Origin of the sequence: uncultured Sphingobacterium sp. (genome assembly GCF_964277905.1) — a bacterium.
GTDB lineage: Bacteria > Bacteroidota > Bacteroidia > Sphingobacteriales > Sphingobacteriaceae > Sphingobacterium > Sphingobacterium siyangense.
Genome location: NZ_CAXYKD010000024.1, coordinates 1 through 57,671 on the forward strand (window position 1 = coordinate 1; position 57,671 = coordinate 57,671).

A 57,671-nucleotide genomic window follows, 5' to 3' on the forward strand; every position below is an offset into this window, starting at 1 on the left:
CTTTATCGCTTTGTTTTTCCCTTCGTTTCCGTTGGGACTGCAAAGGTAGAAATCTTTTTTGAACTTCCAAAAACTTTTTGAAGTTTTTTTCTTTTCGCTTTTTTCGATTTCCGCGTTTAAAATAAACCGGGCGGGATTTTAAATCCTGTCAGGCTTCTCTTAAACCCTTCTTTTTTCATGATTACCGCTTTCGTGGTAACCGTCCCTCCCTTGCGGAGTGGTGCAAAGATAGGGAGTTTACTAACAAACTTCCAAGCCTTTTGTTCTTATTATTTTCATTTTTCGCCTAACTACCTGTAAAGGTGCGAGATTCTTTTTGTAAAACAGGTGATAGGAAGGCTGGGATCGCTGATCCGGCCACCAGATTTGGCCTTCGGAGAACCCCAGGTCATCATATAGCGTATGGAGGCAGGCTTCGTATTGGATCTATTACCAATTTCGTTCAACTTTTGTTAATAATTAATAGGGGTATTACAGGGGGATAACAGGGGGTTAACAGGGGGTTAGCAGGGGTACAACCCCTATTAACCCCCTGTTAAAACGGTGTTATAGTGGTGTTAATAGCAAATCAGGTCACGATCAAAATAGACGCATCCCGGTCGCAGGGCCTAGTTAAGCCCTAACGAAGTCCATTCAAGGCCAATTCAGGATGGAATCAAAACCTAACCACCACCAAACCGCTATTGAGCTACTGCCCTACAAATAACAAAGAATAGCCGAAAGACGCTGGGTAATTAGATTCTCAAAGAATATGATCTCTTTTTGTTTTTACACAATCGATTGATCTCCTTAACACTATTTTTTATAACCAATTAATTACTTATTTTAACCTGACCAATAAACTTAAAGAAATATGAGGGCCATCATTCTCTTATTAGCCATGTTGTCGATTTTGAGCAAAATAGACGTTAAAGGCCAAAATCTTATTTATGCAAAAGATATTCCAACTGAAAAGCTTAGGATAATCCCCGAAACAACGCAAGGTGGCACAGTTTCCGAGCTGTTAACTGACCTTGAATATATTCCACTAAAAGGAACCAAGAATCAGCTCCTAAGCGATGTTTATGAAATGGACTGCACCGCAGACCGCATCGGTATCTTAAATAGTGACGGACACTTCCACTTATATGATATAGAGGGTAACCTTATAAAAAAAATTAACAGCGTTATTGGTGCGAACGATAAAAAAGGAACCTTACTTTTCTATCGAATCAAATTTGACGAACAGGGATTTGAACTTTTACACGGTCCATTTAAGGCTCGCTATGACCTCAATGGGAATTTTATTGATACCATCAGTAACAGCAACAACAAGTGGGACTATGCGACACAAATCGCTACTAAAAAGTGGACATATTATTCCCCAGACTTACGTGATCCCAAAATTAAAACAACCGTCGCGCTAAAACTCGGAGATAGCGTCATTGTAAAATATGAAAAACTGGACTCCGTATTAATCTCTTATGGCATACATCAGCCTTTAAGTCCAAACATCAATAATAAAGCATATGCAACCTTTGAGTACAATACCAGGTTATTCGAATTGGATAGCAACGGGGTTTCGAAAATCTACCAATTTGTCTTTCCCCTAAAGAATACAGTCAATCTAGATGAACTCCGAAAGATAAAGGATTATACAAATTACATGCATTATTACAATGCGCATCGCGAGGAAATCCGGACATTGGACAAAGTTGTTAATTATAAAAACTATCTTATCATAGAGCTCAAAAAATCAACTAGTTTTTGGATCGCCCTAAATCCGACCAATAAAAACATAACCGGACTAACAAATATTCTCCCTGACAAAAGCAACGACTACCTCAAATTTATGAGCGGAGATTTCTTACGCGGCAATAGCGAATACCTCTTCTCGTTCCTTTCACCAAGTGACATCCGTATTGCCATCAGTAAATCAAAGGAAGAATTCCATCCCATCAGCGAACGGCTCAAAGCCCTGGAAAAATCCAACAACCCTGTATTTGTCCGATTCAAACTTAAATGAGATCCATGACCAAAGCATCTTTTCAAACTTTACTACTGCTCGCCCTTTTTATACTATTAAACATATCCGGCTTTGCTCAAACCAAAATCGAAGGTATTGCAATTGATACAGCACATAACAATGTCCTACGGTCCGCTACCGTATCCGTTTATGAGAAAGGCAATAAATCCGTCGACAAGATTACACTGACCGATACCTATGGAAAATTTACAATTAACGATCTAGGCTTCAATAAAACCTACTTATTGGAGTTACGCTATCAGGGTTTTAAGAAAGCTTTACTGGAATTTATCCTAAAGAAAGATGAATCCAAAAATTTTGGAAAAATCCACATGGATTTTGTGGAGAACGAACTGGAGGAAGTAGAAGTACTCCCTCCTGTTCGAATGAACGGAGATACCTTGGAATTTAACGCTGATGCTTTTAAACTGGACAGCAACGCCGTGGTAGAAGATCTATTGCGTAAACTCCCTGGCATTGTGGTATGGGGAGACGGCAGTTTGACCTACAATGGAAAAGAGATTCCAAATATACTGGTCAATGGCAAAGAATTTTTTGGATCCAGTAAAGCGATCGTATTACAGAATCTCGCCAAAGATGCCGTCCAAAAGCTGCAGATCTACGATAAGCGTGATGAAAAGGAAAAGAAAGAAAACCCGCATAATGTGGCACTTGAAATGAATGTGACATTGAAAAAGGGGAAGGAAAAAATGTACTTCGGAAGTCTATCTTACGGTAGGGGCACAAGTGAACGTTACCAACAACATGCGAACTTTAACTTGTCAACCGGTAAATCGCAATATACACTCGCCTATTCTGGGAATAACAGCAATAAATACCTGCAAAGCACGGATCATTTATTAAAAAATACCAGCTTTAAAGGCGTCGGTATCAACGCGGATTTTGATTCAGATTTTTTAAGTACAGGGATCAACAATCAACATGTACTTAGTGGCCGGTATCAGTATGATATTGTAGGAACCAACCAAGTCAATAGAAAACACCTATTGACAAGCAATGTGTTGAGCCGCTGGGACAATACAGTCAATAAAGATCATTCAACGACCTCTTTTCTTTCCGATGACAATGCTGTTAATAATCAGCGTACGAACGATAACGAAAGCCACAACAAAAGGAGAAGCCTCATAGCCGCCCTAAATTATACCAATACTGGCGGAAAAGTCAGCAATCGATTTACGAACCTAACAGCAGATGCCGATTTTGAGCACAGCTCCAACTTAGACAATTCGGTCATCCGCAATGAATACAATTACACCAACGAACATGCACAAAATACAGTTCAAAATAATGGTGAATACCGTAAAAATAGATTATCTTATAATACCAACATCGATCTATATGATGTCAATTCAAGTCCTACGATGAGTGTGCGTACCAAGAACCGCAATTCATTTGGTGAGCTCCTGAGCTATAAATTGAAATGGAGCGGATCAGCCTCCGAAACACAACAATTCAATGAAATGCGGAGTGCCTATATGAATGCCGATAAACCGGAACTAAATAGACAAGATCATCGGACCTACGACAAATCACTCAAAGAATTTAGCCAAAACATAAACCTCAGTGTCCGATATCTTGACTGGACCTTTGCAAATAATCTCAGTTTCTACCATACAACTACCAATGACAATGTGGTAAATTTAGTAGCAGACCAATCGCAGGTCAACCTGGATTTAACTCACTTGAGCAGGTTCAATCAGCTTCAATACGAGCCAAATCTTGAAAAATCCTTTCGTCTAAAAAGTCACTATCTACAAGGAAGAAGCAGCTCCTTTATGAGTCTGATATTAGGAGCCGGGCTACGTTTCTATAAAGCAGAGAATCGCTCGACACTCGGTTATCGCAACCTGGAACAAACTTTCACGACATTTTTGCCGCAGGTTCGCCTAAGTCGATATTATAGCAAAAGCAGCCAATACAACATAAACAGCTCCTTAACTTTAAATTATGATGAAGAATATCCAAACCTGGACCAGCTTAGGCCCATTTATGATAACAGCAATGTCGCTTACCGCTTTTTTGGCGCAACACAACTTAAAAAAACACAGCGTGCTAAAGCAACCTTTATGACAAGCTTTAATGAACAACGTCAAAATGGCTATTCGGGCAACATAAGCCTGAGTTATACGCAGTATAGACAGGGGCTGACAGACAGCATTTTATTTAAAGAAGGGCAGCAACAAAGATATCTTGTTCAGATTGCTACTCCAATGCCCTTATTAGCTGTTAATGGCTATTTAAATAAAAACTATCCCCTCAGAAAAACACAAGCATTGAATTTTCAATTCGATGTTAGCCTCAACTGGGGAAATAAAATTCAATTTATCGATGCCATAAAACAAGAAATGGGCACAAATAGCCAAAATATCAGCTTAAAAAGCTACTACACCATTCTGGATCGTTATCAAATTGGCTGGATAAACGGCTTGAACCGTTATGCGCGGCACAATAAACTATCTGAAAAAAACAATGACTATATATCCAATTATTGGACTTCGGGATTGAGTATGAGCTATTCATTGTCGAAACGCTGGCAGCTAAATAGTAACGGTACAAGTCGGTTATCGTCCGCTAACAATTACAAAGATCATGCGTTCATCTGGAACATGAATACAACATATCGTTTACTCCCGGGCAATAACCTAGAACTAAAATTATCCGCCTATGATTTACTCAAGGAGAATAAAGGATTGTATATCAATAATGGACTTACCGAATTTACACAGGGCTATCGCAATAATTTAACACAATATTTTATGTTATCTTTTACGTATTTCCCTCGAAAATTTGGCTTCAAATAAAATGCAATCAGCATATAAAAAGCGCTATAAAGAAAAACTAGTAATCTAAAATCTGAGCACAATGCGTCCTATTTGATAAAAGGAGGAGCTTCAATCTGTTTTTTTACAACCAGTCGAAGCGTTATGCAAGAGAATTTTTCTTTGAATCAGAATGTTCTGAAGCGCTCTCATGGGAACTCCACCACAAATGTCCGATTATCCCGCCAGGTATTGTATGTACTTTTCCCTACTTGATTGATGATATAACCGTAGCCACGATTGGGACCATTGGACAAGCTGTTGTTACAGATATGTTTGAGTCTTACACCAGGTTTTACCGGTACTTCCACCGAACTTTCAATGCGAATCGGATTGACCAGCACATCATATATCCCAAAAGCATAGGCCTCATGTTGCTGTACCGCATCGGCGACCTTGTAAGCCGCAAACCCATCGCGCGTCCCATTTTCGCTTCGGTATACTGCCTGATTCGGCGCATCGTAAGGGCTTTCACATTGAAAGAAATAGGTGCGGCCATAATTACCGGTCCAATAGGTTTGATACTCCTGAAAATGTTCATTGAACAAGGCATACATAGTCATATAATCTCCATTGACCACCAAGCCATTGCGTGTCGTATTAATATCCCAGCCAACACTACCCTTCACCCCATGATCAGCTCGCCATATCCAAAAGTGATCACCGATCACATCATTGCTATTGATAATAACCGATTGGTCCACATGAACTTTGTCGGCCCGAAATCCGCCAATACGCAGAAATAGATCTGCCAGCAGGGTTGGGTTACTGTCATGTCTTATTCCGCTCTTTTCCTGCCCGACCTGAATCAAACTATGCGAACTATAATGCGCATCAAACATCAATGAGGCAACAGTGACACCTGCAACATCATCAACATCAATTGCCGTATGCGGATTTGCTGAGCCGGGTATCAATGTGGCCAACCCAAGTCCAAGTATAATGGTATTGGCCTTGCTGACATGAAGGGGTTCAGATAACTCATACATCCCAGGTGTAATCAGCAAATGCTTACCATTCCCTAACTGTCGGTTCATCTCCGCCGCTGTATCGCCGGGTTTGACCACATAAAAATCCTTCTCCACATCAATAATATCTCCCACACCCATATTGTCCCGTGTATAGGATACGCCTGTATGATTATGTTTTAATGCTGGTCGAAACACCTTATACCGCCCATCTTTGTCAAAAAACACAAAGGGCTTTTCACGAATCACGGGTGTCGTTGGAATGACCGTCACGTTGCCCCCTGCTGCCCAATTATTTTGATAACTACTCTTATCAACAGAAGGTCCAAAATCGACCCCCTGAAAGCAATAATTGTATTTAATTTCTTCAAACTTTCCTCTTCCTTTGTTTAGAAAGGAGTTTCGTGTATACCACTGCTGCTGGTTTTTGGAACCTGCTGCTGCTTCAAAATAGCAGTCTGCGGTATAACCACCACTAACCCATCCATTTGCCCATTGATTGCGCACCACTCGTGTGGAATAAATACGACGTAAGGGGGCGGCTTGGGATACGGCCCATTTAAAAGTTTGTTCTTCCTCATAGCTCTCCGGGCCAATGACAGACAGATTCTCAGCAGCACGCCAGAATGTACAGGTCCCGTTCCCATCGGCAAGATGTGGCGGCGTGTGTATATTTGAAATCGCAACATCATAAGGCACTTTACCTAATCCAGCAATCTGCACATAAAAAGGAATCTTCAATAATCCAGCATCCTTGTAGTCGCCCGATTTGAAAAGCAATGCATAACGATTGGGACTAAATTCTTTTCCAAACATCTTTTCATGGAGCTGATTGACTTCATTGCCGACACGCACCTTATTATCTGCTGGACTATAAACAAATGTATTTTCACCAAACAGCTGGAGTTCTAAACTCAAACGTGCTACAAACTCTCCTTTTACGGTCTGGATCTCATAATAATAGTCGTATGGACTACCATCGAGCACTTGATCCACAAATTTGGGCTGCTTGACTTTGGCAATAGTTTGATAATCGCCCAACCTGCCCTGGCTCCGTCGGATAAGAAAGGGCCCTTTTATCTCTTTATCGGTCAGCCGTTTACTAAAGTTAAGGCATATTCGCCCCTTTTGGATGAAGACTTCGGGACTGCCTACTTTGGATTTATCTTTCACAACATCGTTTTGCCGCCTGGCTTTTGCCGCGGCCGTTTTCCTTAGGCCATTTGGACTTTTCGCGAGCTCGCTTGGATCAGGTTGATGTGCCTCCAAAGTGGTCAATATAGCGCCTTGCACCCCAGCATAGACTGGTTTACTTAGCTTATAGCTAGTTTTTGCAAGGGCGGGTTGTATCATCAACAATGCGATAATAGGCTTGATATAGTTTCTAAATGGCTGCATAAATTTCATTTTTTATGGGTTGACTGAATGGTTTATCTTTTTAAGTCGGATCGCACTCAGCATCGGTTCACCTTTCTTAGGAATAAAGGAAATCACCAAGTTACCATCGCTGTGCACTTTCATTGAAAATTTTCGACTAAGCACGCTAAAAGCCCCGACTTCACGCAACACATTTAAATCCGTAGCAAGCGCGTGGTCTCCAATGCGAATGTCAAAAACGCGATCCATCCCCTTTTGCTCCTGTTTCTTCTCTCGCTGCTCAAGATCATATAAGAGGTTTTCCTTGTCATTCGGGCCATCCAATTCGGCAAAAAATAACTCGACCTCGTAATTGCCATTAGGCAGATCAAATCGATAGGATTCCAGTCCCTGTAATTGTGTTTGGAAGAGCGGGTCATCCCCTGTACCTCTAATATTTACATCGGTCCCCAGATTTTCACGGCCCGTATTTTTCAGACGATATTTTTCGCCCTTTAAATAACCCCAGCTTCCCCTTTCATAAGGCTGATCTGGGAACCACCGATTTCCCAAGGAATCTATGTATTCTCGATTGTCGCCAACATTGATGCGGAGTTCTTGCCAGTCACTATCCTTCTTCAGATCATAGGGCAATACCTCACAATCCATTACAGTTTCATCGACTGAACTTAATTTTCCGTTATGGAAAGCCTGGGCTTTCACAGTGTGTGATCCACGGCTTAGGTTTACAGGCCATAATATCATCCGATCCACAGGCTTGCCTACACCCAACGACATACCATCCAGCAGGAGTTCCAGAGAATCAGCATTACTGAATATGGGCAGCTTTAGCCATCCGGATCCTATTAATGCTCGGCCCGGCTCAGTCCTTACAGCCCATTTTTTTCCAAAAGCACCTCCTATTTTTACAAAAGGGGCTTTCTTGAGATAAGCTTGGTATAGAAAATAGCTATCCTTCGCTTTCCGGTCCCAAGTCAGCAAACCTTTGGTATTGATATGTGGCATGCTTTCCTCCCTGGTCTCCGAATTAAAATCGGATAAATTCCATGCCACCCCACCAGCGACAAATGCTTTCTGTAGGATGTCATTGAGATAGCCCTGATGGTACCGAATAGCATATTCAATACTTTTGTCGAAACGAATCGGTTTATCCGCATGAATTCGATAGTCGGCATCTGCTCCATATTCGGTTACCAATAGGGGTTTCTCGGGTAGCTGTTGATGAATATGTTCTAATTGCTTACCAAAATCTGCAATTTTACCCCCATACCAGCCCGGATACAAATTCCAGCCCACAAGCATAGGAACCTTGGTCAGCCCGGTCCGATGATAGAGATCAAAGTTCCCATGATTGGCAATCATCGTATAGCGTGTAGAATCTTCGGACCGTGTGAGCGTTTCCAGTTTTTCCGCCAATGATACCACTGATTTAAAATATTTTTCCTGACGTTCTTTCTCTTTTGGAAAATGGGGCCGGAGAAAGATTTCGTTCATATAACCCCAGATAATGATACTCGGATGGTTAGAATATTGTCTAATCATCTCCTTCTGCATCTGAAAGCTATTAGCTGCAAAAGTTGAACTTTCAGTAATCTCGTTTACAAGCGGTATTTCCACCGATGCCAACAAGCCTAAGCTGTCGCAGGCTTTCAATACGGCTGGATCCTGCGGATAATGTGCCACGCGCAGGAAGTTACCACCCATCGCTTTTAATTTCACAAGATCCTGTACTTGTAGGCTATCGGGAACAGCATTGCCCATACCTTCAAAATCCTGGTGTCGGCTGGCTCCTACTAATTTTAGTGATTTTCCGTTTAAAAAAAAGCCTTTTTCGGGATGGAATGAAAACCAGCGGAAACCAACGGAATTATCCAGCTGGTCCAGCTGTCGACCCTTGGAATTATAAATCCGCGTTATCAAACGATACAAGTACGGCAAGTCTGGCGACCACAATTTTGGATGCTCAATTTCAGCTATGTTCAATTGGAAATTGTGCTGTGAATGAGGTGTTAGATTTTCTTTCTGCTGTACTTTTTTTACCGCCACTCCATCGGCATCCACAAGCGTAGTTTCAATCACAATAGCTTGTTGTGATGCTGAAGCATTCTGAATAGCTCCATCAAGATGAATTGTTGCATTTTCTCGGGAATCAACTTTTGCATTTACGCGCAAACCACTGCTTCCGTAAACAGGATCTGCAAAATGGATCTGATCCAACAGCAGCAAAGACACTTTTCTGTAAACACCTCCAAAAAAAGTAAAATCGCCACTTAATGGCGCGATATCCTGATTGAAGCGATTGGTGACTTGCATCACTATCGTATTTTTTCCATTTACTCTTCGATTGAGATAGTCTGTAATGTCGACATTGAAAGCCGTATAACCACCAATATGGGCTTTCACCTGTATACCATTCACAAATACGGTTGCCTCCTGATTGGCGGCCCCTACATGAAGTACTATTCGTTTATTTTGCCAGGCGGTTTTCCAATAGAAGGTATTTTGATATTGAGTAGCACCGCGATAATAGCCAGGCGTATCGTCCATGATATCGGCTATATTCCAGGTATGTGGTAGATCAACAATCTGTTCTCTTTGTTTTTGTTTAACTAGACGGCCTGTTGATGCCTCCTCCTTCCTGAATTTCCAGTTTGACGAGATATCAACTGAAACCCTCCCATCTAGTACGGTTTGCGCATATACGCTCGAAGAGAAAAATAGACAGGCTATATAGCCTAGGTTGATGAGTTGTTTAAATATAATATTCATGTGTCGCATTTATGTTGGTCGATCTAGCGCTTGCAGCACCAGTCTTGTCCAACCTGATTTTTCATTTTTTTTATGTTTTTTACCGCTTGTTGTCAGGATGTCTTTTACCTTGCTTGCATAATTCCAGCAGGTACTCTGCCGAATACCCAATTTCTGCGAAAGCTTATAGGAAGAGATGTCGCCCTGATGGAAATGGACGAGATAAACCAGATAAAAGGCTTTATTAATTGGAATCCGTACATTTTCAAAAATCGTATTGTTCAACACAGATTCTTCGTAGGTACACTTGGTGCATCTTCGGCTATAGGGTGTTTTACCGGCACAATAGTTATCGTACCCACATTTTATACAACGGTATTCTTTTTTCCATTTCAAATCGGACAAAACTTTATAACAGGTCTCCTTATCTGGATATTTTACCCCAAATTCTTCAAAATTCATTTCCTTGGAAAGCACCCGATCATCGGTAATCCGTTCAATATTGGTCTGTAGGTTTTTATTATCCTTTGTCAACAACTGGTTCATCCGGCCAATTTCTTCCGACTGAGCCCATAATAGGCTATTCATCTCTTTCAGTTCGCGATTCTGATCGTTAATAATTTCGGATTTTTCAAACAGTTCTCTTGATTTCTGCATCACTTCCAGTGTGCGCTCCTGCACTTTCCGTTCGAGATCCCTATTGTGCTTCTCCTGGAGTTTCTCGTTGATCTGCATCTGTTCAATGACTCTCTTTTGCGCCCGTTCTTTCTTGCTTTTCAAGAGCCGAACTTTATCATGAATCGCGAATGAGAGAAAAGTCATCTCCAGTACAAAGCCAAATGTGATGCTATAATGCCCGATCGAACTGGGCAGGAAACGCGCGTAGCCCAATACATAGATTACCTTCAACACAAAGCCGAGGAAAAGGAATGTATAAGCAAGCACGAAATATCGGGCTGGACGATAGTTTTTCTTCCAAAGCCATATCCCTGAAATAAAGGCAACTGACAATGGAACGATCTCAACAAATTTGTAGATAAACCAGTTCTGGTTAAAACCTAAACAATACAGAAAGAATGCTATCCTTAAAATAATGACCAGATCCAACAAACGATTCAATTTAGGCTCTTTTTGCTTTACATGCAGTAAGGATTTCGTAAATAACAAGGCAAACACACTGACGCAGCAGACAAAAACTGCTGTTGCATATTGATTGAACCAGGGATTTTCGGGCCATAGGTACTGAAAAGCGACACCATCCGAAGACATCTCGTATAATCCGACACACAATATATAGAGGACATAATACAGGTATTGGCGTCCTCTAACAGCAAAATACATGAGTAAATTATTGAAACTAAACAGAATAATCATCCCATAGAAGAGGCCGAACGTAAAATATTCCGTCAGCGTATATTGAACAAAACGATCTAGGGTACGATAGACCAAAATTACATTGACCATCTGTCTTGATCGTACCTTAAAATAAGCCTCATAAGTACCTTTCTGCAATGCAGGAATTAGAAATTCAAAATTCTTGTGCATAAATTGCCTATTCTCGAAATCGATCGAAGCACCAGCCCGATAATGGACAAAGCCGCCCTTTCCATTTGGAATAAATGCCTCCACCATGTCGGCAGTCTGATCGAACAGTTCGATAATCCGGTCACGGGATAGGTGTTGATCAAAAGACATTCGCACCCTAAACCAATACGTTGAGGACCGGTTGAAATTTTTTGGATAGTATCGCTCATTAGGTTTAAATTGTTCTGCGCGTTCCGGCGATCTTATTTCTGCAAATGACAGGGCATTGGTACTATCTTCGATATAGTATACTTCTGTGGTCTTAAAAATATGTTCGGCAGTACCAGGCAATAGCGCAATAGGCTTTTGACCAAATAGCAAACCCATTTGAAATAACAATAACAATAGCGCAAATCCGCGTATTTTCATCCTTTTTACAGTATCCATTGCTCGTCTCACCTCTTTCTTTTGGTTATTTATGACCGGATAGGCATTCGTATTTGGATACGGATCCTATCCGGTTTTAGAAGGTCAAAATAACAAAATTATCAGAAAGCTTATAGTCCTCATTTGCGACCTGACAACTGCCGCTATTCAACAATCTTATCGAGCGGCGGCACATTGTTTTCTGCGCCGGCATAACCCTGATTCTGATTGATCATCCCGTTGGTATTAAACCGTTGTGCAGATGCAGGTACAGGCCACAACACATGGTATGGAGCAATCTCATAATGTACTCCCTGCACTGTAGGAACCTTATCGCGATAGAAGGAATTTTTTTCAATAATGCGGTCATAAAAGAAATTGTTTTGAGAGAAGTTAGCCATGCTATATGTTTTGCCATTATAAGCTGGAATACCGGTCTGTGCAAAAATATAAGCAATACGTGTCAACTCTGACTTGCGTGCTTCTTCCCAAAAGAGTTCTCTTGCTCTTTCATCCAATACGGTACCGATAGTAACTTTTGCCGCATTTTGCAGTAGCGCAGCATTTGCTCTTCCCCGAACGGCATTGATATCTGCCATAGCCTGTGCCTGCTGGCCTTTCCATACGTAGGCTTCTGCACGCAACAAGTATGTTTCGGCCAAGCGAAAGACATACCAGTCCGTGTTGGTTCCGCGCGGTGGATTCCAATTTGGATCCTCGGCGAATTGATTGGTTGAATTGATGAAAACCTTATAATGAGGCCATCCAAACCAGTGACGAATGGTATCCAACGAACCATTGGTAAATACTTTATTGATATTTTCTTTTGTAAACTGCTGGATCGGCTGACCATAAAGTTTACTGATTTCGGGGTCCTTTGAAGCTTTTATTGCTGGATTATTGTAAACAAGATCCGTCATATCCATCCACATTCCCTTTGCATGGCGGTAATCTGTATGATCTGTCCATATCTCTTTGGTACTGTAGTAAGTACCGCGATAACGACCAATACCACGACCATACATACGTGTCAATGGGATCTCTGCACCCACAGCGTCCACAATGGCTTGCAGACCACCTTGCGGGATATTCAGATTGTTAAAATGCCATGCTGGAACTGTATTTCGCATCAGCTGAGAACCAAGATCCGTACGACCTTGCAAAGTTTGTCGGTCAATCACCAATAATAAAGCTTCTTTATTCGCCGGTATTGCCTTGTTATCCATCCGATGCAAATCCCAAATCACATTTTTGGACAAATCTCCAGCCGTACTACCAAAACGGTTTTTCATCAGCGCATACTTTCCGCCATCAATCACCTTATTCGCCGCTGCAATAGCTCCATCAAAATCCCCTAACGCCAAGTCCACTTTCGTCAACAAATGACAGACTGCTCCATTGGTAACCTGACCTTTGTCTACATCATCGATCACCCATTTTTGAGCAAACTCCAAATCTTCTTTCATTTTTTTCAGGATAACCTCTCTTTTGGTGGAGTAGAAATCGTACTTAGGCGCTGTAAGGTCTTTCAAATTGAGTGGCACATCGCCAAATTCGTGCACCAAACGATAGTAAAAATAAGCCCGATAAAAATAAGCGGATCCTAATATTGCATTTTTCTGCGCTTCAGAACTATATGTTGGACGGTCAATGGCGCTAATCAGTGTATTAGCAGATCGTATGGCTGAAAAAAAGTTAGTCCAATACCAGCCAATTTTATTAAAATCATCGCTATTTAAGTTCGCATCTGGAGTAATTAAGGAAACTAAATTTTGCGCAGGTGTTGCTTTATCCGTTGTACCGTCTACTGCAATATCAGAAAACAACGACTCGGTCAACAATGGAGCTGAATCCCCAAAAAATTCACCTCTTGTTGCCCTACCTAAGGCATTCAAAACACCTACCAATGCATCGACATTGTTTAGATCATTGGGAGAATATTGAGACAATTGATTTGAATCCAAAAAGCTTTTTTTACATCCATTTGCAGCGAGTAACGCCAGGGAAGCAAATACAGCAGCTACTTTTATATTTATTTTTTTCATGTCGTATTTAAATTAGAGTGACACATTCAATCCTAAGGTGTAGTAACGTGGTGTTGGCCCATCATTCTGTGGATCCCAATAGTTCCAAACAGGTGCATATACCGCAGCATTGTTGACGTTCATATATACTTTCAGGTTTCTTACCTTAAGTCGTTCTGATATCTGTTGAGGGAGAGAATAGGCTACCGATATATTGTTCAGACGTATAAAGCTGTTTTTCCAAAAAACATTGAAGCTTGTTCCGTTCGCTCCGCTTCCTAACCGAGCATAGTCGTTGCTTGGATTTTCGGGAGTCCAATAGGGTTGAATATAAGATGTTGAACGTCCAAAACCGACACTTCCGGGATTATTCTTCGCCTGATTGTATTGCTTTTTCTGTCCCCAGTTTGAGATCAGTTGGAATGAGAAATCAAAACTTTTAAATAAATTAAATTCATTGCGCATAGACCATATAAAACGAGGAGACTTATATCCAATAAACTGCTTATCTTCATCCGTGTACACAAAATCTCCATTGACATCCTCCAATTTGAAGTCCCCTGGCTTAATGCTTGCCTTGGTAAATTTCTTAGCCTCATCCATTTCATTTTCCTGCCATACACCTTTGATTTTATAATCCCAGATGACATCAATATCCTGCCCGATAAACCAACCATTACCTCGGTCATCATTTGGCGTCGCCAAACGTACAATCTTATTTCTATTTAACGAGAAAACAACATTCGTATTCCATTTGACATTTCCCTCAACTAGATTGCGGCTTGTCAGACTAAACTCTAACCCATTATTTTTAACCTCAGCCAAATTAGAATAGACAAATTCGTATCCCGAGACATTGGTTACAGACTGTTTCACTAGAAGGTCATTAGTCTTTTTGGTATAAACATCGATCGCTCCATTGATACGGTCCTTTAATACAGAAAAGTCTAGCCCGGCATTCAATGAAGTGGTTTGCTCCCATTTCAGATCCGGATTACCCAATCGGGAATTTACAACGACGGTATTCACCTCTTGCGGCGCACCAGAACCGTTCACATTTTGATACTTACTTACTGTAAGTTGTGATAAAGCGGCATAAGGATCGACGGTTCCATTGTCAGGGTTGCGAAGATCCCTGTTCCCATTGATGCCATACGACAGACGTAATTTACCATAATTTAGCCAGGTTAAATTCTTCATAAAAGGCTCTTCAGAGAAGGTCCATGCCGCTGCGGCAGCTGGGAATGTCGCTCTTTTACTATTGACTCCGAACACCGAGTATCCATCCCTACGCACCGAAAGTGTCAAATTATAGCGATCCATCAAACCATAGTTCACACGGGCCATTAATGCGTCGCCTGTATACACCTTATCTTCACTGTTCACTGTAGGCAAATTTCCACTCGATAGATTATGGTAACCTAAATTATCATTTGGGACGAACCCTTGATTATTGGCTTGTGTCCACCAGGTTTGATATTTTTCTGAATTGGCCAAAAGTGTCACGTCAATATTATGAATTTCCGCAAATTTGCGGTTCCATTTCAAGAGATTATCGATCTGCCAGTTGTAACGGGTTTCATTCGCACGACTGACAGTCCCGCCTTTAATCGTTACGTTTGGATTCGCAGATGAGCCATGGTTGAATGTTCGGTACATATCCACCCCGGGACTAAAGTTAAACTGATAGGTAATCCCAAATGGGAGATTAACTTTGGCAAATAAACTTGCAAATAGTGTATTCTGCTTGTCCATTCGGTCGTTGTAAGTCATATCTAAAAAAGGATTTCTAGCATTTAAACCATTATCGTCGGTAGGAATCCGTCGCAACGAACCATCTGCATTATATTTATCACCATAAGGCGATAGATTTGTTAATTGCCTCCAATCTGCTTCAATTGCACCTTCGTCACGATCGGCATATTGAACATTGGCTCCCAAGCGTAAGAAATTAGTCACTTTTCCTTCCAGATTCAACCGGGTACGGAACGTATTAAATTCACCGCCTTCGATAATGTTCTGGTTTTTGTTGTAACCGACAGACATGTAGTAGTTGACATCTTCTTTTCGTCCGCTCATACTAATGGTATGATCCTGTCTTATACCCGTTCTAAAAATATCGTCATACCAATCAACAGTTTTCCCCGCTTTATAATTAGCTATCTCATTTCCGACAAATCCCAGTCTAGCTAACCAGATATCTATAGGATCCGCGTCCTTATTTCCTCCAGAAAGCCACTGGTCATAGGTAACGCCTTCTGATAAACTTCTCGGGTCATCGTAAAAGTAGGCTGGCTTGGATCCTGTAGCTCGGCCCACATCCGCTCGCCATTTCAGAAAACCAGGACCATCGTAAACACGTTGATTACGCGCTAGAGTAGCTAGCCCCCAGTTGGTATTCGCCGTCAATACGGGTTTATCGCTTGTTCCTTTTTTGGTGGTAATGGCAACTACTCCTGTAGCAGCTTTAGCACCATAAACAGCCAAGGAGCTCGCATCCTTCAGAACATCTATGGTCTGTATGTCATTGGGGTTAATATCAGAAAGCTGCCCATTGTAGATGATCCCATCTAATACGATCAATGGAGAAGTCGAGGCACTGAGCGTGGTTTTACCACGTACCAATAGATCTCCGCCTCCTTTCGCAGAAGTATTTTGTGAAACGCTCAGACCTGCGATGTTCCCTTTTAGCAGATCCGCAACGCTCTGCGGGTTCTCATTTTCAAGCTGTTCAGCTTTTACACTTGCAATGGAGCCCGTAACATCCTTTCGGGAAGCAGTTCCATAACCGATAACAACAACTTCGGTCAATTCGGTATTTCCCGAATCCATTGTTATGTTCAACGTTGTCTGTCCATCGACTTCCTGCTCCTTATTCAGAAAGCCCACACTTGACAATACAAGCGTAGACTTAGGAAAGACAGCAATAGAAAACCTCCCCTGGTCGTCCGTTGTCGTTCCCCCGGAACGATTTTTCAGTTTGATAGATACTTGTGGAATTGGCTTCCCTTGGCTATCCACTACAGTACCGCTGACTGTCCGATTTTGTGCATTTGCCATATAAGTACATGCAAGTACACTTGTAATCAGGAGCGTTAATTGTTTGGCCATAATTTATGGAAATTTAGCGTTCAAATAATTGTTAATTGGGTTATTTATGGAAGCTAAATTAATTCGATCAAATCAAAAAAACAACTAAAATAAATCGTAAAATACTGCAAATTAGACAGTTATACAAAATAATAATACACTTAAATACCAAGTAATTATATCCTTAACTGATTGATCTACATAGGTTATATTGAAAAGAAATAGCCATTATTAATACGGTATATCAACAAGCAATATTTTTTGATTTTTCTTGTGCGCCATTTGGTCTTATTATTTTTAGCGCTCGCGAGCCGGCAGTACATTATGATCATGGCTTCAACGACAATGCCGATGGCATCAATGCTTTCAGCGCAAGGATAGGCTTTTCACTGCATTTCTAGAATGACTAAAAAATAAAAGGGGAAATAATTATAGTAATCATTTCCCCTTTTGTTGTTAGTAACCTTTCCGTATTAATGGATACCTTTAAAAATTCTATTCCACCGTATTTTGGAAAGCCCATTGCCATTTGCGTTCCAGCTCATCCAGGTAAATAATGCTTTTCCGACAATATGATCCTCAGGGACAAATCCCCAATCCCTCGCATCGAGCGAGTTGTGCCTATTATCTCCCATCATCCAATAATAATCCATTTTAAAGGTGTAGGAATCTGCTCGATTTCCATTGATATAAAGCCCATCCGTTTTCTTTTCCAACAGGTTATTTTCATACACCCGTATGGCTCGCTCATAGAGTGGCAAGGTCTGTGCATTCAGTGGAATAGTCATGCCCTTTCGAGGAATAATAAAGGGGCCGAAATTATCATAATTCCATTTATATTGTGGGTCGTTCGGAAAGGTATTTGCTTCGGCTTCCCCAGGTTTACGCAAGTTCATTTGCATAGATTTGACATTGGACCAGGATTTCACCATGGCTGCCTGATCTTTGGTTAAAAAGATTACATAAACTCCGGGCTGAATAGCAGAGACTTCTATTCCCATATCTCTTAGGCGCTGTTCGTCCAGACCTGCCTCATCTGTGATCACAGTATAATCCATCTGGCTTTCCGGGGCTACAAAACCTGGTTGGTCGTTCACAAACAATACTCCTTCTGTCATGCTGATTTTATCCCCAGGCATTCCCACACAGCGCTTAATTAAATGTTCGCGTTTATCGACTGGCCGGGTCTGAATTGTAAATTGTTGATGTACTGCTTCACGTCCCATGCTACGCACCAAGTCATAATAGGGCAAGTCTTGATTTTCGACAGCAACGGTATCACCGGCAGGTGCATTAAAAACGATCACATCATTCCGTTTTATTTCTTGAAATCCGGGCAATCTTTTGTAAGGAATTTTAATGAGTTCGGAGAATGCTTTTCCCCCTACTAATGGCATCGTATGATGTGCAAAAGGAAAGGCTATAGGTGTATTTGGAATACGGGGTCCGTAATTTAATTTACTGACAAAAAGATAATCTCCAATGAGGAGAGACTGTTGCATAGACCCCGAAGGAATCATAAATGCCTCCAATAAAAAACCACGAATCAAGGTTGCAGCGACAGTCGCAAAAACAATCGCATCCGCCCATTCTCGTACCATCGATTTTTTATAGGGATATTTCTTCTTATAGTCTATATACGATTGATGCGCAATTTCCAGTTCAGATTCCTTTGTCGCCACGCGACCTTCGGCATGCGCTACTTTCAGATTTTTGGCATATAGCCCATTCAGAAATTGCACATTTTTATCTCTGCCCCAAAGTGGTAGCACGATAAACGGAACCAGCACAGCAGCGCAGTTTTCCCAAAACCTTCGTTTCCCAAAACAATGAATAAAATCGAGGTAGAGATTATAAAAGATAAAAACATTGACGATCGGAACAATCAACAGAATAAGCTGCCAGGTCTTCTTGCCGAGTATCCGCGATTGGATAAACTGACTATAGACGGGAACAACTCCCTCCCAGCCTTTGCGTCCTGCCTTTTCAAATAGCAACCAAAAGCCATAGGCTGCAACTATAGTCAATACAATAAAGATGGTAAGTATCATAAATTCGTTTTAATAAATAAACAATCGCTCTGTTGATTCTGGAGAGCTCTTCGCTTTTTGTAATTCGTTATATCGCATGATGTATTTAATAAAAAGATCATAATCATACTTTTTCTCATTTTCAAACTCAGCAAATAACTCCGGTTCGTCGTTGATCAACTTGGCGAAAATAATTGGCCTTTTCTTTTTGACATCACTAAACCACCCATTATGGTTGCTATTGATTTCAATGACCTCGCCAGTTGATTTTTTCAATGCATAAGCATGTTTATATTTATTGACCATGATATTTCCCATCGTACCTGCACCACCACCAATAGCTATGCCGGCCCCACCACTGACCTTCGTTTCCGAAACATAATATGCAATAATTTCTCCATCAGCCAGTACTTCTGCGAAAGTGGGATTTTGATTGAGCCCCTTCTGAATTCGATACATCTTTGGAGATGTCCCAGGCACAGCTTCTAATCCGTCTTCTACATAAGAGGGCGCATAAACTTTCTTTTTGGACTGCCAATATACACGATAGATATCGCCCGGCTCAAACGTTAACTTTTCTTTTTGCTGATTCTCAAATTTGAGTTTTTGATCTTTTACAGAGGAGATTTTCCCATAAAGGGTATCTGCATTCATAAGCACTAAGTAGTCTAAATTTTTGGCGACTTCCTGTGCGTGAGCTGTGATCGTGATCCCTACACAGGAAGACAAAAGCACGGCCGTTAAAATTGATATGGCTTTCATTGGAGTCTGTATTTGTCAATAACTTATGAACCTATTAACCTATTTTGATTGTATTAATGATATACTCGGCACTCTCTGTCCAAGCTTCATGTAAAACTACATAAAAATATGAAATTCAAGTTCGGCCTTCGGAGTTTTAACGTTTGTTAGCATTTTGTTTTGCTAGGCGCATTCCTACAATATTGCGCAAAGATTTTAAGATCCCTAAAAACGATCTCTAACAATACAAGTCGATACAGCCGTATTTCTCAAGCAAACAACAGCTGTACTGCAAAAAACAAAGCCACATCATTTTCGGTGATGTGGCTTACCCAATAGCTCATGCAATAAGGTTAACTTTTATATTTACTTTCAAATGCTGTGGATGCTTGATTGACACCATTGCTCATATTTTCAAATGCTTTATTGATATTTTCAAGCAATGCAGACTCTTTAGCAGCATCAGGTGTCTTATTTTTTCGGAGCTCAATCAATTTCGGATAATCCTCCGTAACGATTTTTTTATACCCATTTAAGCCATCAAGAACTGCTTTTTGGAATGTCGCATCGCCTTTGAAATCTCCCAGATCTTCGACTTTCTTGATATCATCATTCAAAGATTTTTCCCAATCTGCGCGGACCTGTTCGGCTTTCGTATAATCGGAGCCATTCATGGCGGCATTCATGTCTGTCACATGTTTTTCACTACTGTTTATAACGGTAATAATTGAATTGTTGTATGCTGCAGGATCTTTTTCTCCCGAACCACAACTTGATAGGCTCAGAACCGCTGCGGTCATCATGCCCGTAATAAATTGTTTAATCATTTTGATCTATTTTGTTGATATATTTCAGTATTTAATGCTCATTTACACAAAGATAGCCTTCAAAACAACTGAATTTCATCACGGAAATCAGGGATTTCTGCAGCCATTCCAAGCTAAAGGGACATTAACTGATTGCGAAAGTTGTGATTGCCATTACGTTGGTCAAAGCGGTCTGCGAGTTGATCCGCCAGTTTCCCATAATGATTAGCCAATTCGCTAGCGGTGTAGGTATTTTTCCCTTGAAAAAAATTATGCTGATTGCCGAGCTCAAGCATAAAAGATTCATCAGAGCCAAAATTCCTCATGGCTTCACAGATATAGCAGGCCAACTGAAACATGGATCGATTGTCGGGACCATCAGCCCAAGGCAAAAATCGTTCGATCCATTCCTTCGCTTTACCAATATCGGTATAGGAAAAATAGGTTGCTAGTTTAATTGCCGAAATCAAAATTGCAGAGTCCTTTTCTTTCTTAAACACCTCTTTTTCTGCCAGTAGCGCCATTTTATCGGCCTGTTCAGTATCACCTTGCTTAAGACCTTCATAAGCCAGGTTCACTGCCGTACGCAAAGGCACATGCGAACAGGTAAACTGGCCTTCAATTAAAGGTAAGGCTTTATCGACTGCTGGGCTATAGCCATCCTGTAATAGTGTTGCTGATACTTCTGCATCCATTTCACAGGCTTCACAATCGCTCATGTCATCTCTTTGCATAGCATTTACGTTTTTCAATGCGCGCTCGATAGCGACAATATCTTTTTGCGCCAGCGCATCACTCAGCTCCTCATTGTATATGGCACGCTTACCATAACCGTTGCGGATCAATCGTTGTTCAAAGTCGCGCAAAGCCGCTTCAATCTGCTCACGGCTGACAGCAGGATTATCGTATAATTCGGACATCATCCATTTGTATTGCCACAAGAAGTCTTCTTCATTAAAGAGTTCAGGATTTTCATCGTAAGCCTGTAATATCCACGCAAATGCAGGTAATGACTCGGTTGAAAAAGCAAGATCTATCTCTTCGCTGATTAAATCCAAGCGAAGGTCATATCCCCATTCAATATCTTGATTTTCATCTGCAATCCGAATAGCCTGTGTCAACAGGTTAACCTTTTCCAAGGTATTGTCTACTCGTGCAACCTGATTGCGAAGTTTCTGAATTTTAAGTGTGTACATCTAATTACTCCCTCTTTTTTTGAGTATATTTACTTTTTAATATATTTTCTATGCAATAAAAGGAAATCCTTACGCGGAGAAGTATACCCAACCGCTTTAAAGATTCACAAAATTATCCAACCCCATGACGATGAGGCTTTTCAGGGCCTCGTTCATGACCTTCATTTCCCGCTCCTGGACAGGGTACTTGCCCAAAATTAGCGCCTGCACGTAAAGCACTTCCATAACTGAACGAAGCATGTAGGCATCTTTTATATCCATTAGCGTTTTGATCAACGCATTGTCAGCATTTAAACATAACGTATTCTGGATCTTATTCGGCCTCGATGTCTTGAGTACTTGCGCAAAAGGATTTGCATTTTCCTTTAATTGGCTAATCGTATTTTCTACATTATTTTGCTCCATTTTTGTAAAAATAGCCGGCGTATCAATCGGTTTAAACCGTCTAATTTCAAGGACGCAGCTATAATCGTCTAAAATGCGCTGCACTTCTTTCTGAAAAGAAACATAGTGATTGTGCTCATCTTCATGAATCGGCTGAAACGTTTCAAGGAGCTGATTGGGCGACATCTCTGTTATCTTATAATCGCTATATTTTTGATTGATCCTGCGGAGCAACTCGGTATCAAATGTGTAGGATGCATTCACAAGAATCATCCCCTGTGTATCGGCCATACGGTCAATCTGTTTGAAATCTTCAAAATCAGCACAGTAATAGAGCTGTTGCTGATGATCAATGATATTTTGAAAGCTTCGTTGTCCGCGATTGGTTTCAAACGGAATATCTGCCAAAAATATCGCTAGAAAGTCCGGATCTTCGAGCGCGAAAGCTTTCAAGTGGAGATAGTGAGTTTGGATAATGCGAATATATATATCGAAATCGATCTTCTTCACCTGTTGCAGGTACGTTTTCAGCACAGCAGCTATTTCTTTTCGCGCCTGCCGTAGTAGATCATTTTTCATCAAAGACTCCCGTGAGGCTGTGGCACTAAGTTCCTCTGTATTGACAAGCATCCGGACAAAAAATGCCCAATTTGGCAAAATAGATTGATCTTCTTCAGCGAGAAACATGCGCTTCAAGTAGATACGGTGACGCTGCTTGCTGCTAAACTGCGTACGGAAAGGTAAAATATACAACACCCCCTTTGCCTTTCCCGCCGTCGTTTCAAATGGAATTGCATCTAAAAAGTTGACATGAAAGAGTTCTTTTCCAACAGCCAGCAATTCTGCTTTCGAAACTGATGAAGCAAGCCATTTGGGTTCTTCTTTATGAATAATCTTTTCGGTAGCTCCAACTACAATCGAAATGTTTTCTCGCAGCGCATCTCCATAAAACTTGATTTTTTTCTCAAAATAATCCGCTTCAAAAATATAGTTGAATTGTTTTTTAGGGCTTAGGATAACACGTGTTCCGACAGGAATATCTTCAGTAAGCCGCTCGATTTTATAGTCCCCTTCAGCTCTCGCGGTCCAACGTAGAGGCAGTTGTTCAAAGGCAGATTTTGTTTCCACAATTATCTCATCGCTGACCACAAAACAAGAAAGCAGTCCAATACCAAACTTACCAATGAAATCCTGAGCATCCTTAATGTCTTTACTCTTTGAACTCTCACCTATAACCGACAAAAATTGATGAATATCAGTCTCCTTAAGGCCTATCCCATTATCGCTGAACAGAAACTTCGGTTGTTCAATGCTTGGCAGCTCAATCGCTATTTTACCCTGATGCTGTTCATCCAAGTGTTTCAATGCTGTAATTGCATCCACTCCGTTTTGAAGCAATTCCCGAATAAATGTATTGGGATCGCTATACAGGTGCTCTGAGAGCAGTGCGATCATTCCTTTCAGATTGACCTGAAAGGAATAGGATTTTTCTTCTTGCATGTTTTTCTTACTTTCTCGTTTTCTTTGTCAATCGAATAGCATCTTCATGTCCATTATCGGCTGCCCTTTCAAACCACTCCAGGGCAAGATCTTCATTTTCTTCTACCCCATCACCCATAAGATAACAGTTGGCCAGTTTATATTGTGCTTCAGCATGATCGGCTTCAGCGGCCTTTATAAGCCATTCTACACCGTCGCGAAGATCCATCGGTATGCCATCTCCTTCCAGCAATTGCACCGCAACATAGTAACAAGCATACACATTACCTTGCTGTGCTACTTCCATAAAATACCCATAGGCAGCTGCTTTATCGATCTCGGTACCTACTCCAAAATAATAGCAACGGGCTAATCGGTAGCTCGCCTCCTGATTTCGTCGCTCTGCAGCTTGTTTATAATATCCAAAAGCTTTCGCTGGCTGTGCTTCCACGCCGATACCAAACTCATAACACATGCCAATTCCCTCCGTCAGATAGCCAAGTTTTTCGGCACGCGTGTAGTAATCAAAGCCTTTGTCGTATTCTTCCAGCTGATCATAGTCGAAGAAAAAGTAGTCGCCAAGCAGCAAGAGCGCCTCAGCTACATTTTTTTGCGCGGCCTCTTCCAAAAGCTGAAGACCATGAGCTGCATCCTTTTTCACCAATCCGGTCAAATAGTATCGTCCCAATACATAAGTTGCATAAGGGAACCCCAGATCAGCAGCCTTCTTAATATTTTCCTGAGCTTTAAATGTATCTTGGTTCAATCCATAACCATATTCATAACAGAGACCCAGATCAGTCAAAGCCTGTACGTGATTTCGTTCAGCAGCCTGTTGGTATAAAGCAATCATCCGGTCCAGATTTATCTCCGAACCTATGCCGCCCCGATAGCAGCGCGCCAGTTCATATATACTATTTAGCTCCTGCATACCGGCTCCAATTTCAAACGCCGTAAAAGCTGCTTTCGGTTGGGGAGCTCCGGACTGGTGATAATCATTTTCCAAATAAATACCTTTTAAATAATACGCATATGGATAACCAAGCTCTGCCGCACGCGAGAAATAATCAAAGGCCAATTTATAATCCGGTTCGGACTTTAATTCAGCAGCTAACCCCATTTCCGTTAGCGCAGTGGCATTATTATATCCTGCCGCTTCTTCAAAATAAGGCAATGCAGCAGCCAGATCAGGCGCATTGTTATGGATTCCATATTTTAAGAATCTGCCGACTTGATATAAAGCTTGTGGCAGTTTATCTTTTGCTGCATTCTGATAGTAAGCAAAGGCGGTTGTGTAATCCGGAGCAACTCCATCATAGCCAGATTCGACCATATTACCCATGCGAAACTTGGCGTAAGCAATGTTTTTTTCCGCCATTGCGCTGAAGCGCCGAAAGGCTGATTTTTCATCCCTTGGGAGGAACCTACCTTCGAGGAGAATTTCAGCAAGTTCAACCTGAGCTTCCACATACCCGTCTTTCTCGTCGAGCAGACGCAATAAAGATAGTCCCTTTTCGATATCCTGCACAGCCTCCTGATAGAGATACAGACAGGCAAGACGATAACCCGCATAATTATTATTATAGTCGTATGCTTTCTGAAGATACCACAGCGGTTCTTCGAAATCCTGTTTTTCCTGATTGTTGTTGCCCAGTGCCTGAAGTTTGATAAGTGCAATTTGCACCGCGGCGTCCATCATTCCGTATTCAAACAGCTCTCGATATTCCGGTACAAGAATCTCCTGTTCCCCTATGGAAGCCGCCTCCGCACGTTTTATTTCATTCAGCACAAATCTGCAATAACGAGATTCAGCCATCGTGATACCCTCTTCCAGGGTTTGCAGGCGTTTGCTCTTATCCTCTTTACGCGCATAGTAAAATTGCATCGCCTCATAATAATGACGCAGTATTTTCCTTTCCGGAGATTGCTTGAGCAGCTGAATACGGTCAAAGACGTCTTCATATTTATCGGTCCAGACATCAATATGGGCAGCATATGCGATTCCCCAAAGATCTCCGCCCAAAGCGAGTGCATCCAGTTCGGACTTGGCGATATCGCGGTCGATATCGGCCAGCAAACCTAAATAATTGTAGTATAGATAAAGAGGTCTTGCCCATTCAACCCCAGCATCGATGCCTTTCTTCAAATAAAGGGAAGCCTTTTCTTTCTCTACCACATGTCGGCGACATAAAATATGCTGTAAGCCAAGCTCCACCCATGCATGAGGATTGATCGCAGCATAGCGCTCTAATATTGTTCGTATTTTATCAATAAAAAAGGTATAATCCTCTTCGTTCAGATATACGTTTGCGGCAAAATCAGTTCCTTTTTCAAATAATGCATCATAAAGTGCAGCCGCACTGGACTGCTCCAAATTGTGCTCAAAATAAATCAGGACATCAAGCCATATATCGGGCGTGATGCGCTTCGAAAGGTCAACTGTCAATTGATGTTCAGCCGATTGCAATGCGGCAACTTTAATAGAATATTCTTCACTTAACTTCATATATCATCGTATGTACTACTTGTAAAACATGCTTTTTATACTCTTTAGGCGCCAAAAAGCAACAAAAACTTTGCCACTGTATCATACAGTCAATTCTGTTTATTATAATGCAACTATATTGCTTTTAAAATCTTTTTACCTATATTTGTTGCAACTTAATTGCAATATATTAATTGGAATACCATATGTATTGCACTAATTACGCTTTACGAATCGAATCCACATAGATGAATAGGTATATCATTTTTTCACTTATCGCAGCACAACAGTTATTTTTCCAATGTTATGGACAGGAGAAAAGTATCGAGCTTGAAGAAGTAAAAGTTGGAGGGCGACGTTATCACCGGGCAGCGGAAGGAGCCTTATCGATCCAGCTATTGACTGCCGACTCTATACAAAAATACCAGGCGGGAAGTTTAATGCAGACATTAAGCAGACTTCCCGGCGTCAGTGCCATAGGCATAGGAGCCAATCAGTCTAAACCGCAGATTAGAGGGCTCGGATTTAATCGTGTGGCCACGGTAGAAAATGGCATTAAACATGAAGGCCAGCAGTGGGGACTGGATCATGGATTGGAAATCGATCAATTCAGTGTGGGGAGTGCCGAGGTACTAAAGGGATCCAGCTCATTTCTGTATGGTTCAGATGCCATTGGCGGTGTCATTCGGCTATCACCGCCAGCGGAACTACAGGAGACAGGTTTTAAAGGGCAGTTTAACCTATTAACAAAGTCAAACAACGCTACTTTTGGCGGATCGCTACAAGCACAGGGCCGGAAAGGGAACTGGGTATTTGGAGGTGGATTCACGCACCTGGAATATGGCGATTACCGTGTCCCCACAGATACAGTCTATGTTTACAATTATGCGGTACGCCTAAAAGATCGGCATGTTCGCAACACTGCGGGACGAGAGACACATTTTCAACTACGTGGTGGATATCTATCAGATCGTTTTTCTTCGATCTTCTACCTGAGTAATTATCATACAAAGTTTGGCTTCTTTGCCAATGCGCACGGCTTGGAACCAAGGGGCGTAGATACAGCACTTTATGACAAATCCAGTCGTGACATCGGCTTCCCAAGCCAGACGGTCAATCACCTGAAGCTTATTAACCGCAACTTTATCGACCTGGACAAACATAAGCTATGGGTAGACCTGGGCTATCAGAAAAATTACCGACAAGAATATAACAATTACACCGCACATGGTTATATGCCTCCTGTTTATCCGAAAGATATGACTATCCCCATCAATTTGGAAAGATTGTATGACAAACAAGTCTATAGTATCACTGTAAAAGACCAATTTGCGTTGGCCACACATCGACTTACCATTGGCGCAAATGGAGAGTATCAGGATAACCGGATTGATGGTTGGAGCTTCCTTATCCCCACTTTTAGCCAAAAAGCAATAGGCCTATTCGTCTACGATCAATACAAACTCGCGGACGAAACCATACTATATGGGGCATTGCGTTACGATTACAGCCATATTCAGACGTCACCTTATCAGGATTGGTTCGAGTCACAGCTGGAAGAGAATCAGTCGGAAAGAATAGTCCGGGCTACAGCGCTAAGTCGCCGTTTCAATAGCCTGGTTTGGTCTATAGGAGCGGCACATCAATTCGGAGATTTGGAAACAAAAATCAATATAGGAAAAAGTTTCAGGGCCCCCATTGCACAGGAACTTGCCGCCAATGGTGTCAACTATCATTACTTCAGTTATGAAAAAGGCAACGGATCATTATCGCCTGAGCAGTCCTACCAGCTGGATTTATCCTTAACCTGGAATCCAAAAAAAGTCTTTATCGCCGTTACGCCATTCTTTAATTACTTTTCCAATTATATCTATCTCAATCCCACGTCAAGCTACGATCAATATTATGGCGCCGGCAATCAAATCTTTGAATATATGGAAAGCCGTGTTCGCCGTTATGGAGCAGAATTGAAGCTCAGCTACCAGCCTCTGAAACAGTGGAAGGTAGAATTATTGGGTGAATATGTTCGATCGGAACAACTATCAGGTGCAAAGAAAGGATATACACTCCCTTTCTCTCCGGCACCTTCAGCTTTGATGGACATCAGCTGGACAGCAAAAAATAGCACACATTTTAGAGAGACCTATCTTTCCGTCGATTGCAAATGGACAGCAGCGCAGCATCATGTTGTTCCACCAGAAGAGTCCACAGCAGATTATCAGGTCTTCAACTTTCGAGCAGGAACACAACTTCGGTTTTCGGGATCTGTTCTTCAATTACGTTTACAGGTTCAAAATCTCTTTGACAAGAAATATATGGATCATACCAGCTTTTATCGGCTGATATCCTTGCCTGAACAGGGAAGGAATTTTATCCTATCCATTGGAGTTCCATTTGGGAAACAGTCCCGATCATAAGATTATTAAAACTAAACCCTTTGCCCCTTATAAACAACCGTTGAGCAATATACGAGCATCGCAAGCTGATGAATATCGCTTAACACATACACGAATGAATAAAATTTATATATGAAAACACTTCAAAAATACACACTTATTACAGTGCTACTTGCTATGACTGTTGCCTGTAAAAAAGATAAGGAAAGCATTGATACCGAAAAACCTACCATCGCCATCGATTCGGAAACGGCTTTCCCAAAACAATGCAGCACAATTAAACGAGGCACAAGTTTTACTTTCCGCAGTAAGCTATCTGATAATGTAGCACTCGGGAGCTATAGCATCGACGTACACCATAATTTTGACCATCATTCGCATAGCACTGAAATCGGCGAATGCACGGTTGAGGCGATCAAAACGCCCATCAAGCCCTTCACTTTGGTCAAGACAGTTAATATTCCGGGGCAGCCACAGCAATATGATGCCGAATTAAAAATTGATGTGCCAGCAGATATCGATCCGGGTAATTATCATTTTATGATTCAGGTGACTGACCTGGCAGGATGGAGCAGCCAAAAGGGAATCAGCATCCGTATACTCGAGTAATACCATACATATTTATCAACTCAATTTAATTAAATCCATTTTACATGAAAACTAGAAACATTCGCTTCTTCTTCCTGTTAAGTACAATTCTTTTAGGCTTCCTATCGTCCTGTAAGAAAGATAACGAGGAAATTCCAGCACTTGCAAAGCCCCAGATAGGCACACTTGAGATCGGCAGTGGCAATAACAAAACTGTCCAAGCGGGATCAGATCTTCATCTTGAAGGCGATATTGTTGCCGAAGCACTGATTGCTAAAATCGAAATTGAGGTTCATCAAGAAGGTGGAGGTCAGTATAAGTTTACAAAAGCCTATACGGATGGGAAATACATTGGCGTGAAAAATGCAACATTTCATGAACACATCGATGTCCCTGCGGATGCTCCAGCTGGAGCATATCATTTTCATTTTACGGTAACCGACAAAGCCGGAAATGCGACTACAGCTGAATCACCGTTGACTATACAAGGTTCAGATGCCAAAGTTGCTTACAAGCTTGTATTTACGGAAGTAGCCGGCGAGGCCCATGGTGACCACTTCCATGATCTTGCCGACAAAGAAAAGGTAGAACCAATCGCTATCAGTTTTGATGAGAAGGGAACAGCATTGGCTGGAGGACATGCTCACATCAATCCCGCAGGCATCTATAAAATTGAATTAAAACAATTTGATGCTTCTTCAAAAGAAATCCAGGGACAATACATCAGCAATAAAACAACTGCAGATTACTACAAAGCATTCCTTACGGGTGGTTCTTTCGTTTTAAATCCGAATAGTAGTACAGGAAATGGAGCAATCTTTCAAACGAAAGAAACGAACTACGGTGATGGCACTGCAGTAAACGGAGCAACGGAGACGACAGGGATTATCACTTATTTTACGGCAGGAAAAGACAATGAAGGCGAGAAAAATGTATTCTTTGTACTTCGCAAGTTTAACGATGCCAGCACAAAGTCAAAAGTTACCCGTACGGACTGGAACTTATCGGATTATGCCACTAAGTTTGCTGGTCAAGATCTAATAAAGCTATCTTTTGAACTCCACGCAGAAGAAGGAGAAGATTAGCTAGCGCAATAAACTCAGCTTACTTGCCCAAAAGAACCTTCATGATTTCGCCGCTATGAGTGCGGGTATAATCATGAAGGTTTTATTTGTACAGAAATATCGTTTAGTCCCTTACTTTCGTAAGCACATTTCCCTGTTGATCGAGTACCAGCTTCCACTCCTCTTTTCGACTTTTCACTTCAAACACATAACTCGCTTTCTGCTCGGCGATAATTTTTTTTACGTCCTCAATGCGATAGCCTGGAAAATCTCTTTTCACCCGGTCCAGCACACTCTTCGGTAGTTCTCTTTTGTTGATTTCAGTTTTATACCGCAAAAGTTTTCCGTTATGCTGAAACCAAGCTTCCTGGTCAATGCCAAATAAACCCGTTTCAAACTCAGCTTCATAAATATTCCCCTTCAATTCCCAATCTACTTTTTTGGCTTTTGGAAATTTCTGCTGGAAACTATTCACCACGACAGCAGGAACTTGACTTTGTGGTATATCCTGAGCAATAGCTCCTGTTGTTGTCAGTGCAAGTACGAAAGCACTCCAGATTAATTTACAATTCATGATTCTATTTTTAAGTGTACTACAAAGTAAAAAAGCGAATCTGTAAAGATTTGGGAACACTTACCTTCTCCTGCTATATTTTCTAAGGGAACATATTGAGCTGAAAACTATGCTGGTTGTTTTCATAATGGTAGACGATTACAAAGCCATAGAGGTGACAGATGGCCTGCACAATGGCCAGCCCCAAACCAGTACCTTTGGATGCTGCATCTGACTTATAAAAACGGGAGAATACTAGGTTAGCATCCAACGCTGCATGTTCACTTGTATTCGACACGGTAAGCCTTTTGTTCGTTATATGGATATTCACCTCGCCACCTAACTTATTGTGGAACAAAGCATTTCGCAGGAGATTTGATACCACTATATTTGCCAAAGCACCATCCATTTGTACACTCAGCTGATCTTCTTGTACAACATGGATTTTTACCTGTTTAAATTCAGCAATAGCCTCAAACTCCGCTACAATATTCAGCACAAGCGTATTGAACGAAAGATCCTCATTGTGCAAAAATTGTTTATTCTCAATTTTACTCAACAGCAACAAGGATTTATTGAGGCGAACAAGCCGCTCGGCAGTTGCTAATACTGCTGCGACAGTCTCAGACTGTTCCTCGTTCATCCCCTCTGTTTCCGCCATGATTTCCAATTTGTTGATCATAATGGCCAACGGTGTCTGTAATTCATGCGAAGCATTGCCAATAAACTGTTTTTGCTGTTCATAGCTTTCCTCGTTATGGCGAATTAAGGTAGCCACAGCAAGCTGTAGATCTTTAAATTCCTGGATCTGCGTATCCATAGTAGGCTTCTCCTTGGTTTTGCCTAAACGAAACCCTGTCAACTGATCCAAGAAAGTATATAATGGTCCCCATAAACGTTCTATTACGACTTTATTGATAGATACGATACTGATGACCAACAAAACAAATAAAATAACAACAGAATAAAAGAGATTCTTGATTAGATCGCTTTCTTCGATCATAGAATTGATGATCGAAAGTTCATAATAATGTCCTTGATGTTCAAATGCTGTCGTCAACATTCGGACTGGTTCCAATTCCGGCTCGGGATCATCATCGTCCTGCATATACAACATGGTGTCCTTATAAACGTTTTGCATCTTAAGGGCGTGTTCTTCGGAAATCTGGCGCACCTTATAGTTATTTATCCCAAACTCTAAATCTGGGGCTACGGTGGGATTGCTGGAAAGTTCCTGGATAATGAGCCGCTTTTGGTTTTCGAGTTCTTCGTCGATATTATCGTGGATCACCTCCAGCATAAATAGATAGAACACTGTTGACCAGAGGGCGATAACCACCAACACGGAGATAGAAAGATACTTTAGTGTTTGGTTGGCTAATCTCATTTTTCGACAAGTTTATAACCGATTCCATATACCGCTTCAAAATCCACATCAGCATGACTAGCCAAGAATTTTTTGCGCAAATTTTTTATCTGTGAATAGATGAAATCAAGATTATCCGCCTGGTCCGTATTATCGCCCCATACATGTTCTGCCAGCGCACTTTTGCTGACCAGTCTATTTTTGTTCAATAAGAAGTAGTTGAGCATATCGAACTCTTTCCGATTTAACGGCACAGGCTCTTGTGCAATAAATAAGCAGCGTTCATTGAGGTCCAACACAATGTTTCCCATTTCTAACGTATTCTTACCTTCCCGTTGTTTCCTTCGCAACACGGCTTTAATCCGTGCATTCAGCTCCGCAATATGAAAGGGTTTTGTCAAATAGTCATCGGCCCCAAGCTCGAGTCCCTTTAGCTTATCGTCCAGAGAATCCTTTGCGGAGATAATGATCACATTATCGGACTTACCCTCATTTTTGAGCTGATCGAGGATCTGCAAACCATTACCTCCAGGCAGCATGATGTCGAGCAGGATACAATCGTAATCATAAACAGCGACTTTTTCAAGAGCTGATCCATAATCAGCGGCAGTTTCTACCGTATATTCTTCCTTAAGTAAAGATGCCTTCACAATTTCCCTTAAATCCGCTTCGTCTTCAATAACCAATATTTTCATCTTCTTAATTCTATTTAGAGGAAAACTTGTGTAAACAATAGTAATCTGTCCATGCTAAATGACAATTTACATACATAATTGTTTATGACAAAGGTACCTTGAATTTGGGAAAGATTTAGGAATACACTGCTAGCCTCCTATTTTAAGCTGACATCCAGGTAAACCGAATGACGTCCGTAAGTATCATAAAAAGGTTTATAAAGTACATCATCAATGTAAAATTCCAATGTTTCGGGATTCCCTTTAATAGACTTAGCAATATCCTTTGCGTCTAAAGTTACTTTACGCCAGTCTTTTCTTGCTGCAGGTTCCTGGGCGGCCAATAGGATTGGCCCATAAAACAGACTTGCAATATTGGGCTGATCCATAATCGGGTCCAGATGAAACTGAAATGGCATTTTGAGGTTGATCACATCCCCATCTTTCCAAGTACGGTTTAAGGTCAGATAAGTGCCCGGCTCAGCTTTAATTTTTTGATCGACTCCATTTATTGCAACAAAAAATCCCTTTGTTGCCCAGCTTGGCACTCGCACATGAAGGTCAAATTTGCCATTCCCCCGTATGGTCAGCGCTGTTTGATCCGCTTTAGGAAAACTGGTTTGTTGCTCGACGCTGATTCCTCGTTCCGTCCAGTGTAGGGTAGAAGGAATATACAGATTGACATACAGCGCCTGGTCATCTTTGCTTTTAAAATAGATTGTATTCTGCAATTTAGTACTGCTCTCAATAGCCGTACCATTACAGCAGGTAAAGCCTTTCATATCAGCATTTCCAAACTGCTTAATAGATCCCGCGCGTAAAGGCACATGATACGTGTTTGCTGGACTATTTTCAGCAACAGAAGCTAAGATATGATTGTATAATCCACGTTCATAATAATCCATCAACTCTGCGCGCTGATCGAACATAAACAAGTCACTTGTCAATTTCAGCATGTTATAGGTTGCACAGGTTTCGTTCTGCCCACCTGCAGAAAATCCATTTTCATATAATGTCGCCGGCTGACTAATAAAACATTCGGCATTGGCCGGATTTCTGGCTCCAGCCACACCACCGATACTATACATATAATCGTTGGTGGCCTTATACCAAAAGTTATCCGCTATTTTATAATATTGAGGCTCATTGGACACCCGGTATAGCTCCATGCTACCCACAATTTGAGGAATATGCTGATTGGCATGTAAGCCCCTAAAAGTATCTACATTTTTGGCCAGTCCATGTGTGTGCGCGGCATTGCCGTAGAACATATCAATATTGTCAAATAAGCGGGCGGTTTTTAAGTAATTCTCTTCACCCGTTATACGATATAACCTTGCCATCACTTCATTCATTCCGCCAAATTCACCTGCGATATACGTATTCCACATTTTGATTAATGTCTCTGTCGGGACTTTATTTAAACGTGTATACACCCAATTGCCCATTCCCTGTGCGATCTCCAATGCTTTTTTATTTCCACTTACCTCATAAACATCCATCAGGCCCGCCAGGATTTTATGCAGCGTATAATAGGGTGCCCAAACCTGGTTCTTCTGCCCGCCATATTTTGCGCCATGCTCAAGCATAATAAACTGATCCGGGGGATAGGCACTGATAAAGCCAAGTCCCCAGTTCCAATAATCTGTACGGATTCCTTCGTCACTCAGGTCAGAATCATAAGCTGATTTACCGGGGCCATAAGGTACTGCAGCAGGATCCGCAATAGAAGCCTGTCCCGCTTGTCTCGGCGTACCCGACAACTTTGACAAGGCATAAAGCACGTTGACCATGGTATCCATCTTCCCCAAAAATTTTGACTGGAGTACCTTATCGTACCCTGTACTCGCATAAGCTTGTGCAATTGCCGTCAGATAATGTCCTGTAGCATGACCGCGCAGTTTGATATCCTGGCTGTCCCATACTTCCAAGGGCTGCGTACCGATCGGTTGTTTTTGCCCAAACGCGTGTCGAAACATATAGAGGAATGAATTGGGATCCGATTTTGCCAATGTATCAATGAATTTATTGCGATTTTCAATAAACTTCGTTTGATGCTGCTTTACATCCGTATTAAGGGAAACCTGATCCAAGTGAAATGCGTCCAATTTTAAGCTAGGCATCTTGGACCTTACCTTCCCTTTGACTGTAATGATGGCTTTGGGTTTCAGATCAGTCCCGGGAATACGTCCCGTGACGGTATAAGCTGTTTGCTGCGCGACGGCACTATTGTCGGTTGGTGCAGGCCACAACACACGCACTTTTGGTCCCACCATACCGTCTTTATATGTCCCGACGACATAACTCGGCAATCGTGGCAGCTCGCCTACCTCTGTTTCTACTGTGACATCTGCAACTCCGGTTAAAAAGGCATTATAAAGCTCTGCTTTGTTCATTGGAAATCGCGGTAGGTCATCCTCAGCCTTACCTTTAGAAGTAACATCTTCACGCACACCCTTCAACGCATTTCTGTACACCATGCCGATCTGGTTTCGATTCAGCGGCACACGATAAATGCGAAAATCATGCAACAGTGCATTTAAACTTACATTTCCACCCAACAGGGATTTTCCAATGTATAATGTCCTCTTACTACCTGTCTGTCCAAAAACCTCGGTCAACTCTTGTGGGATGTCTTTAACTTCTCCAGCGGGCATACCATCTAAATATGTTTGCATAGCCCCTGTAGCAATATCAACTACAATGGCCAAGTGCACCCATTTGTTTAAAGGCACTGCCGAAGAGACCGCATTTTTTACTTCGGCCTTCTTTTGGGCGATTATCCCCATATAGCCACCTTGTAGCGCTGTACCTGTTGGTGTCCCTGCAAAATGCCTGGTGATATCTTGTCCAAAATCGAATAAATACTGGCCAGACTGCGCTGCACGTAAGTACATCCAGCCTGTTATACTAATAGACTCGAGATCCGCGAGTACTTGCGCTGGAAGTACGACAAAATCGTCCTTCCCTCCAGCTAGAGAAAGCACTTTTGTAAATTGCTTATCTGATACAAATGAAGCTTTTGTGCCTTGGAATTTACCATGTAGTCCATTGCGCGACCAATCCTTAAAATCCCCATCAAAGACGTAACGGGCCACCATGCCTGTCTCTCCAATACCATCCAGGATCTGATCCCCACCCTGTGCCACAGCTACAGCTGTCGTTTTGATAAAAATCGTAAGAATTGCTGCAAAATATATCGTATATCTTTTCATATCGCTATCTTTTATTCGCTAATGATTTATTGTTTAAAGATCACCTTCTAGCCAGGTGAAAGCTATTACCGTATCCTTTTCCTTGGTTGTCTTCAACAGATGACGAACAAAAAGAGAAGCAATGCCTATTAATAAGCTTCCAAAGTCGAAGAACATTTTCTGTATTGCCGTCTATTTGACATTTATAAAATTAATGACTCTACATCATTATACATAGGTTTATTTTAGCCGATATTCTCCAGATTTTAACTAAGGTGTATCGCGTATACTGTCGTCCATAGCCCCACAACTCCTGCCGCCCGCCAGGAGAAGTAAAACGCCAATATGCTACGAAGATAGAAACATGCGCAAACTCAGCTCGCTATGATCGATTACTCCTCGGTATTTTGTATTTTAGATTCGATATGATCTACTATGGATAAACGAAATTCAAAAATTTGGGCACCAGTGATCAGTCTGGATGGTTTCCGCAAGGAACAGACTGCAGGGCGCGACGAACTCCTATTTAATGAACTGCATGGCGAGCGGCTCATCGACAAACCGCATAAACATGACTTCTTTATCATAAATCTGTTCGATAAAGCATCCGGCGTCCATACGATCGATTCGATTGACCATATCATCAAAGACCATCAGGTTCATGTGCTCTTTCCGGGGCAAATGCACAAATGGCATGTCTATGCGGGTACTATAGGCTATCAACTCATGATTGAACGATCTTTTTTTGAGCACTTTGCCCCTTTCTTTCGCTTTTCATTCACCAATTACCAAAACCATCCCGTCATTGATCTTACCGCAGATGCTTTTGCACAATTGCATTATGAATTTGAATCTGTGAAGCAGGAGTTAAAAAGAGAAAATTCACTTATTCCATTGATAACTGCCCGAGCGGGAGTGATCGCAGCGATTGTAAGTCGAGAGGCCGAGTCTGCCTTCACCGAATTCAAAGTCTATCAGTCTGTTCCACGACTTGCCAAGTTCAATATGCTCATTGATGAATTTTTTAGGGAGCAAAAGCTCGTCGTCTTTTATGCCGAAAAGCTTCATATTTCGCCCAATTACCTGAACATACTGTGCAAAAAACATCTGAAAATATCAGCCACACAACTTATTCACCAACGGATCAGCATTGAAGCCAAACGTCTTTTACAAAGCACAGAGCGATCCATTAAAGAAATTGCCTTTGAATTGGGTTTTGCAGATCAAGCTTATTTTTCAAACTTTTTTAAACAGCAAACGGGGGCAAGTCCAAGTGACTTTAGAGAAAATATTCATGTGGGGGAAACTCCAAGTCCCTTGAAAGCAACTTGAAAAAAAGATAAATCACACAAAGAATGGCAGAAATCTCCCAGCAATAATAGGGTACCAGCTATGTAACTTTGTAAAAGACTGGTAGACTTTTTATTCCGGTCACAAAATAACATAATAGGAAATCAAATGAAATCAACGGCCCTTACACGCAAGGAGTTTATCAGAAACTCTGCTCTGGCTCTTGCGGGTGCAACATTTATCCCGGGAATGCTATTTGCAGAAAATCAACCTAATGTGGTTCATCAAGGACTTTTGAGCGGCTACCAAGGTAAAAAAAGTTATACGTTGAAAAACGTGTTGTTGGAAACCGGATTTGAGTACGATGGTGATGGCAATGTAACCGCAACAAAGACCGGTCTTTTTTCCATTCAGATAGCAAACGGCAAAATCAAAAATATCAGTGCCAACAGCAACAGTGTTGATGCGATCGATGCAAAAGGACTTTTGATGCTGCCTTCTTTTAAAGATATGCATATCCATTTGGATAAGACCTATTATGGCGACAAATGGCAGGCAGTAAGACGTGGCCCCGGAGGTGTAAAGGGTATGATTGCTCTAGAACAGAAAATTTTGCCAGAACTGCTCAAAAACTCTACCCATAAAGCAGAAAAACTAATTGAACTGTTACAATCCAAGGGAACTGCCTTTGCACGTAGTCATGTCAATATTGAACCGACATCCAAACTAGATTCTTTACATCATCTGCAACTGGCACTTGAAAACAAGAAAAATGGATTTGGAGCTGAATTGGTTGCTTTTCCACAACACGGTGTCTTCTATACCGATTCGGTTCCTTATCTCAAGGAAGCGGCTAAAACCAATATTGATTTTATCGGTGGGGTCGATCCTTTTTCCATCGATGGCGCTATTGAAAAGACAATGGATTTTACGGTTCAACTGGCATTGGATAACAACAAAGGAATTGACATTCACTTACACGAGTCTGGAGAATCCGGTTTGAAAACTGTAGAATACTTAATCAATAAAGTAAACGAGAACCCTGTTCTCAAAGGCAAAACCTACCTCAGCCATTGTTTTGTGCTTGGTCGACTGGAAAAAGCCAAACAACAAGAAATGGCCGAAAAACTGGGCGCCGCACAAATCGGTATAGTTTCTACGATCCCATTTGGAGGGTTGATTATGCCTATTCCGACGCTCATGGAAAATAATGTTAAAGTCATGACGGGGAATGACAGTATTGTAGATCATTGGAATACTTTCGGAACAGGCAGCGTGCTACAAAAAGCCAATCTTGCAGCTCAGGTATACGGCCAGGCTACCGAATATGCACTATCCCGTATGCTGAAACTTGCTACTGCAGGCCCTACTCCATTGGATGACAAAGGCAATATGCAATGGCCAAAAGTAGGAGACAGTGCAGACATTGCATTCCTTGACGCAAGTTGCTCAGCGGAAGCTATTTCAAGAATATCGCCCGTAAAATCACTTATCTATCAAGGAAATCTTGTTTTCTAACCGTAAGACAAGCCAATAAACGACGCAGGATTTCAGCTTTGTTGACAAAAACAACCCAGCTAAGCAGAAAACATCTCCTATGAAAACCAGAAAGGTTCGGGGTAGTCATTACCTTCGGACCTTTTGTCTAAGATTTAAACGCTTCATGATCCGCGGTTCAATCCGATCGCTCAGCAGATAAGCCAGGGTAAGCATAAGAATTATAACACCTGAAAGGAGCAGGTATTTATTCAGATACAGATACAGGTGATTAAAAATAATAAAGCCGATGTGTTGATGGATTAAATACAGCGGATAGGTCAACATGCCGATTTTAACAAATCCAGACGAATTGATCGCCTGCAGTTTTTTACAGGAAACCAGTAACATGAGCAGGTAAAACACAACGATGGTCGCACCAATAATATAAGGTGAAAAGTCACTGTGGAAGGTTCGTTCCAACCAATGAATACGTCCCACAGCACCATCGATGGAAATGTACAAACACCAAGGTAGGGCCACAAAATGCTGAACTTTTGCTCCATGCAAAAAGATCTGACAAAATATAATTCCAGCAATAAAGTATGCACTCCAATCGAGTAAAAAGAACTCATGGATTGCGTCATAAATTTCCGAAGGCCCAACAAAAAAGCGTAGGCTGGACAATAGCAGCCAAAAATACACCAGATAATCTAAACCTATTTTTTTAAATTGATTTAGAATTAGAAATAAAGCGATGATCAGGTAAAATTTCAACTCCACATAGAGTGACCAATAAGCGCCATCGACATCCCCCTGTCCCCATAGTTTTTGCACCATGGTCAGATTGGCCAATAGTTGGGTGAATGTGACATGATAACGCGGTGCGCCCCAAAAATAAGAAACGATAAAAGTCAACAACAAACAAATCCAATACATCGGATACAAACGCTTGAAACGGGAATAGCAGAACTTCCGCAGTGAAAGATGTTTAATGGAAAAAGCGATCACAAAACCACTAATGATAAAAAATAAGTCTACGCCCAGGTAGCCGTATTTAAAATATTCTCCGACTCCATCGAAACCCAATAGCGACATATTTCCGGCTGCATACCCCCGATATAAATAATGATATAATATAACGGCGGATGCTGCGATAAAGCGAAACAGATCGATTTGATAGATTCTTTTAGACTCAGACATTTGGCTGCAAATATACGCTGTTTTTCGAAAATTCTCAGGAGCAATACACTTGCTATATAACAGATGTCCTATAACAGCTATTATTAAAAGACACCGACAAAAGTGGCCGCTCTCATTCAACTTTATAACATCATTATGTGACTTGTTTACATTGCATTTAGCGCAGTTGCTGAGTAACTTTACTAGAGTTTAATCCCATAAAATAGAGGAAATTATGAAAAAGAACCTATTTATACCCTTCATTGCACTTGCAGCCATATGTTTTGGAAATAAAGCCAAAGCCCAAGTGACGGCGACCTCCCAACCTGTCACAGTCAATATCAACTTGACAGATGCCATTTCGATTACATTGGGTGCAACCCCGACAGTTAATTTTACGTATACCACAGCGGCAGATTATACCGCATCAAAAACTGTTGAGAAAGCGGGCCATTTTACTGTGGTAAGTAATAAACCGTATAATCTTACTGTTGCTGCGACGGCTGCATTTACACCTGCGGGAGGGCCAGCACTAAACATTGTGACAGTTACAGTACCTGCAGCCAGTGCAAACGGAGGTACTCCCGTGGCAAATGTACCGCTAAGTACAACAGCAGCATCGCTGGTAACCAATTCAACAGCCTCTACAGGAGCAAGTTATACCGTAGATTATACCATAGCCAATCCAGCATCACTTTTGAATCTTGGCGCATCGGCCTATAGTACAACAGTCACTTATACAGCGACACAACTATAACTAGAAAGATAATTTTATCCGTGAGATATTATTTAACACTATTAGTCCTTTATATCTGTAATACCCTGGTCTATGGACAGGGTATTTCAATTTCTCCATCCCGCATTTTTTTTACTGGCGAGCCGGGACAGACAGTTTCTCAGGTGATTACTTTTAGCAACACCTCGAACGCTGAGCTCAATTTTGTCGCCAACCTGAAAGATTGGGACCGCGATTCTATTGGGGTAAAAAAATATTATTCTCCGGGTCAAAAACAGCAATCAAATGCGGCCTGGCTTACGCTATCAGAAAATACTGTGCGCCTGGCTCCGGGAGAGACCAAATCGGTGAATCTTTCCATGACGATCCCCAAAAACCCAGCTCCACAGCAGCTAAGCAACGCGATGCTTTTTTTTACACAAGTGAAAGAACAAAAAGCCGCACTCCAAAATGGCCTTAATATGAACGTGCTTATTGAAGTAGGTATTCAGGTCTACCATACCCCTTCCGGATTAAATCCTGGAGATCTGGAATTCCTTGCTTTTGAGGACAGACATTTGATTCCGAGTCAGAGGGGCCAGTCTGTGCGCCGCATGGATGTACACGTTAAAAACACCGGACAAATTAACAAGGATGCATATGTACGTTTTGAGCTAACCAATACAGAAACGGGAGAGGAAATCCCTATTAAGGCCGTCGCTATCGCGATGCTCCCTAGCTCGGATCAATGGGTGCAAATAGACCTTCCAGAGAAACTTGCTGCAGGACATTATCTTGCCGTTGCAATATTAGATGCAGGCAGCCAATATGATTTGAAAATTGCAGAGAAAGAAATTACATATTAAGCGGAATTTTGCGGTTTACTTCCTAGGCTTATTTAGCTTCTATGGGCATCGTACCTATGCACAGACGACGACTTCCATCACCTTACCTCAAGCGAACATACAGGCTAGAACCGACTATAATACGACTATTAATGCAGGGAGCTATAACAGTGTAATCACCTTACTTCCTTCTTTTTCCGTAAAATCCAGTTCAGCAACTTTTACCAGCACGACAAGTGGAAGTTTTCCGGCCAGTGCAGTACATATGAAACTTTCGAGTATTGGCAGCCTTGTATTACTCGGGTTGGGCGCAAATAATGAAGTCGCCCTATCAACTGGCGGCGGTTTACTCTATGCGGCTGTAGCTAGTGTTGCTTCGGGTGCGGTAACCGCCAATGCACGTATTGCTACTGCGAGCCAGACTTGGACTGCAGGGGTATTTACAGATGACGTCAGCTTTTACACGCAAGGATTATTGGCGGGGTCTATCTCTCCAGCAAGCTTCACGCTATCCATCACCATCCCCGGATTTATCAGTCCACCAAGCAGCATAGGAACAACGAGTATTGCTGTAAATGATCTTAGTTTTTACCGTTCTGCCAATGGGATCAGCGCCAGTCAGGTAATACCAGTATCAAGCACCGTACCTTACGTCCCAAGTATCCGATCAAGCAGCGCTCAGTTTAGTTTTAGTACCGGACTCTCCTACAACACATTACCTGTTTCCCCTGTCTCCACAGTGAGCGCTTCACTCAGTGGTGTCGCAACAGCAACCTCGGCCATTTTGTCGACCAGTGATCAAACACTTACAAGCGCTGCCGGAATAGCTGTCCCTACCAATAACAGCAGTTCGATCACACATAGTTACACAATTAGCACCGCATCCCTAAAAAGCAACTTTATACAAGCCGGAACCTACACTGTCCCCCTCACCTACACCTGGAACAAGTCGTCCTCGGCCACCTATCCTACAACACCAGTGCAGGCGCAGGCTAGTGGAAATTTGACTATCGCTGTTAGTGACTTAGGCGAGATTGTCGCCAACCAACAGACAGTGAGTCTACCTTTCGTAACCACCAGTAACTATGTAAACGGAGTCAGTGTTAACATGCCAGCTCATTTAAAACTGAGTAAAACCACGCCCTACAACTTGTATGTACGCGCCACTTCCAACAGTTTTACCTCCGGTGTCAACAGTATTCCATTAAGTGTTTTGACTATTGGGCCCATGGCTGGCCAGACTGGCGTAAATACAGTTACCTTGTCTACAACAGCCCAACAGCTCATCCAAAATGCAAATCCTGTCATCGATCGAACACTCGATATGCAGTACAGCATCCCCGCTTCGCAGACCAGTAATCTTCTGGGTAAACCAGCCGGCACCTATTCCGCGAATATCATCTATAGCTTTGTTTCACCCTAAAATCTTTTAATGCCAACTTTGCGCCTTTGATCTCGGTAACGCAAGGATGGAAGCTCATTCAGTCCTTCAGCTTTCACTTCTGCTTCGCAATTTGAATTTTCAATAACAAAAGGCATTCCTTCCATCTCAACCGTCAACTTATAAAAACCAATAGGCAGATAGAAAACATATTCTCCTTCTTCGTTGGTTAATGTATTATATCTCTTGCCCTGTCTGTCATTCGCGGTAATTCGAATACCACTCAAATCAGGCTTTGATTCCAGATATTTACTGGCGATTAGCTGCAGTTTACCCTTTGCGGACTTTGTTTTGATCAGCGGAATATCCATGGACTGGTCCTTGGTCAATACAACCGTCGATGGCCCCTGAGAAACCCAACCTTGATGGTTTTCTGTTTGAATGGAAAAAGAGCCAGCCTCCATGTCAACAAACTTGACCCGCCCCTTTCCATCTGTTATGGCAGCTTCTTTTCCGATTCGAATCAACACAGATTCTACAAATGCCTCATCATCATCACGGATTCCGTTGTTATTTTTATCGTCAAAACAGGTCAGCTGTAAGCTATAGCCTTTATAACTGCCAGTACGTCCAAAATTCTTTTCTATCCCCACTCTAATTTGCCTATTGTTAAACGAATAGCGATCCAGGGGTTGCGGTGGATTTATTGGATCTGTTATAAACAGTAATTTCCCTTTGATAAACGTATAAAAAATATCTGCAGTGAGGGTCCAGTTGTCCTTCATTCGCCAGCGCGCATTTCCATTGATGGACAAATTATTGCTACGGGAAAAACCATAATAACTGTACATGGTCGAAAGCTGTACCTGTAAATTTTGGCCGAATGCCTCAAAGTGTGTATTAGGTCCTAGCGAATACATGCTATAGTTAGCATTGGTATAGGTAGCCAAAAGATCACTCAAATAATAAGGATTGATCTGAACAAATGCATTAAAGCCAACGAGTGCATTGTCATAGTTACCCGATACACGTAATGAATGAAAAGGTGCAATGGGCTTTTCAGCTGTATTTTTGTAAGTATAACCATAGTCCGTCTGCAGCGAAAAGCGATGGTACTTCGTGAAAAAATTAAGATCTAAAACCGTTCTTACTGAACTGGATTTCCAGTTTACAGCATTACTCCCAACTCCTAACCAGCTGTGATAATCTGCACGCTGCTTCATCCAATAGGGTCTCAAATCAACATTCAATCGCCCAAAAGCTGTACGATACCCAAGTTCATAAATTTCAATCCGATTGCTGTTACTAAAAAGGTAATTTTTATCCCCAACCTGATACTTCGGTTGATTATCCATAAAACTCATCCTGACGGAGAGGCTCTTAGCTTCCTCCAGCGGAATGACCACACGTGAGTCTGACTGCAAGAGCCCCCTTCTGAGTCCGACATAATAGGGGGAACTATAATAATTGATACTTGAAATCTGAAACTGATCAAAAATCCCATTATAATTTACGCCAGCAGCTAGCCCAGCCTTTTGACCATCAATATCGACCTGTTCGACGCTTGTACCAGCTTCAAAGGTAAGATTTTGATTCGCCGACCAGTCTTTATATCCTTTTCCACTGAGCAGATGACTCCGGACATTCCTGTAATTGTCTTTACTGTACAAATAAGCCAGGCTACTTTCTTGGTTTTTATCTGATTTAAACGCATACTTTAGGCCTAACACGCCGCCGCCGGGGGAGAACGTATTCAGCTGATTCCATAGGAAATAATTATTTTGTACAGCATATACACTAATGGTTCGGGACTTATCAAATTTATAACTTGTCCGCATACCCCGGCCGTTTACATATTGATCTAAATTTTCATAAATATTACCAGCCTTCAGACCCCATTTTTCAGTTTGATAATCGAGATAACTATCGTACATCGTAAAAGCATGCTGATCTTGAAAATAATCCATATTCATGCGATAGCTCAATGAAGTTCCCTTGTTCAATTCAAGATTTCCATATCCCTGAAGTTGATACACCGATATATCCTGTCCCTTATTGAGATAACGTAAGGCAGCCATATTGCTGTAGGGCTGATTCTGTAAGTTCATGGCCGAACCGAACCGTTTTACGCTGCCTACTGTCATGATGCGCAGTCGACTCGTCGCAAGTTGTTTACCGCCTGCTTCAATAGCTATCATCGTCAGTTCTACATCCGTGGCTATTTTCTTTGTGCGCATACGAGCAGTAAATCTCAATAATGACTGCCCTCCTGCTGCCAATGTTGTTGGTAATGTTTCACCTACGACCTCCAGTTCCGAAGGAAGGTTGGCAAACTGCAGTTGAAAGGTAAACGGTATTAAACCCATATTGACAACGCGTACCAAAAATTGCGTTTGTCCAGTTGACTGATCAATAAAATACTCGGGTTGTTCAGACTGAATCAATAGCGCTGTCTGAACATCCAGTTTTGTGCAGAAAATTTGAGGGGGCTGTATAGTTACAGCAGAGTCTTTCGAATTCAACCCTATGCTAAATTTTTGTATTGCATCCGAGATCGTCCGTCGATCGGTCATGTATTTCAAAGGGAAACCTCTCGTTTCGTGTGGTTTCAGTACAATCAATGGAGGCAATTTGATCAATCCCTGCAATGCCTTCTTATCATTGGACTCAGGGTTTAGTTCAATTGTTCTATCCGTGTAGTTAACAATCGTTAGTTTGTTTGAAAATGTCTGGGATGGCGTGATCCGAACGGTATCGAATTCGAACTGATAGGCAATATCGTATCGTTGCTGACTTTTCGCTATGGATAAGAAAAGAGCAGTATAACAGAAAAGAAACACAAAAATTAAAAGGCTTCTTATTGGCATAGCATATCATTCAAGTAGCTATAAAAATCAGGCTAAATTTAAAGAGATCGAAATTTAGGAGGTCACATGTTCATGTAATGAATTATTAAGCTGTCAATTGCGCAATCAATTCACCTTTACTATTGATCTGAAACTTTCTATATATTCGCTTGATATAAATACGTACCGTGTCCAACGATATTGCATATTTTTGGGCAATCATTTTATAGCTAAGGCCCTCAATAATACCATTAGCGATCTGCAACTCGCGAGCAGTCAGCAAATTTTCGGATTTTTTGGCACTGAAGGCCTGTTCAATCAAAGCACGATTAACAAAAGGGCTAATGAAAGAACCATTTCCCAATGTCATTGTTATCGCATTTTTTAAAGATTGGAGACATGTTTTCTTCAACATATACCCCACTGCACCTTGCCTAAAACAGCTACGCACCATCCTTACATCACAATTATTAGTCAGAACCAGTATTTCAGCCCTTGGGAACGCGCTTTTCACCCTTTCAACAATTAAGTTATCCTGCTGATCAATGTCGACAATCATAACATCAGGAACTTGATTGCGCCCTGAAGACGCAAGTGTATCCCGATCAAAGAGTACATGGATCGGGATCGTTGATTCAGCTATATTTTTTTCCGAGATGATTGTTTTTGTTTCCACCCGTTCTTGCTCATCCATGTCTATTATCCCAACTGTAATCATGATATTTCACATTTTATTAAACTGAACACTATAAACCCTGCTGATTTCCACGCTATTTACAACTCTATTCTATCAATCTATTGTTATATAGACAAACCTATCCCTAAAATTGTTTCTAAAGAAAAAAAATAATCATAATAAAATTTAAGGCGAAGCGAAATTAATCACTTTAGAAATGAATTTCACAATAATTTATATACTAGCCAATAAATAGATTTAAAACGATTTATATAAATATAATTTTTATTATTTAGAAATCTAAATTTCTTCGATTGAAAATTAAATGTCACAACATCATACGATATTCACGGTTCTACAAGTCGTGGTCCACACATTACTAAAAACTTAATTATATTTGAAAAAAAATCCCGATGGGTCGTCTATCTATCCTATTTGTTGTTACTTTCACAGTGTTGTTTATCTCTCCTGCACATGGCCAGAATAGTGGTTGGGACAAGTTAGACCAGCAGCTGACGGAAGCAAGCAGCGATTCTACACGAATATTGGCTTATTATAAAGTTGCTTCAGAAATTTACCGCAGTAATCCCCAAGAAGCGCAGGAGATCGTTTCCAAAGGGTTAAACCTCATCAGCGAAAAGAAATTCGAAGCCTTACAAATTGATTTATTAAATCTACAAGGTATCATTTACCTGAAACTTAACAACTTCGATGAAAGTGCAAAAACTCATTTCAAGGTACTCAAAAAACGGGAAGAACGAAACGACAAGAAAGGGATGATGCTCTCTTTTCTGAATATCGGAAATGTTTTCAATAAGAGTTACGATCCCGATCAGGCCTTAAAATATTACCAACGTGCGCTAGATCTAGCAAAGGAATTGCGCGACACAAGGAATCGAGCAAACATATCGACTAACATTGGCAATATATATGCCCAAAACGCTTTGAATGGAGAGAACAAGAAGGATGTAGCGCATGCCATCGATTATTTGGTAAAAACCGTGGAATTCTGTAAAGCCAATGCCCCCGAAGTCGATCTTTACAATACGTACATTTTATTAAGCTATCTCTATCTCAAGGCAGATAAGCTCGAATGGAGCACGTATTATACGGATCTTGCAATCGGCATCACCACCAAGAAACAAGATCCTGTTGGGGAAAGTTATGCCCGAATCAACCGGGCGAATATCTACGTCAAAGAAAAGCGGTTTGATCTGGCCGAACAAGAAGTCATCCTCATCAAGAGTATCATTACAAAAAGTGGTTTCACCAATCTAACCGAGGACCTTCAGGGAGATTTCGATAAAATAGCGAAAGCGATCAAAGAGCAGGATTCACATTTAATACTAAGCGATCAGGATAGTTCGGACCGCAAGTTTCATGAAGACGCTGAAGTTTTACGCGTACGAGTTCGGGAAGAACTTCGAGAGAAATATGAAAGTGAAAAGAAGGAGCTTGAGAATAAAAATCTGTTATTAAAAAACGTGAGTATCGAACGTGAAGCACATTGGGTGAAATTGATGTGGCTAGCCACCTTTTTTGTCCTTTTAATTATCTCCGTTATGGTACTGTTACTGATCAAAAAGAACAGACTATTACGTGAAGAGAAACGGAAAGTCGTTCAGCAGGCCGCCGAGATCAGGCATCAACATGAAGAGCTCATTCAGGCAGATCGATTTCGATCCAGTATATTTTCCGTTGTGTCACATGACCTCCGAAGTCCTTTGTCAACTTTCCAAGCGCTGCTTGCTGTATCCAAAATTGTCAACCTTCCAACAGACGAAATTAAAAGTATGCTAATCAATATAGGCAATCAAGTTACAACTGCCTCCAAAATGCTCGACAGCCTACTCGTATGGTCTTCACAACAAATGGCAAATGAAAAGCTTGAAATACAGGAAATTTCACCTTATCAAATTGTTAGGGAATGTGAGGCATTATTTATCGATCGGATTAATCTAAAAAATTTATCGATAGACGTCCGTTTTTCCCCTCAATTGACAATCCAAAGTGATCTTAAACGATTTGAATTTATTATTCGCAATATCTTTAACAACGCTATTAAGTTTAGCTTTAGTGGTAAGGCTATTATTTTCAACCAGCGCGACACCGACACAGAAATCCTTATTTCCATTACAGATCAGGGAGTAGGAATGGACGAAAGAAAAATCACCGCACTTAAAAATATGCAGAGACAACAACACAGTCTAGAAGGAACTTTTGACGAAAAGGGAGCTGGTATCGGCCTAATGCTTTGTCATGAATTTGCAAACCGAATGGGTTATTCAATTACGGTTGAAAGTAGTGAAGGTTTTGGAAGTACGTTTATCGTTCATATTCCAAAATAGCATTCTGCCCCAGAAAACAGAATGCGAATAAATGATATTAAAAGCTTTTGACAATTCGTTTTAAATACTCTCCATACCCCGACTTGCAAAGCGGTAGGGAAAGTTTTAGCAACTGTTGCCCATCAATGTATCCCATCCTGTAAGCCACTTCTTCGATTGCTCCTATTTTCATCCCTTGCCGCTCCTCGATTACTTGCACAAATTGGCCGGCCTGCATGAGCGACTGGATAGTCCCGGTATCCAACCAAGCTGTACCACGATCAAAAATACCGACATTCAATTTACCACGACTAAGATACTCTTTATTGATATCGGTGATCTCGAGTTCACCACGGGGAGAAGGCTCTATATTCTTAGCGATCTTGACCACCTCGTTGTCATAAAAATAAACTCCAGGAACAGCATAATTCGACTTTGGAAATTGTGGCTTTTCTTCAATAGAAATAACGTTATTTAATTCATCAAATTCAACCACACCATAACGTTCAGGATCTTGAACGGGATATGCAAAAACAACACCTCCATCGGGGTCAGCGCAGGATTGTAAAAGTTTGGACAACCCGGAGCCATAGAAAATATTATCTCCTAAAATAAGAGCAACTTTATCATTTCCAATAAATTCCTCCCCCAATAAGAACGCTTGTGCTAATCCATCCGGACTCGGCTGTTCTTTATATTCAAATCGACAGCCCAATTGTGTACCATCGCCCAGTAATTTCCTAAAATTCGGAAGATCCTGAGGCGTTGATATAATCAAAATCTCACGTATCCCGGCCAGCATCAATGTTGAAAGGGGGTAATATATCATGGGCTTATCGTATACAGGCATTAGCTGCTTGCTTACAGCCAGTGTTAATGGATGTAATCGTGTTCCTGAGCCCCCTGCCAATATAATTCCTTTCATAGTTTTATGTTTAGATTTGAAAATAAGGATGAAGAGCAGAGCAAAATAATCCTTGATTCTATTTAATTTTTAAATTCTTTGGCCAACATTTTAGCCAAACTGATTTCCCAATTGGGTACCTCAACTGCAAAAACATCCTTGATCTTCGATTTATCGAGCAACGAATACTTTGGCCTGCGTGCAGATGTCGGGTAGGCACTTGTGGGAATCGGTTTTACTTCACAATCGAACGAACGGAAATCACGTATCGCTACAGCAAAGTCGTACCAAGAAATTTCACCTTCGTTGCTATAATGATAAATACCACCTTTCCATTTGGAGGAATTCAATATTTTTACAATTGCCAAAGCTAAATCCTTCGCATAAGTAGGACTTCCAATTTGATCGTTAATTACCCCCACTTCATCACGTTCATCCATTAAACGACACATTGTCTTAACAAAATTCTTGCCGTATGTGGAATAAACCCAAGAGGTACGTATGATGATTGCGTCGGGGTACCATTTCTGAATCGCCTGTTCTCCCGCTAGTTTCGTTTGACCATATACATTGATGGGGGCGGTTTCTGCAGTTTCTTTTAAAGCAGAAGCAGAAGATCCATCAAAAACATAATCTGTCGAAATAGCGATTAGGCGTGTACCGTGAAGATGACAGTATTGAGCGATCTCTTCACAAGATACGTGATTCACCAAATCAGCATTTACCTGATCCTCCTCAGCCTTATCTACAGCCGTATAAGCCCCTGTATGAATAATAAGGTCCGGCTCATACATCGCTAAGATTTGCTGTATGATTTGAATTTGATCCAATGGTAATTGTTTTCGATCCAAAAAATAACACTCCTTTTCGATGTTGTCCAGCAAAAGATCTTTTAGCTCTGAGCCAAGTTGTCCTGAGGCTCCTGTTATAACAATCCGCATCCCGTTTTAAATTAGTTTCAAACGTAACTCTTCAAAGGATTGTGCTTCCTGATCTTTTTGTGAGAGAATCATTCGTTCTGCGGGAATTTGCCAATCAATTGCCAATTCCGGATCTAAGGGATTTATACCATCCTCTGATTCTTTATGATAGTTATTATCACATTTATAGTAAAAAACAGCATGTTCTGACAATACAGAAAAGCCATGTAAGAAGCCTCGAGGAATATACATTTGCTGTTTATTTTCGACAGAAAGTTCCACCGCAACATATTGTCCAAAGGTGGGTGATCCTGGACGAACATCGACGGCAACATCCAGCACTTTTCCCTCAACAACACGGACCAATTTTGCCTGCGCATGCTCACCGCCCTGCAAATGTAGGCCACGCACCACACCAAACTGTGATTTGGATTGATTATCCTGCACAAAGTGTGGTGTATAACCGAGTATCGTCGTCAGTTTTGTTTCATTAAATGATTCAAAAAAATAACCTCTTTCATCTTCAAATACGGTCGGTTCAAGTATAAAACAGCCTTTTAATTTTGTTTCCGTATACGTCATTCTTATGCGTCTTTGTATTGATTATCGTAATATTTTTTATAATCCCCAGAAGTCACGTGTTCTAACCACTCCTGATTGGATAAGAACCAGTCTATCGTTCGGGATAAACCTTCTTCAAAAGTTACTGAAGGCTTCCATCCCAACTCCTTATTGATTTTCGTCGCATCAATCGCATAACGCAAATCATGCCCCGGTCTGTCTTTAACAAAGGTAATCAACTCCTCCGAAGAGCCGCGGACACGCCCCAATTTCTCATCCATCTGTTTGCACAGCTCCTTGATCAGGTCTATATTTTGCCACTCATTAAATCCGCCAACATTATAAGAGTCCCCATTTTTTCCTTCGTGAAAAACAAGATCAATGGCTTTAGCATGATCAATGACATATAGCCAATCGCGTGTGTATTTTCCATCACCATAAACAGGTAGCAATTTATTATTCAAAATATTGTGAATACATAACGGGATCAATTTCTCCGGGAAATGATTGGGTCCATAATTGTTGGAGCAGTTTGTCAAAACAATAGGCAAGCCGTAGGTATCGTAGTAAGCACGTACAAAATGATCTGAACTAGCTTTGGAAGCTGAATACGGTGAGTGCGGATCATATTTTGTTTCTTCCGTAAAAAAACCTGTATCACCGAGCGCGCCAAACACCTCATCCGTTGACACATGATGAAAACGTTTTCCTTCCGAATTATCCTTCCAGATTATCCGGGCAGCGTTCAATAAATTGACCGTTCCAATTACGTTGGTCATGACGAAAGCCATTGGATCGACAATTGAACGATCGACATGCGATTCAGCCGCCAAATGGATAATACCATCGGGCTGATATTCTTGGAAAATGGCCAAGACAGCCTGCTTATCTGCAATATCCGCCTTAACAAAGGCATAATTAGGAAAATGCTCTATATCTTTTAAATTCTCCAGATTACCAGCATAGGTCAAAGCATCCAAATTTATAATTTGATATTCAGGATATTTTAACACAAACTCACGTACCACATGTGAGCCTATAAAGCCTGCTCCTCCAGTAATTAAAATTGCTTTATTCATATAATGATTCTCGAATGTTTAGACCATTGGTCTGCGAATGATGAGTTCACCAAATAGTTCGCTAAAATTAGGATGATTTTTGTTAATTGACAAGTTTTAATCCATGAGTAAACGGAATCAATAGAAAAAGCCTTCAATTAAGAGGGCTTTTCACTTGTTTATCGTGTTAATTATCTAAATTTTGTCTGTTTTATAATAGGATTACAGCACATTTTTTACTAAAGAATATACCGGCACTTCTGCGGGCGATTCATTAAACAATTCGATCTCTTTCTCCTCCACGGCTGTATCCAGCACTTCATATTCCGAATTTTGGGATTTAAACTCCGGAACAATCTGCTTCATCCCGGCAACAAGCTCCATAAAATCTGGCAACTGCGTTTCCGCCTCCAAGATCTGTTGACAGATCGCATTAATGCGCTGCGCTTTAAGCGATAATTCATCGTGATTTACTTTTGCGATCATGATCTTTGGATGATGTGTCTTCACCGTATTCTCATTATTCGCCAACAATTCCTCATAGATTTTCTCACCTGGACGTAATCCAACAATTTTGATATCAATATCCTCAGGGTAACGATAGCCTTTCAATTTGATCATGCGTTTAGCCAAATCAATGATTTTAACAGATTTACCCATATCAAACACAAAGATCTCACCACCTTTCCCCATCACGCCGGCCTCCTGTACCAGCTGACACGCTTCGGGTATTGTCATAAAGAAACGAGTGATTTCAGGATGAGTCAGGGTCAACGGCCCACCATCTGCCATTTGTTTCTCAAATAGCGGAATAACCGAGCCGTTTGAACCAAGTACATTTCCAAATCGTGTAATAATAAAACTGGTATTTGATTTGCCGCTGCAGCTACTAACATAGATCTCAGCTATGCGTTTTGTTGCCCCCATGACATTCGTTGGATTGACCGCTTTATCTGTCGATACCATGACCATCTTTTTAGTGCCATATTGCATACAGAGATCAGCCACATTTTTACTTCCTAAAACATTCGTCTGAATTGACTCGTACGGGTTTGCCTCCATTAAAGGCACGTGCTTATAGGCCGCTGCATGGAATACCAAATCGGGTTTGTAGTGTGCAAATATATTTTGCATGAATGCATAATTACGCACATCACCGACGACACAATACATATCTTCAGGCAATGTCGCCTTTATAGACTGCTGTATATCATACAAGGCAGACTCGGCTTGATCCAGCAAGATTAATTTTTTATAATGCCGTCTTGCAATCTGACGAGCCAATTCCGAACCAATAGATCCTGCAGCACCGGTCACCAGGATCACTTTACCCTGCATTTCTTCCTCAATCTCGGGATGATCCAATTTGATCGGCTTACGCCCCAGTAAATCTTCAATCTTTAATGGCCGTATTTCACGCTTGACCCCCGAATTAAGTAAGATTCGCGCCGGAGGCATAATCTTAAGTTCAAGTCCAATATTCTGAAACCAATCCGACACATATTCCAAACGCTCAGGATCGTTATTTTCAACGGCAATAATAACCTGGGAAATGTGATTTTTCTCAATAAATTCTTTTGAAATCTCGGTAATATCACGAATTTTTAATCCTGCAAGTCTCTTACCAATACGCGAAATCTTATCTTCCACAAATGCGACAACCTGATATTTGATCCGTTGATCCTCTTTTAATAAGGAATAAGAAACCAAGCCTGGACGTGAAGCTCCAAAAATTAGGACATTTTCGCCTTTTCTCGCTGGCAAAAAAAGATATTCATAGATTGTACGATAAACGACACGCGCTCCCACCATAATTACCAATAGAATGCAGGCCTGCATGGTCAAAACGCCATAAGACAAACGAAGATAATCGCCTGCTAAAGTTCCTCTTTCAAAAACTGTTTTGATCAGCACAGTCAGTAGCATTAAAACCACATAGGCTGAGGCGACAGTTTTGAATATTTTAATGGTATCCCGAATGCCTGTCTGTCGGACAATGCCTCTAAAGGTATCATAACACAAAAACATCAAAAGATATATTGGCAATATAACGACAACTTTTTTCAACATCAAAGCAATATCAAATATCCCCTTAAAGTTGTTGACTACATAGTTTGAAAACACATAACTTCCAAACACAAACCACATATCGATCAATAAAATAACCCATCGTGGATTGTCCTTTCTCAGGCGTCTTCTTAAATCTCCTAGAGAACCCATCATCATAGCTTTTTCTCTTTTAATTAAAATGTTACTGACCGTGTCTGCGACAAACGAACACTATCTGATATGGCTTTATTATAATATTTTATAATGGAGACGCAAGATAGTTAAATTTTCACACCTAAAATACTCCTTTGATAAAATATCATTAAAAAAGAACCCTATTCATTCAATCAATTTATCATCGTGGATTAAGCAACTATTATACCGAAACTGTTACATAAACAAATATTAGCATTTATTATTCATAATTAACATTATAGGCACATAAAATAACGATCGTTTTAACTTCAACGGCCGAATCCCTTTGGCACCGTATATAGGTACATAGATATTAACGCAATTATTGGCATATTGTTTGTAATAATAAATAACAAATAGTCATGGAAAGGAATTATAATTTTACATCTCCGCTTAATTTAAACCGAAACGCCACTCCTTAACTGAACTATTTTTCACAACATAATTAATTTACAACATGGGATTTTTTAGCAACCTGTTTGGGAAAAAGACTTCATCTATTCGCTCTTTGGCGCAATTGGAATTTCTAGAAGTAGATATGCATAATCATCTATTACCAGGCATTGACGATGGGAGCGATTCTGTACAACAATCCTTGCATTATATCCAAGAACTTCAACGCTTAGGCCTGAAAAAGTTTATCTGTACGCCCCATATCATGGCTGGCATTCATCAAAACACCAAATTTAGCATTGAACATGCGAAAGATTCGCTTGTCGAGGGACTAAAAAACTCGAGCAATAATGTGGATATATTTGGCGCTGCTGAACATATGATTGACGAAAATCTTCCTTTATTGATTCGTGAAAATGAACTGTGTGTTATGCCTGGTGGGTATGTGTTGATCGAGATGTCGTACCTTTCGGAATCGAAAGCTTTATTCCACACGATTAGAGATATTCAAAAATTAGGATATAAACCCATTCTTGCGCATCCAGAGCGCTATAATTATTACCATAGCAATTTTAATATCTATAAGCAAATTAAAGATTCAGGTTGTCTGCTTCAGTTAAATCTCCTTTCGTTAAGCCGATATTATGGCGTCGATGTGAAAGCCATTGCTATGACCATATTGAAATCAGGCATGTATGATTTTGTGGGAACCGACCTGCACCATCAGCGCCATCTGGACGCTTTAAAAAATATTGTCGAGAAATATCCCATTCGAGAGATGTTGAAAACTTCACCGATTTTAAATGAAACGCTTCTTGATCATATCATTCAGCATAAAGCACAAGTTATTGCTGGATAGAGCAATAATATAACAGATTGGCGCTAACACCTTATAAACGTGTTTTAAAATACGCTATTGTCTTGGACAGCCCTTCTTCCAGTTGAACTGTGGGACCCCAGTCCAAGCTTTTCTTCGCAAGTCCAATGTCTGGTTTTCGTTGCTGTGGATCGTCTTCGGGTAGAGGTAAAAACTTAATCTTTGATTTTGATCCGGTCTGTAAGACCGCCTGTTCCGCCAATTATAGTATCGTAAATTCATTCGGGTTACCGATATTTATTGGGCCGATAAAAGACTCCTCTGTAGCCATCATCCGGATCATTCCTTCTACTAAATCATCTACATACTGAAAACTTCGGGTCTGATTCCCTGCACCATAAATGGAAATATCTTTATCCTGTAAGGCTTGCATAATAAAGTTGGACACTACCCTTCCATCTTGAGGATGCATACGAGGTCCATAGGTGTTAAATATTCGAGCGATCTTAATCGAAATATCATGTTGGCGATGATAATCCATAAAAAGCGTTTCCAGCACATCGCTTTCCCTCATCATAACAGGATCGAAGACCGACAGGATTTACATTTCCCCAATAGCTTTCTTGCTGCGGGTGAACCTTTGGTTCACCATATACTTCACTGGTAGAAGCTTGTAAAATACGCGCATTAACCCGCTTAGCAAGTCCAAGCATATTGATTGCACCCATCTCCGAAGTTTTAATCGGGTTGTACTGATAGTGAACTGGACTTGCAGGGCAAGCCAGATTATATATTTCGTCAACTTCCGCAAAAAAAGCTCCGTCACGTCATGCCGTACAAGCTCAAAATAGGGATTCTGTAACAAGTGAACAATATTGGATTTATCCCCCGTAAAGAAGTTATCCATACAGATGACTTCGTTCTCTTCCTTCAACAAACGTTCACAAAGATGAGATCCTATAAATCCAGCTCCACCTGAGACCAGTATTCTTTTTTTAGGTTATACATAAATTATCAATTTATAATATGGAGTTTTTACTGATTAGAAGTTGTGTTCAACAGCGGCACACGAAAGCCGAAACGGGAGCCGACATTTTCTTCCGACTCAAAAAAGAATGTTCCACCATTTTTCTGAATAAAATGATAAACTACCCACAGGCCTAGGCCTTTACCTTTCTCCCGCATAGGAGTTATCTTTCCCTCTTCCATTATTTGGTCTTGCAGCTGGCGTTGTGCATCAACACTCATTCCTACCCCCGTATCGATAAACTCAACAACAACATCATCGTCATCGCGATATAAATTGAGTTTAATCAGGGAATCTTCATGGCTAAACTTCACCGCATTAATCAAAAGATTTCTTAACATACTTTTCATGATATCCGCATCAAAAAAGATTTGTAATCCGGATTGTAATGTTAATTGAATTTCGATGTTTTTTAATTTAGCTGTTGGTTGAAGTGTCTCCACCACACCTTTGATCATTTCATCGAACTCAATTTCTTGTGGCATATAACTCAATATACCCAGGCTATTTTTGGTCCATTTAAGCAGATTGTCCAAAATACTGAAAAGTTGTTCCGCAATGTCATTGCCTGTATTAATCATATCTCCATACCCAGTATTACTTCCCTCAGGACTCATGCTCAAAATATTTAAGATCATTTTGAGTGAAGAAATCGGACTTCGGAGATCGTGTGCTAGAATAGCATACATTCTATCGCGGTTTAATATTGCTTCCTGAAGCTGCGCTGTCTGCTTGGCAATTGTATTACTCGATTCAATAAGTTTGATCTGATGTCTGATGCGCTGAAGCAATTCCTTTTTATTGAAAGGCTTCGGAATATAATCTACCCCACCACTATCAAATCCACGCACGACGTCATCTGGAGATTTTAAGTTGGTAATAAACAATACGGGAATATGTTTGTACTCTTCGAGGGATTTTAATTCCTGTGTCAAATCAAAACCGTTCGTTTCCCCCATCATGACGTCCATTAAAATAAGATCTATTCTTTGTCGTCGCAAGTTTTCAAACGCGCCTTTAGCACCAGAAGCAGAGAATACGTTAAAATGCT

General features: G+C 41.1%; 39 protein-coding genes and 1 pseudogene (1 of these 40 running past the window's edge). 12 read left to right on the plus strand and 28 right to left on the minus strand.

Going from position 1 to position 57,671, the window contains the following annotated elements:
- Positions 1-853: 853 nt before the first annotated feature.
- Together ACHWSC_RS10050 and ACHWSC_RS10055 are read left to right on the plus strand one after the other, a co-directional pair.
- Positions 854-2,005, plus strand: a complete 1,152-nt coding sequence (locus tag ACHWSC_RS10050) for a 6-bladed beta-propeller (RefSeq protein ID WP_394676643.1) — start codon at positions 854-856, stop codon at positions 2,003-2,005.
- Between the two features lie 5 nt (positions 2,006-2,010).
- On the plus strand, positions 2,011-4,827 hold the full coding sequence (locus tag ACHWSC_RS10055) for a hypothetical protein (protein WP_394676644.1): 2,817 nt from the start codon (positions 2,011-2,013) through the stop codon (positions 4,825-4,827).
- Between the two features lie 167 nt (positions 4,828-4,994).
- Here the strand turns inward: ACHWSC_RS10055 and ACHWSC_RS10060 are convergent, their stop codons facing one another.
- The 11 genes from ACHWSC_RS10060 to ACHWSC_RS10110 form a co-directional block, all read right to left on the minus strand.
- Positions 4,995-7,211: a hypothetical protein gene (locus tag ACHWSC_RS10060; protein WP_394676645.1), complete on the minus strand. Its 2,217-nt coding sequence runs from the start codon at positions 7,209-7,211 to the stop codon at positions 4,995-4,997.
- A gap of 12 nt (positions 7,212-7,223) precedes the next feature.
- Positions 7,224-9,959, minus strand: coding sequence for a glycoside hydrolase family 2 TIM barrel-domain containing protein (locus tag ACHWSC_RS10065; protein ID WP_394676646.1), 2,736 nt, complete (start codon positions 9,957-9,959; stop codon positions 7,224-7,226).
- Positions 9,960-9,968: 9 nt separating this feature from the next.
- Complete coding sequence (locus ACHWSC_RS10070) at positions 9,969-11,891, minus strand: 7TM diverse intracellular signaling domain-containing protein (protein WP_394676647.1); 1,923 nt, start codon at positions 11,889-11,891, stop codon at positions 9,969-9,971.
- 161 nt (positions 11,892-12,052) lie between these two features.
- Positions 12,053-13,933: a RagB/SusD family nutrient uptake outer membrane protein gene (locus ACHWSC_RS10075; RefSeq protein WP_394676648.1), complete on the minus strand. Its 1,881-nt coding sequence runs from the start codon at positions 13,931-13,933 to the stop codon at positions 12,053-12,055.
- Between the two features lie 12 nt (positions 13,934-13,945).
- Positions 13,946-17,023, minus strand: a complete 3,078-nt coding sequence (locus ACHWSC_RS10080; protein WP_394676649.1) for a SusC/RagA family TonB-linked outer membrane protein — start codon at positions 17,021-17,023, stop codon at positions 13,946-13,948.
- A 452-nt stretch (positions 17,024-17,475) separates the two neighbouring features.
- Entirely contained in the window at positions 17,476-19,053 is a 1,578-nt protein-coding gene (lepB, locus tag ACHWSC_RS10085; protein WP_394676650.1) for a signal peptidase I, read from the minus strand.
- A gap of 9 nt (positions 19,054-19,062) precedes the next feature.
- Positions 19,063-19,794: a hypothetical protein gene (locus tag ACHWSC_RS10090; protein WP_394676651.1), complete on the minus strand. Its 732-nt coding sequence runs from the start codon at positions 19,792-19,794 to the stop codon at positions 19,063-19,065.
- A gap of 332 nt (positions 19,795-20,126) precedes the next feature.
- Entirely contained in the window at positions 20,127-20,600 is a 474-nt protein-coding gene (locus tag ACHWSC_RS10095) for a hypothetical protein (RefSeq protein ID WP_394676652.1), read from the minus strand.
- A 113-nt stretch (positions 20,601-20,713) separates the two neighbouring features.
- Positions 20,714-21,775 (minus strand): hypothetical protein, encoded by a 1,062-nt coding sequence (locus tag ACHWSC_RS10100; RefSeq protein ID WP_286735710.1) that lies wholly within the window; start codon positions 21,773-21,775, stop codon positions 20,714-20,716.
- A 96-nt stretch (positions 21,776-21,871) separates the two neighbouring features.
- Entirely contained in the window at positions 21,872-23,659 is a 1,788-nt protein-coding gene (locus ACHWSC_RS10105; RefSeq protein WP_394676653.1) for an HSP90 family protein, read from the minus strand.
- A gap of 7 nt (positions 23,660-23,666) precedes the next feature.
- Entirely contained in the window at positions 23,667-26,144 is a 2,478-nt protein-coding gene (locus tag ACHWSC_RS10110) for a tetratricopeptide repeat protein (RefSeq protein WP_394676654.1), read from the minus strand.
- Positions 26,145-26,371: 227 nt separating this feature from the next.
- Here ACHWSC_RS10110 and ACHWSC_RS10115 point away from each other — a divergent pair, with 227 nt between their 5' ends.
- The 3 genes from ACHWSC_RS10115 (at position 26,372) to ACHWSC_RS10125 (ending at position 30,192) form a co-directional block, all read left to right on the plus strand.
- Positions 26,372-28,540 (plus strand): TonB-dependent receptor, encoded by a 2,169-nt coding sequence (locus ACHWSC_RS10115; protein ID WP_394676655.1) that lies wholly within the window; start codon positions 26,372-26,374, stop codon positions 28,538-28,540.
- A 111-nt stretch (positions 28,541-28,651) separates the two neighbouring features.
- The gene (locus ACHWSC_RS10120; protein ID WP_288065855.1) at positions 28,652-29,128 is read left to right on the plus strand and encodes a DUF4625 domain-containing protein; all 477 of its coding nucleotides are present in this window, start codon (positions 28,652-28,654) and stop codon (positions 29,126-29,128) included.
- A gap of 44 nt (positions 29,129-29,172) precedes the next feature.
- On the plus strand, positions 29,173-30,192 hold the full coding sequence (locus ACHWSC_RS10125; RefSeq protein ID WP_394676656.1) for a DUF4625 domain-containing protein: 1,020 nt from the start codon (positions 29,173-29,175) through the stop codon (positions 30,190-30,192).
- Between the two features lie 103 nt (positions 30,193-30,295).
- Here the strand turns inward: ACHWSC_RS10125 and ACHWSC_RS10130 are convergent, their stop codons facing one another.
- From ACHWSC_RS10130 to ACHWSC_RS10145, 4 genes are all read right to left on the minus strand, one after another.
- A complete protein-coding gene (locus tag ACHWSC_RS10130) occupies positions 30,296-30,745 on the minus strand; it encodes a PepSY-like domain-containing protein (protein ID WP_394676657.1) in 450 nt (149 codons plus the stop codon).
- An 82-nt stretch (positions 30,746-30,827) separates the two neighbouring features.
- Positions 30,828-32,111 carry a sensor histidine kinase gene (locus ACHWSC_RS10135; RefSeq protein WP_394676658.1) on the minus strand — a complete coding sequence of 428 codons (1,284 nt, stop codon included), beginning with the start codon at positions 32,109-32,111 and terminating at the stop codon, positions 30,828-30,830.
- Positions 32,108-32,785 carry a response regulator transcription factor gene (locus ACHWSC_RS10140; RefSeq protein WP_088159945.1) on the minus strand — a complete coding sequence of 226 codons (678 nt, stop codon included), beginning with the start codon at positions 32,783-32,785 and terminating at the stop codon, positions 32,108-32,110. Before ACHWSC_RS10140 ends, ACHWSC_RS10135 begins: the two co-directional genes overlap by 4 nt.
- 137 nt (positions 32,786-32,922) lie before the next feature.
- Positions 32,923-35,979 carry a beta-L-arabinofuranosidase domain-containing protein gene (locus tag ACHWSC_RS10145; protein ID WP_394676659.1) on the minus strand — a complete coding sequence of 1,019 codons (3,057 nt, stop codon included), beginning with the start codon at positions 35,977-35,979 and terminating at the stop codon, positions 32,923-32,925.
- A gap of 414 nt (positions 35,980-36,393) precedes the next feature.
- Between ACHWSC_RS10145 and ACHWSC_RS10150 the strand changes: the two genes are divergently transcribed.
- Complete coding sequence (locus tag ACHWSC_RS10150; RefSeq protein ID WP_394676660.1) at positions 36,394-37,290, plus strand: helix-turn-helix domain-containing protein; 897 nt, start codon at positions 36,394-36,396, stop codon at positions 37,288-37,290.
- A gap of 126 nt (positions 37,291-37,416) precedes the next feature.
- Positions 37,417-38,766, plus strand: coding sequence for an amidohydrolase (locus ACHWSC_RS10155; RefSeq protein WP_394676661.1), 1,350 nt, complete (start codon positions 37,417-37,419; stop codon positions 38,764-38,766).
- Positions 38,767-38,874: 108 nt separating this feature from the next.
- On the opposite strand, the gene ACHWSC_RS10160 is transcribed toward ACHWSC_RS10155, so the two are convergent.
- Positions 38,875-39,927 carry an acyltransferase family protein gene (locus tag ACHWSC_RS10160; protein ID WP_394676662.1) on the minus strand — a complete coding sequence of 351 codons (1,053 nt, stop codon included), beginning with the start codon at positions 39,925-39,927 and terminating at the stop codon, positions 38,875-38,877.
- Between the two features lie 214 nt (positions 39,928-40,141).
- Between ACHWSC_RS10160 and ACHWSC_RS10165 the strand changes: the two genes are divergently transcribed.
- From ACHWSC_RS10165 to ACHWSC_RS10175, 3 genes are read left to right on the plus strand one after another with little or no spacing between them, the layout of a single operon-like run.
- Complete coding sequence (locus ACHWSC_RS10165) at positions 40,142-40,663, plus strand: hypothetical protein (RefSeq protein ID WP_394676663.1); 522 nt, start codon at positions 40,142-40,144, stop codon at positions 40,661-40,663.
- Positions 40,664-40,683: 20 nt separating this feature from the next.
- Entirely contained in the window at positions 40,684-41,487 is an 804-nt protein-coding gene (locus tag ACHWSC_RS10170; RefSeq protein ID WP_394676664.1) for a hypothetical protein, read from the plus strand.
- Complete coding sequence (locus ACHWSC_RS10175; RefSeq protein WP_394676665.1) at positions 41,462-42,889, plus strand: hypothetical protein; 1,428 nt, start codon at positions 41,462-41,464, stop codon at positions 42,887-42,889. Before ACHWSC_RS10170 ends, ACHWSC_RS10175 begins: the two co-directional genes overlap by 26 nt.
- On the opposite strand, the gene ACHWSC_RS10180 is transcribed toward ACHWSC_RS10175, so the two are convergent.
- Together ACHWSC_RS10180 and ACHWSC_RS10185 are read right to left on the minus strand one after the other, a co-directional pair.
- Positions 42,886-45,714 (minus strand): collagen binding domain-containing protein, encoded by a 2,829-nt coding sequence (locus ACHWSC_RS10180; RefSeq protein ID WP_394676666.1) that lies wholly within the window; start codon positions 45,712-45,714, stop codon positions 42,886-42,888. The genes ACHWSC_RS10175 and ACHWSC_RS10180 overlap by 4 nt on opposite strands.
- Positions 45,715-45,799: 85 nt before the next feature.
- A complete protein-coding gene (locus ACHWSC_RS10185) occupies positions 45,800-46,411 on the minus strand; it encodes a LuxR C-terminal-related transcriptional regulator (RefSeq protein WP_394676667.1) in 612 nt (203 codons plus the stop codon).
- A gap of 371 nt (positions 46,412-46,782) precedes the next feature.
- On the opposite strand from ACHWSC_RS10185, the gene ACHWSC_RS10190 reads away from it, so the two are divergent.
- Complete coding sequence (locus tag ACHWSC_RS10190) at positions 46,783-48,717, plus strand: ATP-binding protein (protein ID WP_394676668.1); 1,935 nt, start codon at positions 46,783-46,785, stop codon at positions 48,715-48,717.
- A 37-nt stretch (positions 48,718-48,754) separates the two neighbouring features.
- On the opposite strand, the gene rfbA is transcribed toward ACHWSC_RS10190, so the two are convergent.
- The 5 genes from rfbA to ACHWSC_RS10215 all read right to left on the minus strand — a co-directional run bounded on the left by rfbA (position 48,755) and on the right by ACHWSC_RS10215 (position 54,365).
- On the minus strand, positions 48,755-49,621 hold the full coding sequence (rfbA, locus tag ACHWSC_RS10195; protein ID WP_394676669.1) for a glucose-1-phosphate thymidylyltransferase RfbA: 867 nt from the start codon (positions 49,619-49,621) through the stop codon (positions 48,755-48,757).
- Positions 49,622-49,683: 62 nt separating this feature from the next.
- Positions 49,684-50,541, minus strand: a complete 858-nt coding sequence (gene rfbD, locus ACHWSC_RS10200) for a dTDP-4-dehydrorhamnose reductase (RefSeq protein WP_394676670.1) — start codon at positions 50,539-50,541, stop codon at positions 49,684-49,686.
- Positions 50,542-50,547: 6 nt separating this feature from the next.
- Complete coding sequence (rfbC, locus tag ACHWSC_RS10205) at positions 50,548-51,102, minus strand: dTDP-4-dehydrorhamnose 3,5-epimerase (RefSeq protein WP_394676671.1); 555 nt, start codon at positions 51,100-51,102, stop codon at positions 50,548-50,550.
- A 2-nt stretch (positions 51,103-51,104) separates the two neighbouring features.
- On the minus strand, positions 51,105-52,160 hold the full coding sequence (gene rfbB, locus ACHWSC_RS10210) for a dTDP-glucose 4,6-dehydratase (protein ID WP_394676672.1): 1,056 nt from the start codon (positions 52,158-52,160) through the stop codon (positions 51,105-51,107).
- A 201-nt stretch (positions 52,161-52,361) separates the two neighbouring features.
- Entirely contained in the window at positions 52,362-54,365 is a 2,004-nt protein-coding gene (locus tag ACHWSC_RS10215; protein WP_394676673.1) for a polysaccharide biosynthesis protein, read from the minus strand.
- Between the two features lie 475 nt (positions 54,366-54,840).
- Here ACHWSC_RS10215 and ACHWSC_RS10220 point away from each other — a divergent pair, with 475 nt between their 5' ends.
- A complete protein-coding gene (locus ACHWSC_RS10220; RefSeq protein WP_394676674.1) occupies positions 54,841-55,635 on the plus strand; it encodes a tyrosine-protein phosphatase in 795 nt (264 codons plus the stop codon).
- A gap of 31 nt (positions 55,636-55,666) precedes the next feature.
- Here ACHWSC_RS10220 and ACHWSC_RS10225 read toward each other — a convergent pair whose 3' ends face one another.
- The 5 genes and pseudogenes from ACHWSC_RS10225 to ACHWSC_RS10245 form a co-directional block, all read right to left on the minus strand.
- A complete protein-coding gene (locus tag ACHWSC_RS10225; RefSeq protein WP_394676675.1) occupies positions 55,667-55,855 on the minus strand; it encodes a hypothetical protein in 189 nt (62 codons plus the stop codon).
- Positions 55,856-56,134 carry an NAD-dependent epimerase/dehydratase family protein gene (locus tag ACHWSC_RS10230; RefSeq protein WP_394676676.1) on the minus strand — a complete coding sequence of 93 codons (279 nt, stop codon included), beginning with the start codon at positions 56,132-56,134 and terminating at the stop codon, positions 55,856-55,858.
- A complete protein-coding gene (locus ACHWSC_RS10235) occupies positions 56,112-56,387 on the minus strand; it encodes a GDP-mannose 4,6-dehydratase (RefSeq protein ID WP_394676868.1) in 276 nt (91 codons plus the stop codon). Before ACHWSC_RS10235 ends, ACHWSC_RS10230 begins: the two co-directional genes overlap by 23 nt.
- Positions 56,388-56,422: 35 nt before the next feature.
- Positions 56,423-56,581 (minus strand): annotated as a pseudogene (locus tag ACHWSC_RS10240) (NAD-dependent epimerase/dehydratase family protein); the annotation flags it as partial.
- Between the two features lie 47 nt (positions 56,582-56,628).
- Positions 56,629-57,671, minus strand: partial view of a response regulator gene (locus ACHWSC_RS10245; protein WP_394676677.1) — the 3' portion only. Its footprint extends 88 nt past the window's final position; the window shows 1,043 of its 1,131 coding nt (coding positions 89-1,131); the start codon falls outside the window, past its right edge — the gene reads right to left on this strand; its stop codon occupies positions 56,629-56,631.

Excerpts from the sequence above, each read along its gene's own strand:
- lepB (WP_394676650.1), bottom strand. The coding sequence starts at position 19,053 with ATGATACTTACCATCTTTATTGTATTGACTATAGTTGCAGCCTATGGC.
- ACHWSC_RS10115 (WP_394676655.1), top strand. The coding sequence starts at position 26,372 with ATGAATAGGTATATCATTTTTTCACTTATCGCAGCACAACAGTTATTT.
- ACHWSC_RS10230 (WP_394676676.1), bottom strand. The coding sequence starts at position 56,134 with ATGGATTATCATCGCCAACATGATATTTCGATTAAGATCGCTCGAATA.
- ACHWSC_RS10070 (WP_394676647.1), bottom strand. The coding sequence starts at position 11,891 with ATGAAAATACGCGGATTTGCGCTATTGTTATTGTTATTTCAAATGGGT.
- ACHWSC_RS10075 (WP_394676648.1), bottom strand. The coding sequence starts at position 13,933 with ATGAAAAAAATAAATATAAAAGTAGCTGCTGTATTTGCTTCCCTGGCG.
- rfbA (WP_394676669.1), bottom strand. The coding sequence starts at position 49,621 with ATGAAAGGAATTATATTGGCAGGGGGCTCAGGAACACGATTACATCCA.
- ACHWSC_RS10150 (WP_394676660.1), top strand. The coding sequence starts at position 36,394 with ATGGATAAACGAAATTCAAAAATTTGGGCACCAGTGATCAGTCTGGAT.
- ACHWSC_RS10145 (WP_394676659.1), bottom strand. The coding sequence starts at position 35,979 with ATGAAAAGATATACGATATATTTTGCAGCAATTCTTACGATTTTTATC.
- ACHWSC_RS10105 (WP_394676653.1), bottom strand. The coding sequence starts at position 23,659 with ATGCAAGAAGAAAAATCCTATTCCTTTCAGGTCAATCTGAAAGGAATG.
- rfbD (WP_394676670.1), bottom strand. The coding sequence starts at position 50,541 with ATGCGGATTGTTATAACAGGAGCCTCAGGACAACTTGGCTCAGAGCTA.
- ACHWSC_RS10160 (WP_394676662.1), bottom strand. The coding sequence starts at position 39,927 with ATGTCTGAGTCTAAAAGAATCTATCAAATCGATCTGTTTCGCTTTATC.
- ACHWSC_RS10095 (WP_394676652.1), bottom strand. The coding sequence starts at position 20,600 with ATGATTAAACAATTTATTACGGGCATGATGACCGCAGCGGTTCTGAGC.
- ACHWSC_RS10110 (WP_394676654.1), bottom strand. The coding sequence starts at position 26,144 with ATGAAGTTAAGTGAAGAATATTCTATTAAAGTTGCCGCATTGCAATCG.
- ACHWSC_RS10155 (WP_394676661.1), top strand. The coding sequence starts at position 37,417 with ATGAAATCAACGGCCCTTACACGCAAGGAGTTTATCAGAAACTCTGCT.
- ACHWSC_RS10125 (WP_394676656.1), top strand. The coding sequence starts at position 29,173 with ATGAAAACTAGAAACATTCGCTTCTTCTTCCTGTTAAGTACAATTCTT.
- ACHWSC_RS10080 (WP_394676649.1), bottom strand. The coding sequence starts at position 17,023 with ATGGCCAAACAATTAACGCTCCTGATTACAAGTGTACTTGCATGTACT.
- ACHWSC_RS10120 (WP_288065855.1), top strand. The coding sequence starts at position 28,652 with ATGAAAACACTTCAAAAATACACACTTATTACAGTGCTACTTGCTATG.
- ACHWSC_RS10050 (WP_394676643.1), top strand. The coding sequence starts at position 854 with ATGAGGGCCATCATTCTCTTATTAGCCATGTTGTCGATTTTGAGCAAA.
- ACHWSC_RS10215 (WP_394676673.1), bottom strand. The coding sequence starts at position 54,365 with ATGATGATGGGTTCTCTAGGAGATTTAAGAAGACGCCTGAGAAAGGAC.
- ACHWSC_RS10190 (WP_394676668.1), top strand. The coding sequence starts at position 46,783 with ATGGGTCGTCTATCTATCCTATTTGTTGTTACTTTCACAGTGTTGTTT.
- ACHWSC_RS10065 (WP_394676646.1), bottom strand. The coding sequence starts at position 9,959 with ATGAATATTATATTTAAACAACTCATCAACCTAGGCTATATAGCCTGT.
- ACHWSC_RS10165 (WP_394676663.1), top strand. The coding sequence starts at position 40,142 with ATGAAAAAGAACCTATTTATACCCTTCATTGCACTTGCAGCCATATGT.
- rfbB (WP_394676672.1), bottom strand. The coding sequence starts at position 52,160 with ATGAATAAAGCAATTTTAATTACTGGAGGAGCAGGCTTTATAGGCTCA.
- ACHWSC_RS10090 (WP_394676651.1), bottom strand. The coding sequence starts at position 19,794 with ATGAAAGCCATATCAATTTTAACGGCCGTGCTTTTGTCTTCCTGTGTA.
- ACHWSC_RS10180 (WP_394676666.1), bottom strand. The coding sequence starts at position 45,714 with ATGCCAATAAGAAGCCTTTTAATTTTTGTGTTTCTTTTCTGTTATACT.
- ACHWSC_RS10100 (WP_286735710.1), bottom strand. The coding sequence starts at position 21,775 with ATGTACACACTTAAAATTCAGAAACTTCGCAATCAGGTTGCACGAGTA.
- ACHWSC_RS10135 (WP_394676658.1), bottom strand. The coding sequence starts at position 32,111 with ATGAGATTAGCCAACCAAACACTAAAGTATCTTTCTATCTCCGTGTTG.
- ACHWSC_RS10220 (WP_394676674.1), top strand. The coding sequence starts at position 54,841 with ATGGGATTTTTTAGCAACCTGTTTGGGAAAAAGACTTCATCTATTCGC.
- ACHWSC_RS10185 (WP_394676667.1), bottom strand. The coding sequence starts at position 46,411 with ATGATTACAGTTGGGATAATAGACATGGATGAGCAAGAACGGGTGGAA.
- rfbC (WP_394676671.1), bottom strand. The coding sequence starts at position 51,102 with ATGACGTATACGGAAACAAAATTAAAAGGCTGTTTTATACTTGAACCG.
- ACHWSC_RS10055 (WP_394676644.1), top strand. The coding sequence starts at position 2,011 with ATGACCAAAGCATCTTTTCAAACTTTACTACTGCTCGCCCTTTTTATA.
- ACHWSC_RS10130 (WP_394676657.1), bottom strand. The coding sequence starts at position 30,745 with ATGAATTGTAAATTAATCTGGAGTGCTTTCGTACTTGCACTGACAACA.
- ACHWSC_RS10060 (WP_394676645.1), bottom strand. The coding sequence starts at position 7,211 with ATGCAGCCATTTAGAAACTATATCAAGCCTATTATCGCATTGTTGATG.
- ACHWSC_RS10140 (WP_088159945.1), bottom strand. The coding sequence starts at position 32,785 with ATGAAAATATTGGTTATTGAAGACGAAGCGGATTTAAGGGAAATTGTG.